General features: G+C 69.3%; 40 protein-coding genes (1 of these 40 cut by a window edge). 14 read left to right on the plus strand and 26 right to left on the minus strand.

Going from position 1 to position 47165, the window contains the following annotated elements; genetic code table 11:
- The 8 genes from DEIPH_RS03995 to DEIPH_RS04030 all read left to right on the plus strand — a co-directional run.
- Positions 1–94, plus strand: the end of a protein-coding gene (locus tag DEIPH_RS03995) for a hypothetical protein (protein WP_051517131.1). 800 nt of this gene lie to the left of the window's left edge; the window shows 94 of its 894 coding nt (coding positions 801–894); the start codon falls outside the window, past its left edge; its stop codon occupies positions 92–94.
- A complete protein-coding gene (locus tag DEIPH_RS18615; protein ID WP_051517132.1) occupies positions 91–681 on the plus strand; it encodes a hypothetical protein in 591 nt (196 codons plus the stop codon). The genes DEIPH_RS03995 and DEIPH_RS18615 overlap by 4 nt, the downstream gene beginning before the upstream one ends.
- A 148-nt stretch (positions 682–829) precedes the next feature.
- Entirely contained in the window at positions 830–3904 is a 3075-nt protein-coding gene (locus DEIPH_RS04005) for a hypothetical protein (RefSeq protein WP_034354109.1), read from the plus strand.
- A gap of 189 nt (positions 3905–4093) precedes the next feature.
- Positions 4094–6280, plus strand: a complete 2187-nt coding sequence (locus DEIPH_RS04010) for a hypothetical protein (protein ID WP_034354113.1) — start codon at positions 4094–4096, stop codon at positions 6278–6280.
- Between the two features lie 93 nt (positions 6281–6373).
- Positions 6374–7936, plus strand: coding sequence for a bifunctional metallophosphatase/5'-nucleotidase (locus tag DEIPH_RS04015; RefSeq protein WP_034354115.1), 1563 nt, complete (start codon positions 6374–6376; stop codon positions 7934–7936).
- 505 nt (positions 7937–8441) lie between these two features.
- Positions 8442–8672 (plus strand): hypothetical protein, encoded by a 231-nt coding sequence (locus tag DEIPH_RS04020; RefSeq protein ID WP_034354119.1) that lies wholly within the window; start codon positions 8442–8444, stop codon positions 8670–8672.
- Positions 8673–8716: 44 nt separating this feature from the next.
- On the plus strand, positions 8717–10420 hold the full coding sequence (locus tag DEIPH_RS04025; protein ID WP_235183163.1) for a tetratricopeptide repeat protein: 1704 nt from the start codon (positions 8717–8719) through the stop codon (positions 10418–10420).
- A 58-nt stretch (positions 10421–10478) separates the two neighbouring features.
- A complete protein-coding gene (locus DEIPH_RS04030) occupies positions 10479–11522 on the plus strand; it encodes a helix-turn-helix transcriptional regulator (protein WP_051517134.1) in 1044 nt (347 codons plus the stop codon).
- Positions 11523–11556: 34 nt separating this feature from the next.
- On the opposite strand, the gene DEIPH_RS04035 is transcribed toward DEIPH_RS04030, so the two are convergent.
- The gene (locus DEIPH_RS04035; RefSeq protein WP_034354124.1) at positions 11557–12006 is read right to left on the minus strand and encodes a response regulator; all 450 of its coding nucleotides are present in this window, start codon (positions 12004–12006) and stop codon (positions 11557–11559) included.
- Between the two features lie 308 nt (positions 12007–12314).
- The gene (locus tag DEIPH_RS20880) at positions 12315–13454 is read right to left on the minus strand and encodes a GGDEF domain-containing protein (protein ID WP_081790766.1); all 1140 of its coding nucleotides are present in this window, start codon (positions 13452–13454) and stop codon (positions 12315–12317) included.
- 764 nt (positions 13455–14218) lie between these two features.
- Here DEIPH_RS20880 and DEIPH_RS04045 point away from each other — a divergent pair.
- Positions 14219–15295 carry a glycosyltransferase gene (locus DEIPH_RS04045; protein WP_235183164.1) on the plus strand — a complete coding sequence of 359 codons (1077 nt, stop codon included), beginning with the start codon at positions 14219–14221 and terminating at the stop codon, positions 15293–15295.
- Positions 15296–15326: 31 nt separating this feature from the next.
- Positions 15327–16469: a UDP-galactopyranose mutase gene (glf, locus tag DEIPH_RS04050; protein WP_034354127.1), complete on the plus strand. Its 1143-nt coding sequence runs from the start codon at positions 15327–15329 to the stop codon at positions 16467–16469.
- Between the two features lie 225 nt (positions 16470–16694).
- Here glf and dhaM read toward each other — a convergent pair whose 3' ends face one another.
- From dhaM to dhaK, 3 genes are read right to left on the minus strand one after another with little or no spacing between them, the layout of a single operon-like run.
- Positions 16695–17093 (minus strand): dihydroxyacetone kinase phosphoryl donor subunit DhaM, encoded by a 399-nt coding sequence (dhaM, locus tag DEIPH_RS04055; protein ID WP_034354130.1) that lies wholly within the window; start codon positions 17091–17093, stop codon positions 16695–16697.
- Entirely contained in the window at positions 17090–17710 is a 621-nt protein-coding gene (dhaL, locus tag DEIPH_RS04060) for a dihydroxyacetone kinase subunit DhaL (protein WP_034354134.1), read from the minus strand. The genes dhaM and dhaL overlap by 4 nt, the downstream gene beginning before the upstream one ends.
- Position 17711: 1 nt before the next feature.
- A complete protein-coding gene (gene dhaK / locus DEIPH_RS04065; protein ID WP_235183170.1) occupies positions 17712–18698 on the minus strand; it encodes a dihydroxyacetone kinase subunit DhaK in 987 nt (328 codons plus the stop codon).
- Between the two features lie 222 nt (positions 18699–18920).
- On the opposite strand from dhaK, the gene DEIPH_RS04070 reads away from it, so the two are divergent.
- Positions 18921–19895: an aldo/keto reductase gene (locus DEIPH_RS04070; protein ID WP_034354141.1), complete on the plus strand. Its 975-nt coding sequence runs from the start codon at positions 18921–18923 to the stop codon at positions 19893–19895.
- 211 nt (positions 19896–20106) lie between these two features.
- Here DEIPH_RS04070 and DEIPH_RS04075 read toward each other — a convergent pair whose 3' ends face one another.
- The 7 genes from DEIPH_RS04075 to DEIPH_RS04105 form a co-directional block, all read right to left on the minus strand.
- The gene (locus DEIPH_RS04075; RefSeq protein ID WP_034354144.1) at positions 20107–21138 is read right to left on the minus strand and encodes an SIS domain-containing protein; all 1032 of its coding nucleotides are present in this window, start codon (positions 21136–21138) and stop codon (positions 20107–20109) included.
- Positions 21135–22256, minus strand: a complete 1122-nt coding sequence (locus DEIPH_RS04080; protein ID WP_034354147.1) for an N-acetylglucosamine-6-phosphate deacetylase — start codon at positions 22254–22256, stop codon at positions 21135–21137. The genes DEIPH_RS04075 and DEIPH_RS04080 overlap by 4 nt, the downstream gene beginning before the upstream one ends.
- Complete coding sequence (locus tag DEIPH_RS04085; RefSeq protein ID WP_034354152.1) at positions 22253–23173, minus strand: NAD(P)-dependent oxidoreductase; 921 nt, start codon at positions 23171–23173, stop codon at positions 22253–22255. The genes DEIPH_RS04080 and DEIPH_RS04085 overlap by 4 nt, the downstream gene beginning before the upstream one ends.
- Positions 23174–23234: 61 nt before the next feature.
- Entirely contained in the window at positions 23235–24986 is a 1752-nt protein-coding gene (gene ptsP, locus DEIPH_RS04090) for a phosphoenolpyruvate--protein phosphotransferase (protein ID WP_034354155.1), read from the minus strand.
- The gene (locus tag DEIPH_RS04095; protein ID WP_034354157.1) at positions 24979–25263 is read right to left on the minus strand and encodes an HPr family phosphocarrier protein; all 285 of its coding nucleotides are present in this window, start codon (positions 25261–25263) and stop codon (positions 24979–24981) included. Before DEIPH_RS04095 ends, ptsP begins: the two co-directional genes overlap by 8 nt.
- A gap of 64 nt (positions 25264–25327) precedes the next feature.
- Positions 25328–27508 carry a glucose-specific PTS transporter subunit IIBC gene (gene ptsG, locus DEIPH_RS04100; protein ID WP_051517138.1) on the minus strand — a complete coding sequence of 727 codons (2181 nt, stop codon included), beginning with the start codon at positions 27506–27508 and terminating at the stop codon, positions 25328–25330.
- Positions 27509–27568: 60 nt separating this feature from the next.
- Positions 27569–28438, minus strand: coding sequence for a MurR/RpiR family transcriptional regulator (locus tag DEIPH_RS04105; RefSeq protein ID WP_051517139.1), 870 nt, complete (start codon positions 28436–28438; stop codon positions 27569–27571).
- A 165-nt stretch (positions 28439–28603) separates the two neighbouring features.
- On the opposite strand from DEIPH_RS04105, the gene DEIPH_RS04110 reads away from it, so the two are divergent.
- Positions 28604–29389, plus strand: a complete 786-nt coding sequence (locus DEIPH_RS04110) for an HAD family hydrolase (protein WP_034354330.1) — start codon at positions 28604–28606, stop codon at positions 29387–29389.
- Positions 29390–29403: 14 nt separating this feature from the next.
- Here DEIPH_RS04110 and DEIPH_RS04115 read toward each other — a convergent pair whose 3' ends face one another.
- From DEIPH_RS04115 to DEIPH_RS04155, 9 genes are all read right to left on the minus strand, one after another.
- Positions 29404–30258: a carbohydrate ABC transporter permease gene (locus DEIPH_RS04115; protein WP_051517140.1), complete on the minus strand. Its 855-nt coding sequence runs from the start codon at positions 30256–30258 to the stop codon at positions 29404–29406.
- Entirely contained in the window at positions 30255–31196 is a 942-nt protein-coding gene (locus DEIPH_RS04120) for a carbohydrate ABC transporter permease (protein ID WP_034354160.1), read from the minus strand. The genes DEIPH_RS04115 and DEIPH_RS04120 overlap by 4 nt, the downstream gene beginning before the upstream one ends.
- The gene (locus tag DEIPH_RS04125; protein WP_034354163.1) at positions 31180–32433 is read right to left on the minus strand and encodes an extracellular solute-binding protein; all 1254 of its coding nucleotides are present in this window, start codon (positions 32431–32433) and stop codon (positions 31180–31182) included. The genes DEIPH_RS04120 and DEIPH_RS04125 overlap by 17 nt, the downstream gene beginning before the upstream one ends.
- A gap of 112 nt (positions 32434–32545) precedes the next feature.
- Positions 32546–33997 carry an argininosuccinate lyase gene (locus tag DEIPH_RS04130; protein WP_051517141.1) on the minus strand — a complete coding sequence of 484 codons (1452 nt, stop codon included), beginning with the start codon at positions 33995–33997 and terminating at the stop codon, positions 32546–32548.
- 184 nt (positions 33998–34181) lie between these two features.
- Positions 34182–35078, minus strand: a complete 897-nt coding sequence (locus DEIPH_RS04135; protein WP_081790768.1) for a carbohydrate ABC transporter permease — start codon at positions 35076–35078, stop codon at positions 34182–34184.
- Between the two features lies 1 nt (position 35079).
- Complete coding sequence (locus DEIPH_RS04140; protein ID WP_235183165.1) at positions 35080–36018, minus strand: carbohydrate ABC transporter permease; 939 nt, start codon at positions 36016–36018, stop codon at positions 35080–35082.
- Between the two features lie 108 nt (positions 36019–36126).
- The gene (locus tag DEIPH_RS04145; protein ID WP_051517142.1) at positions 36127–37359 is read right to left on the minus strand and encodes an ABC transporter substrate-binding protein; all 1233 of its coding nucleotides are present in this window, start codon (positions 37357–37359) and stop codon (positions 36127–36129) included.
- A gap of 211 nt (positions 37360–37570) precedes the next feature.
- The gene (locus DEIPH_RS04150) at positions 37571–38239 is read right to left on the minus strand and encodes a hypothetical protein (protein WP_152544786.1); all 669 of its coding nucleotides are present in this window, start codon (positions 38237–38239) and stop codon (positions 37571–37573) included.
- Between the two features lie 329 nt (positions 38240–38568).
- The gene (locus DEIPH_RS04155) at positions 38569–39441 is read right to left on the minus strand and encodes a tryptophan 2,3-dioxygenase (protein ID WP_034354169.1); all 873 of its coding nucleotides are present in this window, start codon (positions 39439–39441) and stop codon (positions 38569–38571) included.
- Between the two features lie 76 nt (positions 39442–39517).
- On the opposite strand from DEIPH_RS04155, the gene DEIPH_RS04160 reads away from it, so the two are divergent.
- Both DEIPH_RS04160 and DEIPH_RS04165 read left to right on the plus strand, forming a co-directional pair.
- Complete coding sequence (locus tag DEIPH_RS04160; protein WP_034354172.1) at positions 39518–40357, plus strand: VOC family protein; 840 nt, start codon at positions 39518–39520, stop codon at positions 40355–40357.
- 72 nt (positions 40358–40429) lie between these two features.
- A complete protein-coding gene (locus DEIPH_RS04165) occupies positions 40430–41956 on the plus strand; it encodes a sensor domain-containing diguanylate cyclase (protein WP_051517143.1) in 1527 nt (508 codons plus the stop codon).
- A gap of 210 nt (positions 41957–42166) precedes the next feature.
- On the opposite strand, the gene DEIPH_RS04170 is transcribed toward DEIPH_RS04165, so the two are convergent.
- The 5 genes from DEIPH_RS04170 to DEIPH_RS04190 are packed head-to-tail and all read right to left on the minus strand — an operon-like array spanning position 42167 to position 47076.
- The gene (locus DEIPH_RS04170) at positions 42167–43111 is read right to left on the minus strand and encodes a glycoside hydrolase family 43 protein (protein ID WP_051517144.1); all 945 of its coding nucleotides are present in this window, start codon (positions 43109–43111) and stop codon (positions 42167–42169) included.
- Positions 43108–44214 (minus strand): M24 family metallopeptidase, encoded by a 1107-nt coding sequence (locus tag DEIPH_RS04175; protein ID WP_034354178.1) that lies wholly within the window; start codon positions 44212–44214, stop codon positions 43108–43110. The genes DEIPH_RS04170 and DEIPH_RS04175 overlap by 4 nt, the downstream gene beginning before the upstream one ends.
- A complete protein-coding gene (locus DEIPH_RS04180) occupies positions 44211–45236 on the minus strand; it encodes a glycoside hydrolase family 43 protein (RefSeq protein ID WP_034354180.1) in 1026 nt (341 codons plus the stop codon). The genes DEIPH_RS04175 and DEIPH_RS04180 overlap by 4 nt, the downstream gene beginning before the upstream one ends.
- Positions 45233–46102, minus strand: a complete 870-nt coding sequence (locus tag DEIPH_RS04185; protein ID WP_034354183.1) for a carbohydrate ABC transporter permease — start codon at positions 46100–46102, stop codon at positions 45233–45235. Before DEIPH_RS04185 ends, DEIPH_RS04180 begins: the two co-directional genes overlap by 4 nt.
- Positions 46099–47076 (minus strand): carbohydrate ABC transporter permease, encoded by a 978-nt coding sequence (locus tag DEIPH_RS04190; protein WP_034354186.1) that lies wholly within the window; start codon positions 47074–47076, stop codon positions 46099–46101. The genes DEIPH_RS04185 and DEIPH_RS04190 overlap by 4 nt, the downstream gene beginning before the upstream one ends.
- Between the last annotated feature and the right edge of the window lie 89 nt (positions 47077–47165).

A 47165-nucleotide genomic window follows, 5' to 3' on the forward strand; every position in this document is an offset into this window, starting at 1 on the left:
CGACCTCAAAGCCAGGCCACAGACGGCGGCGCCTGCCCCCGCAGCGGCACCGGCCGTCGGCACGGGAACAGGAGGGGCAGGAGGCAAACCATGAGGCGCGTGCTGCTGTTCACGCTGCTGCTGACGCCCTGGCTCGGCGGGGGTGGCCGCGCCCAGGGGACGCCGCCCCTGCCCATCTTGCCCGGTGTGACGCCTCTCCCCGGCGTGACCCTGCCCAGCAGCCTGCCTGGCAGCGGCGTCACGCCCGCACAGCCGGAGACGGACGCCACCATACGCCCGCTGATCCCGGACGTGATCTCGCTGCGCCGCGCCAATGTCTCGGTCACCTTCGACATCAACGCGGGCAACTATCCGCCTGCCCAGTTTCCGACCCGGTATCTGTCGTCGCCGCAGACCTTCAGCGTGTTTTCCAACACGTCCAAGCCCTGGACCGTGCAGATGGAGATCCGGTCACAGCCCGACGTGCAGGGCCGCACGCTGCCGAGCCGGCAACTGCACTACCGCATCAACGGGGGGCCGTGGCTGGACGTGACCGGCGCGCCCCAGGTGGTGCTGAGCAACGTCGGACCGTCGGGGGGCTGGCTGCCGCTGAAGATCGAGTTCGCCCTGGACCTGACGGGTGCGGAGGCGGGCGGCGGATACGTCTTCGATGTGGCCTTTACGGCCATCGTGCTGCCCTGATGCGCCAGCCGGGGGGAGAGGTGACGGGGGAGAGGAGCGGCCCCGTGTTGCGGGAGCGGCCACGCTGAAGCCGGAGTGGCCTTCCGAACAGGCTTTCTCTGAACAACCCCTCTCCTCAGCCGTCCGTGTTCCGAGAAGGAGTTGCCGCATGTCCCGCCGCCTCACCCTGCTCGCCCTGCTGCTGCTCGCTCCACCTGCCTTGCCTTCCCTGGCTGCCCTGGCGCAGTCGGCTCCGGCCGGGCTGAACGTGACGGCCCCCGCGCCCCGTGACGGGGTTCCCGGCGGGTACGTCACGTTGACGTTTGTGGCAGAGGGCCAGGGCGAGTACGTATTCGCGGTGGACAGCCCACCCGAGTGGGTCCCGGTCACCCGCACCCGGACCGTGAGCCTCAACGGCAGCACGCTGATCCCGGTGACCTTCCAGGTCCCGGCTCTGGCGCAGGCGGGCGACTCGCCCCCGCTGGTCCTCCGGGCACTCAGGAACGGAACCGAGGTCGCCCGGAGCCAGACCCGCGTTCAGGTGCAGCCCCGGGCACGCATCGCGCTGCGCAGCCCCCAGCAACTGACCGGTGTGCCCGGCCAGACCCTGAGTTTTCCGCTGGACGTGACCAATCTGGGCAACCAGACCGACACCGTCCGGCTGGAGACCACCAACGTGGACCGCCGCCCGCAGCTCAGCGCGAGTGAGGTCACGCTGCAACCCGGGGAGACGCGCACCGTCACGGTTTCCCTGAAGCTCGACAACGTGTCCGAGAATTACCGGTACGTCACCTTTTTCTCGGCGGTGTCCTCCCGGGATCCCGCCGTCAGCGTCCGCACGCGCACCGAGAGCGTGTTCACCTCTCTGGCCGAGCGTGGGGCGTCGGCCAACCGGGGGCCGCGCCTCACCTTCAGCGTCCATTCGGCGGTCGAGGCAGGTGTGGACTGGTCCTCGGCGGGCCGCAGCACGTACCTGCGCTACGCCCTGCAACCCACCGTCAGCGGTCAGCTTTCCGACTACGTGACCGGCAGTGCGGCCGTCGCCGGGCTGGAGGGCAGCCTGGATCACCCCCTGCCGAGCAACGTTTCCTTTGGCGTCCGGCTGGACAGCAAGCGGTGGTCGGTCAGCCTGGACGGGGGCCGGGACGGCTTCGGCGTGAGCGGCACGTTGCTGGTCGGCGGCTGGCAGCTCAGCCCGCGTGCCCAGTACCGCCTGCTGCTGGACGGGCGCATGTACGGCGCGGGCCTGGGCGCATCCACCACCCTGGCGGGAGGCACCCTCAACGTGGACGCCGCCACCATGGTCCTGAGCCAGGGCGCGAACAGCCAGCGCACCGACACACTGGGGGTGCGCTACAGCCGCCGCCTGACGCCCAATCTGGACCTGAGCCTGGGCCTGAGCGGTGCGGGCTTCAGCGTGGGTGGCCGTTATCAGGGAACCCTGTTCGTCACGGAGCAGCTGACCTACGTCGCCCCCTTCTTCGATGTCACGCAGACCTATACCGGGAGTCTGGCGGGCCTGCATACCTTCAACGTGTCGGGGGGCCTGAGCAATATCCGGCCCTTCGGGGTGCGCGCGGCGGCCACCGTGCAGGTTCAGCCCGGCGGCCTGACCTGGAGTACCTCGGGGCTGGTGCTGTACAGCGGTCCGAACGGGCTGGGGGCCACCCTGGCGGCGCAGGTCCGGGGCGGCACGTTACCGGAGGCGCGGGCGGCCTGGCAGGTCACGGCGGGCGTCACGCCCCCCGCCTTCCGGGTGCGCGGCGCGACCCTCTCCACCTCGGCGGCCTACACGGTGGGCAGTGACGACGACACGCCCGGCGCCCTGGCCTCCTCGGCGGAGGGCGGCGCGACCCTGGTCGCCGGAAGGCTGCGGGCAGACGCTGTGGCCCGCTGGTCGCGCGACCCGGCGCCCACCGGGACCACGCAGGAACGGCTGTATTTCGGCCTGACCGGCCTGTACGACTGGAAGAACAACACCTTCGCGGCCCTCTACAGCTACGAGCGCCGCAGCGGGCAGGCCCTGGGCGCAGGCGGCCTGGGCGCGGGCAGCGTGGGCGTCACGCACACCCTGGGCCTGACCTGGGAGCGCACGTGGACCGACCGCCTGAGTTCCCGCCTCGACTACAGCCACGCCGTCCTGCTCACGGGCGAGCAGCGCCGCAGCCCCGACCAGCTGGCGCTGACCTTCAGTGTCCAGGACGTGCTGTTGCCGGGCCTGAAGGTCAGCGCCGGATACCGCGTCTTTGCGCCGAACGGTCTGCTGGCCGGGTCACTCACCCAGGGCGTCCGCGTGGGCGTGTCCTACGATTTCAGCCGGGTCGTCGCCACCCCCGACTTTCTGGTGGATACCTTCGGCGGGCGCAAGGGCGGCGAGGTGCGGGGCCTGCTGTACCGCGACAGCAATCTGAACGGCCGGCGCGACGAGGGGGAACCTGGGCTGCCCGGCGTGACCGTGCGGGTGGGGACGGCCAGCGGCGTCTCGGATGCGCAGGGCCGCTACAGCGTGCGCGCTCCGGTGGGGGGCTACTCGCTCGCTTTCCCGGCGGGGCTGCCCGCCACCCTGGAGGCCCTGGAAGCTCCCGCCGTGCAGGTGACCGAGAACGGCCGGACGGACCTGAACGTCGCCTTTTCCCCGGTGGTCAACCTGGAGGTGCTGGTGTTCCAGGACACCAACCGCAACGGCACGCCCGATCCCGGCGAGGCGCCCATTCCCTACGCGGGCGTGGCGCTGTCCGGCCCGGTCGTGCGCGCCGTGCAGGCCGACGGTCGCGGCTACGTGCGCCTGGGAACATTGCCGCCGGGCAGCTACATGCTGGCCCTCAACCCCGCCAATCTCCCCGAGGACTACACGCCGACCGGCGAGGCCCAGCGCATCGAACTGCGGGCGGGTGAACGGCCCCCCGCCGTCTCGCTGGGCGCGGCGTTGCCCCCCCGGCAGGCCGTCACGACCTATACGGGAGGGGCGCTGGCCGTGCTGGGCCGCCTGTCGCCGAGTACCAGTGCCCCCGGCGACCCGGTGCAGCTGACCGTGCAGGCCCAGGGTGCCCGCAGCCTGAGCGTGGAGGTGCTCGGCCAGACGTTCACCCCGGCCCTCGACGGGAACCGGGCCACCCTGGAGTTCACGGTTCCGGCGGGCACGGCGCCGGGCACCTACGACGTGAATGTCAGCGCCACTGGGGACGGGGGCAACAAGACGTTTACCCTCAAGCTGCTGGTGATCGCCCCCAACGGTGGCCGCTGAGGCGCGATGAGACGGCCCCCCGCGCTGTTGCCGCTGCCACCGGACTCCTCCGGCCAACCGCCCCGCCCTGAATTCCTGAGTGCCCCATTAACCCAGCGTGAGTCCGCGTATCCCGCAGGCGCTTCCCCCGGCCTGCTACGATCCAGGCAGACAGCTTGGACGCTGCCGGGAGCCAGGACTGGGGGAATCATGCTCGCCGTGCATCTTCTGGGGCACGTTCATATCACGCAGGCGGAGCGGATCGTTCACGTGTCCAGCAAGGCGGCGGCGCTGCTGGGGTACCTGGCGCTGGAAGCGCGGCCCCATCACCGCGAACACCTCGCGGAACTGCTCTGGGACAGTCCGGACGCCTTGCGGAACCTGCGGGTGGAACTGACGCGGCTCAAGCAGCAGGGCGTGAGTCCCTTTCCCGCCCGGCAACCGATGCTGTCGCTGAGCTGCCCCACGGATCTGAGCAGCTGGGTGGCCGGGGCAGGCGCTCTGACCGAGCGGGACCTGCCCGGCTGGCTGTCGCTGCTGCGCGGCCCGCCGCTCAGCGGGCTGGAGGACCTGGGGTCCACCAACTTCCGCGCCTGGGTGGACCAGCAGCGCAGCGTGATCGGCGATCAGCTCGAACGTCTGCTGATGCAGACCCACGCCCGCTTCGAGCGGCAGGGCCAGGGTTACGCGGCGGAATTGATCCGCGCGCGGGCGGAACTGCTGGGACTGAACTTCAGCGTGGAGCGGTCCCCGGTGCAGGCACCCGAGCTGCCCTTCGACTGGCCCGGGGAGCTGCTGGCGCTGCGCGAGGTGCTGGGACAGGCGCAGCACGCGCCGCAACTGGTGCTGCTCCAGGGGCACAGCGGCTCCCGCCGGCCGATGCTGCGGGCGCTGGTCGAGGGCACCGCCTGGCGGGCCGTGCAGCTCCAGTCGGCCCCGCAGCGGCCGCTGGTCCAGGCGGCGCTGCTGCAACATCTGCTGCGCGCCGTTCCCCCCGAACTGCGCTCCCCGGAGCCGCCCCCGGTTCCCTCACAGGACGCGGACGCGGACCTGGTCCGCATCGCCGGGATCATGGTGCAGGCGGCCATGCCCCTGGTCGTCGCCTTCCATGATGCCGACGCGGAACAGCGCTGGCTCCCGGCGACCGTCCGCTTCGCGTTGGACCTTCCCGTGCCCCTGGTGCTGGTGCTGTCCGCCACGTCGGCGCACGTGCTGGAGGAATTGCGGCCCGCCCTCGGGCACGTGGACCGGGAGCGGATTCACCACGTGACGCTCCCGCCCCTGGGTGTGGGCAGCGTCATGCGGGCCATGCGGGCGCAGCGGGCCGACGTGGAAGACGATACCCTGCGTGCCCGCGCCACCCGTGTGGTCCAGCAGTCCGAAGGCTGGCCCCGCTACGTCCAGGCCCTGCTGCGTGTGGATGCGGGGCACCGGCCCGGACAGGCGGCCATGCCCGGCGCCATCCGTGACCTGCTGCTGGTCGAGCTGGGCGGCCTGCCGGAACACATCCGGGCCGGGCTGGCGCACCTGGCCCAGCTGCACGACCGCTTCACGCCCGAGCTGGCCCGCACGCTGCTGGGTGACGCCGCCGACGAGGTGCTTCAGGTGGCGGTCCGGGCCTGCATTCTGGTGCATGCCAGCTCGCACGAGGCGCTCACCTTTCCCGAGCTGACCTACCGCAGCAGTGACGCGGAGGTGCATCTGGCCTTTGCCAACGAACCCGTGCGTGTGGCGCTCGCCAGCCTGCTGCCCCCGGCCCAGCGCCACGCGGTGCGGCGACTGCTCGCCGAGCTGCTGCTGCCCCTGCAACCGGCCCTCAGCCGCCTGTACGCCGAGCGTGCCCACCTGCCCGACCTGGCGGAGGCCGCCCGCGCGGCGCTGCCCCCCCTGCCCGCCAGTCCCCTGCGGACCGCGCCCATCGAACTGGTCGGTGAGCCGCCGGCCTCTGCCCAGCCCCGCCATGCCAGCGCCACCCCGAACGGCTACCGGGTGGCGCTGGAAGGCGGTTACCTGGAGGTGTTGCGCCGGGGCCGCCTGGGACCGCCGCCCCTGCTGAGCCTGTTCTTCCCGGAGGTGCCCGCCGGACCCTGGACCCTGACCGCCCGCCTCGACGTGCTGAACACCGCCCCGCAACTGGGCATGTTCCCGCCCCCCTACGCGCTGGGGCTGCGTGCCGGGTCCGGGCCGCGTCAGGTCTATTCCGCCGAGCCGCTGCCCGACCACAGTGACGGGGGCACCTCCCACATTTTCGGCGGGGTGCTGCCCCTGGCCCGCTGGTTCCGTCTGACCGGCAAAGGCGGCGGAGGTCACCTGGAAGTCAGTGTCCGGGCCATGGACGTGGCCCTGACCCTCGCCGGGCTGCGCTGGGGTGACAGGACGCTGCTGCCTTTCGGGTGAGGGGATCTTTTCCGGACCGCTGGGGTTGGGCAGCTCCGAGATCCGGCCCTTCAAGCCTCCTCCTGCCCCGCAACCATTTATGATGCAGCCGTGATGAAATTCTGGTTGCTCTCTGCTGCGCTGCTCGGCTCTGTCGCCGGTGCCGCGCCCCTCACCGTGACCATCCTCCACACCGACGACCTGCACGGGCACCTCGATCCCGTCAAGATCGGGCAGGGCACCTACGGCGGCTATGCCCGGCAGACGGCGCTGGTGCGCAAGTACGCCGCGCAGGACACCAACCCCCTGATTCTCTCGGGCGGCGACACCTTCCAGGGAACCCTCTTCTACAACGTCTACCAGGGCCTGGCCGACGTGCTGTTCATGAACCTCCAGGGCTATCAGGCGATGGCGGTGGGCAACCACGAGTTCGACAACGGCCCCGAGGCGCTGGCCCGCTTCGCGCAGAAGGCGCAGTTCCCGGTCCTGGCCGCCAACCTCGACGTGAGCCAGGAAGCCAGCCTGAAGGACCTGATCAAGCCCTACGCGGTCCTGAACGTGGCGGGGCAGAAGGTCGGCGTGATCGGCGCGGTGACGCCCGACCTGCCTCTGATCAGCAGCCCCGGCGAAAACGTGAAGATGCTGGAACTGATGCAGAGCCTGAAAAACAGCGTGCAGGCGCTCCAGGGCCAGGGCATCGACAAGATCATCCTGGTGTCGCACCTGGGCTACACGCTCGAGCAGGAAGTCGCCAGGACCGTGCCCGGCCTCGACGTGATCGTGGGCGGCCACAGCCACACGCTGTTGGGCACCTTCGACAACAAGGACTTCCCGGCCAGCGAAGGCCCCTACCCCACCGTCGTCCAGAACCCCGACGGGAACAAGACGCTCCTGGTCGCCGCCTGGGAGTGGGGCAAGGTGCTGGGCCGCATCAAGGTCACCTTCAACGACGCCGGGGCCGTCGAGAGCTATGAGGGCAACCCCATCGCGGTGTCCGCCGACCTGCCCGAAGACCCCACCGCCAAGCGCATGATCGAGACGCTCAGCGTGCCGATTGCCAACCTGCGCCGTCAGGTGATCGGCAACACTGCGCAGGGGCTGAACGGCAACCGCGAGATCGTCCGCAAGCGCGAGAGCGGCATGGCGAACGTGCTGGCCGACGCCGCGCTGGAAGCCGCGCAGAAGGCCGGGGCCGTCATGGCCTTCGTGAACGGCGGCGGCGTGCGCTCCAGCATCGACGCCGGGCCGATCACCTTCGAGGAAGCGATCACCGTGCAGCCCTTCGGCAACACCCTGACGGTGCTGGACCTGACCGGCGCGGAGATCAAGCAAGCCCTTGAACACGGCGTCGCCACCTGGAGCGAGAACAAGGGCCAGTTCCTGCATGTGTCCAAGGGCCTGAGCTACACCTTCGACCTCTCCAGGCCCGCCGGGAGCCGCGTCACCGCCGTCACCTTTAACGGTCAGCCCCTCGACGACACCAAGACCTACACGGTCGCCATGAACACCTTCACCGCGAACGGCGGCGACGGCTTCGACGTCTTCAAGAACGCCAAGGGCCGCCGCCTGGATACCGGTACCCTCGACATCGACATCCTGGTGAACTACTTCAAGGCGCACCCCACCGTCGATGCCCAGCCCGAGGGCCGCATCGTGATTCAGAACGAACCGAAGTAACGTCCCGGTTTCACCCGAAAGCAGCAGAAAGGCGCGTCCCTGGGGCGCGCCTTTCTTGTTTTGTCCTGAAGGAGGGCCGGAGGGGCCTGCGCCCTCGGGGGACATCCGGCGCAGCGAGGTACAGAGCGCCCAGAGCGTGCTCAGAACGGGGCTTAAAGGGTCATGACCGACGGGTGAAGGCGGCGCCGGGGCGGCCCTGCGGCTCTCCCCAGCCAGGACCGCGTTCAGCAAGTGGGCAAGGCGGCTGGCTGAAGCGTTGTGGACGGAACCCCAGCGGCATCCGTGGCAGACGCTGAAACCGGACGACCGAATTTGACGTTCTCCCCTGGCACTGTGGGCGCGTCGCAGCGAAAAAGCGCGATGTAGACCGTGCCAGGCGCCCCCACGTCCAAGTGGGCCGGCGCATCACCCGGACCTGATTCCCGCAGCACCTTGCCCCCCCGGGCGGGGTCTGGAGGGCCGTCATGTCCCGTTCCAGGGCCACGCCCGGCCCGGGAGAACCCCGATGACCCACGCCCCCGTCCGTTGTACCCCCACCCCCACCCCTTCTGTTCGTCTCCTGGCCGCCCTGCTGCTGGCTGCCGCCTTGTTCGGGGCCGCCGATGCCTCCTCGCCCAACCGCCAGCCACCTAGCCACCAGCCGCTCAACCCACAGGCTCTCCACCTGTCCGCCCCGTCCGTCGCCCCGACGCTGCTCGCGGGCGACGACGACAAGGATGGTCTGGGGAGCTGCTGAGCGGGTTCCGGTGAAGGGGGCGGGGCATTGCCTACACTGGAGGGGTGCCCCGCCCCCCCGTGCTGTCCGTGACGGACGAGGAACTCGCCGCATCGGTCGCCGCGCTGCTGGAGGAAGGTCAGGACGCCCTGGCTCTCCGCACGCTGACGCTGGCGGCCGGTGACGTGCAGCTCACCGCGCGCCTGACCTTCCTCCTCGACCTCCTGACCCGGTTGCCTGCCGACCTGCTCGGCAGTGAGCCGGGCGTCCGCCTGCATCTGCAACTGCTGAGCGGGCTGCGGCGACATGACCGGGTGCTGGAGGTGACGGCTGCCGCGCACGCCGCAGGCCTGAGCGCCCCCTTTCTGGACGTGTACCGGGGCTGGGCGCTCTCGCAGCAGGACCTCTTTCCGGAGGCGCTGGCGGCCCTGGCCCCGGCCCTGCAAACCGGTCCGGACGCGCTGGACCTCACACCGGTCGAAGACACCCTGGCCTGGCGTGTCCGGGCACGGTCCCTCGCCCGGCAGGGGCAGGACGGCTGGCGGGAGGCCTATGCGCGGGCCAGGCGGCGCGCGGCAGGCCGTCCACTGGCGCTGGTCTGGCTGGAGGAAGGCGCGACCCTGGGGCGGCGAGGCGACGTGGTGGACGCCCTCGCGGCCTATGCCCAGGCGCTGCCCCTGGTCGAGGGGGACCCCTACTACCGGGCGCTGACCCTGCACAACATGGGGCTGGTGTGCCTGCGGGCCTGCCGCTTCGAGGAGGCGGAGACGTATTTTCAGCGGGTGCGGCAGGTGAGGCGGAGGGCCGCCGCCTTCCAGGCCCGCGCCCAGTGCGGTGAGGCGGCGGTCCGCCGTGCCCTGGGCGAGTGGGAACGTGCGGAGGCGGCCTACCGGGCGGCCCTGGACCTCGACCCCGACGATGATGACCGGCGGCAGGCGTGGCGCGGTCTGGGCCATACCCTGCGCCTCGCCGGGCGGCCCCTGAGCGCCCTGGAGTGGCTGACGCGTGCGGCGAACGTCACGGCGGGGCAGCGGCAGACCGGGCGGTCGTGGGTGTTCGTGGACCTCGCGGCGGCCCACGCGGCCTTGAGGGACCCGCGCGCGGCCCAGGCAGCCCTGGACCGCACCGGCCCGCTGAGCGGCGAGGACGCCGACCGCGAACAGATCGTGCGGGCCGAACTCGCCCGGCAGGCAGGCGACGCGGGCACGGCCCTGGCCCTCCTGCAACCGCTCGACCGGCGGACCCTCTGGGCACGGGAGGAAGCCCATGCCTTTCCCGCGCTGTTCGCTCTGCTGGGGAGGGGCCGGCCCGCCCCTCTGGCCCGCCCAGCCTGTCCACACGTTCTGGTGCGGGCCGCCGGGCCGCTGGACGTGCGGGTGAATGGCCGCCGGGTACCTCTTGCACCCACAGCGCTGGCCGGGGTGCTGCTGGTCGCGCTGCTGGAAGCGGGCGGCCAGGCGGGCACCGGGCAGCTCGCGCTGGCCGTCTCCGGGCACGAGGAACGCCGCGAGCGGCACGGCAAGCAGGCGGTGTCGCGCCTGGCCCGGGAGCTGCGCCGGGCGCTCGGCTGGGAGGGCAGCGTGCGGGCCAGTGCCGGGGCCTACTTCCTCGATCCCCAGGCCGACTGGCGTTATGACGTGCGTGAAGCGCAGGCGGCGGGCCAGCCCGTCGAGGCTTTCCTGTCCGGCGTCACCCTGCCCTGGGTCCTGGACCGCGAGACCGAGTTGCGTCAACAAGGCTCAGGTTCTTTCAGTCCTGATTCCGGCTGAAACCCGCAGCGACAGAGGTGCGACACCCGGGGGGCATCCTGTGCCCCGGAGGACCACTGTGGGCGACCCCCATTTGCACGAGACCGACCCCCCCGCCCTGCCGCAGGAACGCAGCACCTGGCGCAAGGCGCAACGCCTGAGGCAACTAGAGGACGACCTGCGCGCCCGGCCCCTGAGCAGCCGGGAACTCGCCGGCCTGTACGGCGTGCCGATTCGCAATATCCAGCGTGACCTCCGCGCCCTGAAGGACATGGGAAAGGGCGTGGAGGAACGGGCGGGGCGCTATTCCATTCCCAGCCGCCGCGAGGCCCTGAATGCCGTCGAGGCCCTCACCGTTCACGCGGCGGTGCGGCTGCTGTACCACCACGCGCCCGCCCACAACCCCCATTACATCCGCGCGCTGTACAAGATCGCCGGAAACCTGCCCGAGGCGACGCGCCGCCTGCTCGACGACTCGGTGGTCGTCAGCACCGGACGGCACAGTGACGATCAGGCCCTGGAGGTCGTCGCCCGCGCCTGGGACGAACGCCGGGTGATCCGTTTCGATTACAAGCGCCCCAACGGCGAGCTGGAACGCGGCAACGAACTGTGCGTGTATTTCGTGGAGGTCAGCCGCACGAACCTCGCGCCCTACGTGATCGGGCTGGAGCGCCAGCGCCGTCAGGCCGTGCGGACCTTCAAGCTCAGCCGGATCGTCTCACCCGTCACGCTGCGGGACAGTTACAGCATCCCCGACAGCTTCAATCCCCGCGACCACCTCACCGATGCCTGGGGCGTGATCGGCGGGGCCAACCCCATCACCGTCCGGGTCCGCTTCACGCCCGACGCGGCCTACCGCGTGCTGGAGGGCGGCTATCCCAATGCCAGCGAGCCGCTGATCTACCCGGACGGCAGCGTGGACCTCGACATCCGCGCGGGGGCCGACCACACCGGCCTGCCCCGTGAACTGCTGCCCTGGATCCTCTCCTGGGGCCCGCGCGTGGAAGTCCTGGGGCCGGAACCCGTGCGGCGGCACTGGCTGAGCGAACTGCGCGCCGCCCTGCTGCGGGTCGACCCGGAGTTTCGGAGCCAGGCCCCGGATTCTGGTCCGACGTCCCCGTGAGACGAGGCACTTCCGCCCCAGGTCAGGGGTTCCGCTAGGGCCGCTGCTTGGGCGACAGGGCCACGATGGAGAACCAGAAGTTCTCGAAGGACTTGATGACCTCCACGAACTCCGCGATGGTCACGGGTTTGGGGATATAGGCGTTGGCGTGCAGGTTGTAGCTGCGCCAGATATCGCTCTCGGCGCGCGAGGTGGTCAGGACCACGACCGGAATGTTGCGCAGGGCGTCGTCCGCCTTGAGAACGTCGAGGACCTCCAGACCGCTCATGCGCGGCATGTTCAGGTCGAGCAGGATCACGTCGGGGGTGGGGGCGCTGGCGTAGGGGCCTTGCCGCCTGAGGAAGCCCAGCGCCTCGACGCCGTCCTTGGCGAGGTGCAGGTGGTGGGGAAAATGCGCCTCGCTGAACGCTTCCTCGGTCAGCATGATGTCGGCGGGGTTGTCCTCGACGAGCAGGATTTCGATGGCCTGGGTCTCTGTGGTCATGGCTGAGGCGTCTCCTGGAAGGCGGCGAGGGGCAGAACGCAGCCCTCACCCTGGCGCTGGGTGCGTGGCCCGCTGAACGGTGCATCCCGCCGCGTCCCGGTTATGACGGCCACCCGGCGGCCCCAGGCCAGAGCCTGTAGAAAGAAGGCCGTGAGGGAAATGTCCTGCGAGCGGGTGCTGTGAGCTGGGAGGGAAGGAAAAGCGGATGTGAAAAGGGCCGGCATGTCGCTGCATTGTAGTGAGGGTGGCGGCCTCTGCTCTCACATGCTTCCTTCAGGCCGATCGGCGCGGCAGGCAAAGGCCCCGGCTCAGTGCGCTTCGGCCAGTGCTGCCTCGGGCAGGTCGAGCCGCAGGATCACGCAGTTTCGCCCGGCGGCCTTCGCGGCGTACAGGGCGGCGTCGGCGCGGGCAATGCTGCTGCTCAGGTCATCGTGCGGGGTGAGGGCCGCGACACCGAAACTGGCGGTCACGCGGCCCACCCCGGCAAAGGTATGGGCCGCCAGCCCGTCCCGTAGCCGCTCGGCAATGCTCTGGCCCTGGACCACACCCACGCCGGGCAGCACGATCAGGAACTCTTCTCCGCCCCAGCGGCCCAGGTGGTCGGTGTCCCGCAGCGCGGTGCGGACCAGCCGCGCGCTTCCGATCAGGATCTCGTCGCCCACATTGTGACCGTGCGTGTCGTTGATGCGTTTGAAATGGTCGAGGTCGAACAGGACCAGACAGCCTGGGGTGCCCAGCCGGACCTCCGCCAGCAGGGCCTCGACGGCGGGATACAGGGCGCGGCGGTTGGGCAGGTGGGTCAGGGGATCGGTGTTGGCCAGCTGCTCCAGAGTCAGGCGCTGACCGCGCTCCACCAGAAAGCGCTCGCGGTACCACGCCAGGCTGTACAGCAGCACCAGGATCGCGCCGCAGGTCAGCTGTACCCGCAGCAGCTCCGGCTGGGTCGCCAGCGCCGTCCCCCGCGCCAGCAGGGCCGCCCAGGGCAGCACGACGCCCAGCGTATAGAAGCCCGCCGAGAGCCAGAGCGCGTGCCGGGTGCTGAACATCAGGAAGCTCAGGATCGAGACGGCAACCAGCATCCAGTACGCGCCGCTGGACAGATCGAGAACCCGGTCTTCCTGCGCGAGGAGGGACAGAAACAGCTGGACCAGCACCGCCAGCGAATTCATGAGGAAAACGACACGCTCCGCGACGATCAGCGGTCTGCCCTGTAGCAGCCAGATGGTGGCCCAGAGGCATTGCAGCAGCAGCACCGGATGCCCGTACAGCACGAACGGATCGGGCACCGGGCGGCCCCACTGCAAGATCCAGACCGCAATCAGGATGCTGCTGCCCACCACGACAGCCCCCAGATAGATACGTCGCCGCAGAGTCTCCACCCGCAGCGACACGTCTGACGGAGTCGCCAGCGAGCGGGGGCGGGACTGGCGGCGGTCAGAGGAAGCCATGTCTTTCCATGAGAGTAACAAAAGACTGAGATTGAGAAAGTGAACCCGGCTGCCCTGTTCCTGTGCGATTCCCAGAAAACGACGGAAGTGGGCTGGAGGGGGAGCGTGCTAGTTCAGCCGGCCGACGAGAGGGTTCTGATTGCCCATGACGGCCTGAGCTGGCACCGGATCAAGGCGTAGCCCGGCGTGGACGATCTCGGCTTGGTGCGGATACAGGTGTGGACTGTCCGTGCGGCGAGGATTCAGGTTCTCTGGGACTAAGGCAAGCCCGACCATATGGCCCTCTCTGTGCCCGCCTTCCCGGAGGTGTTGGCCCATCTCACCCTGCCCCAACCAAACAAAGAACATCAAAGAAGGTGTGAGAACTTCCATGGACACTGGGGCCGGTGGCCTGCCAGACTGTAAGCTCAACCGTAAAAGCGCGGCCTAGACGACTGTATGAAGCTTTGCTTCAAGGTCGCTTCAGGATTGTTCAGGGGGACTGGAACTCTCTGACGCTAGACTGCCAGCGTTCCCAGGACCGCCCTGACAGCAGAGACTGGGGGATGCCAGACCTGGCCTATTGTGATTTCGCTGAGTTGACCACTTTCGGTGCCGGTGCCGGGGATGTTGCCCGCGTCACCGTTTTTAATCCCTGGGGGAGGGACCACACCTTGAAACAAGTTGATTTTCAGCTGGACAGGAGCGGGGCCGCAGTCACGCCCGCTCTACTTGTGCTTTCTCATCTGCGTTGGGACTTTGTCTTTCAGCGGCCTCAACATCTGATGACCCGGGCCGCCCGCACGCGGCGGGTGTATTACATCGAAGAACCCCAGTTCACGCCGCAGCCGAGCCAGCTGGTGATCCGGCAGGACGAGAGCGGCGTCGTGGTGGTCACGCCGCACCTCGAAGCCGGACACACCCCCGAAGACTCGCAGGCCGCGACGGCCCGGCTGCTGGCCGACCTGGTCCGCACGGAGGGACTGGCCGAGTACGACCTGTGGGTCTATACCCCGATGGAGCTGCCGGTTACGGCGGGCCTGAATCCACGGGTGACGGTCTACGACTGTATGGACGAACTCGCCAACTTCAGGGGCGCTCCTCCTCAGTTGCGGGCGCGGGAAGAACAGCTGTTCGGGCGGGCCGATCTGGTCTTCACGGGCGGCCACCGCCTGTACGAGGCCAAACGCGAACGGCATGCGGGGGCCTATCCTTTTCCGTCCAGCGTGGACACCGCGCACTTTGCACAGGCGCGTTCGGGCCTGGCAGACGCGCCCGACCAGCAGCACCTGCCCCGGCCACGGCTGGGCTTTTACGGCGTGATCGATGAGCGGTTCGATACCGGGCTGATCGGGGAGCTGGCCCGCCGCCGCCCCGAGTGGCAGTTCGTGTTGCTCGGGCCGGTGGTCAAGATCGATCCTGCCGATCTGCCGCGCGCCGAGAACCTGCATTACCTCGGGATGAAGAGTTACCGGGAACTGCCCGGCTACCTCGCCCACTGGGACGTGGCCCTGCTGCCCTTCGCGCTGAACGAGGCCACCGAGTTCATCAGCCCCACCAAGACGCCCGAGTATCTGGCGGCGGGGGTGCCGGTGGTGTCCACCGGGATCCGTGACGTGATCCGGCCTTACGGCGAACTCGATCTGGTGCGGATCGCCGACGGGGTGGACGCCTTCGAGGCCGCTTGCGCCGCCGCCCTGGCCGAGCGCGGCACCGCCGCTGGGGAAGCCCGCCGGGAACGGGCCGACCGCCACCTCTCCACGCTCTCCTGGGACCGGACCTGGGCCGACATGAGCGCCCTGATCGAGCGGGCCGCCACCGAGCGCAGCGCCCTGCCCCTGGCCGGAGTCGCGGATGACTGAGGGGAACTGGGCTGAACCTATGATGGAGCCGATGACAGCAGATTCTTCCTCGGGCGGCTTCGACTATCTGATTGTGGGTGCGGGCTTCGCGGGCAGTGTGCTGGCCGAGCGCCTCGCGTCGGACGGCAGGCGCGTCCTGATCGTGGACCGGCGGCCCCATATCGGCGGCAACGCCTACGACCGCTACGACGATGCGGGCATCCTGATTCACCCCTACGGCCCGCACATCTTCCATACCAACAGCAAGGACGTGTTCGACTACCTCTCGCACTTCACCCAGTGGCGGCCCTACGAACACCGCGTGCTGGCGAGCGTAGACGGCCAGCTGCTGCCCATCCCGATCAACCTCGACACCGTGAACCGGCTGTACGGCCTGAATCTCACGTCCTTTCAGGTCGAGGACTTTTTCGCCTCGGTCGCGGAAAAGGTCGAGCAGGTGCGGACCAGCGAGGACGTGGTGGTCAGCAAGGTCGGGCGCGACCTCTACAACAAGTTTTTCCGGGGCTACACCCGCAAGCAGTGGGCGCTGGACCCCAGCGAACTCGACGCCAGCGTGACGGCGCGCGTGCCCACCCGCACCAACCGCGACGACCGCTACTTCGCGGACACCTATCAGGCGATGCCGCTGCACGGCTATACCCGGATGTTCGAGAACATGCTGAGTAGCCCCAACATCAGCGTGATGCTCAACACCGATTACCGCGACATCGTGGACTTCATTCCGTACCGGCACATGATCTACACCGGTCCGGTGGACGCCTTTTTTGACTACTGCTACGGGAAGCTGCCCTACCGCAGCCTGGAATTCGTCCACGAGACGCACCCGCGCGAGCAGTTCCAGCCGACCGGTACGGTGAACTACCCCAACGATTACGGCTACACCCGCATCAGCGAGTTCAAGTACATCACCGGGCAGCAGCACCCGCAGACCAGCGTCGTGTACGAGTACCCCCAGGCCGAGGGCGATCCCTACTACCCGGTGCCCCGGCCCGAGAACAAGGAACTGTACAGGCAATACGCAGCCCTGGCCGACGCCCGCCCGGACGTGACCTTCGTGGGCCGCCTTGCTACCTACCAGTACTACAACATGGATCAGGTGGTGGCGCAGGCGCTGGCGACCTACCGCAAGCTTAAGGACGCCCCGGTGCAGCCCGAAGCGACCCCGGCGGGCTGATTGCCGGTGCCCATCCCCCCGGCGGCGTTCGCGGGGGATTTTTACTGCTCTCTCTCCCCGACCTGTTCATCCCGAAGGACTGATGGGACCTGCAAAGCAGAGAGCGGAGGCGTTGGCGGCGCTTTCTCCAGGGCGTCATTCGGCCAAAGGCTCTGAAGGGGAGAGCAAGGCTTTCCTCTGGTCCAGCCACCGGCGGCCCTCCGGCCCCACTGACAGGCGATCCGGTCAGGTCTTCGGCATCCGGTAGGCTGTTTCGGCCTCGGCGCAGACTTCTCCCAGGGGTGCGCCGACCGAGGCGGACACGGCAGCCAGCACCGCGCCCTCGACCAGGGGGGCCTGCGCGACCTTGACCCGCTGTCGCTGGTCCGGGTCGAGCATCTCCAGGGCCAGGGCCGTGTTCATGGCGGCGCTGCCCAGATCGAGCAGGATCAGCACGTCATGCCCGGCGGTGAGAGCGGCCTCGACGGCCCGGGAAATCCGGGGGGCGCTGGTGCCCAGGTCGCCGTCCTCGGTGCCGCCGACCGCCGTCATGGAGAGGTCCTGGCCGCCCATCTGCCCTGCGAGTTCCACCACGCCCTCGGCCAGCCGCGCGCTGTGGGACACGATCACCAGGGCGACCGTCACGTGTCCTCTCCCAGCGGACCGGACAGCGCCTCGGCGAGCGATTGCCACAGCAGGGCGCTGGAGGCGGCGCCGGGGTCAATGTGCCCCAGCGAACGCTCGCCCAGGTAGCTGGCGCGGCCCTTGCGGGCGATCAGCGTTGTGGTGGCCTCGGCCCCTGCTGCTGCGGCCTGCGCCGCCTGCCGCAACGTCTCCCCGCGTTCCAGGGCGTCCAGGGCGGGCCGCCAGGCGTCCAGCATGGTCTTGTCTCCGGCCTCGGCCTTGCCCCGCTCGATCAGGCCCCGGTAACCCGCTTCCAGGGCGTCCCGCAGGTCCTCGCGGCCCAGTTCCGGCTTGCCCGCCAGCGCCGCCGACGCGCGCAGGAAGGCCGTGCCGTAGAGCGGACCGCTGGCCCCACCGACCTTGCCGATAAAACTCATGGCCGCCGACTTCAGGACCGCCGAGGGGTCGCCCTGCGCGGGCAGGGCCGCGACCACCGCATTCACCCCGCGTTCTATGCCGCTGCCGTGATCGGCATCCCCGATGGCGGCGTCCAGCTCGGTGAGGTAGGGGGCCTGTGCCTGAATCTTCTCCTGAAAGACCCGCAGAAAGTGCCGCAGGTCGTCTGCCGTCACCGGCATCTCAGCAGCCCCAGCGCAGGGCCGCCGTCATGACCGGCGCGTCCCACAGACGGAGCTGCTCCGGGCCGGCGCGCAGTACGCTGATGCTCAGGCCCTGCATCTCCAGGCTGGTCACGTAGTTGCCGACGAGGTTCCGCGCGGCGGTCACGCCCCGGTCTTTCAGCAGCCGCAGCACCTGCCGGTGGGCGATATACAGCTCCAGCAGCGGCGTGCCGCCCATGCCGTTGGTCAGCACGATCACTTCCTCGCCGCGTTTCAGGTCCAGATCGTCCGCGACCGGCCCCAGCAGCGCCTCCACCATCTCGTCGGCGCTCATCATCGGCACGCGGGCGCGGCCCGGCTCGCCGTGAATACCGATGCCCAGTTCGAGTTCCTGCGCTCCCAGTGTGAAATTGGGTGTTCCCGCCGCCGGGACGGTCGCGCCGGTCAGGGCCAGGCCCATGCTGCGGACATTCTGTATGACCCCCTCGGCCACCTGCCGCACGCCGTTCAGGTCGCGGCCCTCCTCGGCGGCGGCCCCCGCCAGCTTTTCCAGCAAGACCGTGCCGCCCACGCCGCGCCGTCCCGCCGTCCAGGTGCTGTCCTGCACCGCCACGTCGTCCCCGATCACCACGGTCTGGACCTCCAGCCCCTCGGCGGCGGCCAGTTCGGCGGCCAGCTCGAAGTTCATCACGTCCCCGGTGTAGTTCTTGACGATGTACAGGGCACCCTTTTTCCCGGCCACGCGCTGGGTCGCCGCCAGCATCTGATCGGGGACCGGGCTGGTAAAGACCTCGCCCGGACAGGCCGCTGCCAGCATCCCCCGGCCGATAAACCCGGCGTGCAGAGGCTCGTGCCCGCTGCCGCCGCCAGAGATCAGCGCGACCTGATCGGGCATCTGGGCGCGGGACAGGTACAGCGGCTCGGCGTTCAGCGTGACCAGATCGGCGTGGGCCGCGGCGAAGCCCTCGCAGGCCTCGCGCACCACGTCGGGAACGGCGTTGATCATCTTTTTCACGGTCTTCCTCCTTGTCAGGGGCTGACGGTCCCGCAGCGGGTAGGGCGCGCGGAGCAGGGGAGAACAGCGGGGCGGAGTTCCAGTATAGGGGTCGCCTCCGGCACCTCTGCCAGCCAGCGGGTAATACAGATTCCGATTGCAGGGTGTTGAAAACAACCGGAAATCCGACCGAAGGGCGAAGGAACAGCGGCGGATTCCGTATTAAGGTGGGACATGGACTACATCCGGCTGGGACAGAGCGGCCTGAAGGTTTCCCGCATCGCCCTGGGGACCATGACCTACGGCGACCCGGCCTGGCGGGACTGGGTGCTGCCCGAGGAGCAGAGCCGCCCCTTCATTGCCCGCGCCCTGGAACTGGGCATCACCTTCTTCGACACCGCCGACATGTATTCGCTGGGGGCCAGCGAGGAGGTGCTGGGGAGGGCGCTGCGGGACTATGCGCGGCGCGATCAGGTGGTGATTGCCACCAAGGTCTTCAACCGTATGGGCAGCGGCCCCAACGACGCCGGGCTGTCGCGGGGGCACATCATGGACGCCGTGCAGGCCAGCCTCAAGCGCCTGGGCACCGACCACATCGACCTCTACCAGATCCACCGCTTCGATCCCGAGACGCCCATTCTGGAAACCATGACCGCCCTGCACGATCTGGTCCGGATGGGCGCGGTGCGGTACATCGGCGCGAGCAGCATGCTGGCCTACCAGTTCGCCCGGATGCAGCACGTGGCCGACCTGCACGGCCTGACCCGCTTCGTGAGCATGCAGAATCACTACAACCTGGTCTACCGCGAGGAAGAGCGCGAGATGCTGCCGCTGTGCCGCGAGGAAGGCGTGGGCGTGATTCCCTGGAGTCCGCTGGCGCGCGGCTTTCTGGCCGGGAACCGCCAGGCGGGCGAGGCCCGGACCACCCGCGCCCACAGCGACCGTTTCGCCCAGGCGCTCTACCACACCGAGGACGACTACGCCGTGCAGCAGCGGGTGGCCGAGGTGGCCGCGCGGCTGGACGTGACGCCCGCCCAGGTGGCGACGGCCTGGCTGCTGCACCAGCCCGGCGTCACCGCGCCCATCGTCGGGGCGAGCAAGCTGCCGCATCTGGAGGACGCGGTGGCCGCCCTGAAGGTGCGGCTCACGCCGGAGGACCTGCGGGCACTGGAGGAACCTTACCGGCCCCATCCCGTGCTGGGCATCTGATACGGACTCCGATTGAAAGGTTGACTTGTCGACCTGGCAATCCGACCGAAGGGAGAGGGAGAAACGACGGGTTCTGCGGTATGGAGCAATAAGCGGGAAAGCGCCGCTTGTTGCGGAAGTTAGGAGAAACCGTATGAGAAGGGCTTGCGGCGAGGGACGCCCCTGCGTGGGCGAGCCGGATGACCGTTCCTCGCCGCCGCATAGGGCAGCCTCAGCGCGTCTTGGTCACCTTGCTGAGCAGCGGGGGGGCGTCGGGGTTCAGCCCCCGGTGCAGGGCCAGGTGGGCGGCGAACAGGTAAAACGCCAGCGCGCTGGGCACCGGGTCGGTGAGGGCGTGGCCCGTCGCCGGAGTGGTCAAGGTGCTGCCGCTGGCCGGGCCGAGGGTCCGCAGGTCCGCCCCGTTGCTCCGCAGGTCGGCATAGGCGGCGGCGGTGGCCGACTGCGCCGCGTCCGCCGGGGCAAAGCCCAGCAGCGGCACGCCCTCGGCCAGCAGACGCTTGGGGCCGTGGCTGAACTCGGCGGCACTGTACGCCTCGGCGTGGATGCCGCAGGTTTCCTTGAGCTTCAGCGCCGCTTCCTGCGCGACCCCGAAATGCAGGCCGCGCGCCAGCACCAGCAGGTTGTCCGCGAAGCGGTAGCGTTCGGCCAGGTCGCGGGCGGCGTCTTCCAGCCCCAGGGTGCGTTCCAGGGCGTCCGGCAGCGTCTCCAGCGCCCGGCTGAGGGCCGCGTCCCCCGCGAGGTCCGCCACGACCGGCAGCAGGGCCGTCAGGCTGGCGAGGTAGCTCTTGGTGGCGGCCACCGCGCGTTCCTCGCCGCACTTCAGGGGCAGGACGAACTCGGCCTCGCGGGCCAGATCGCTGTCCTCCACATTGACCAGCGCGACGGTGAGGGCACCCCCCTGGCGCGCCATCCGGACGTTTTCCACCACGTCGGGACTCGCCCCCGACTGCGAAACGGCGATCACCAGCGCGCCGCGCAGGTCGAGGCGGGCACCGTAGAGGGTATAGACGCTCGGCCCCAGGCTGGCGACGGGCAGTGACAGTTGCGTTTCCAGCGCGTATTTCAGCACCGTGCAGGCGTGGTCGCTGCTGCCGCGCGCGATAGTGACGGCGTAGGGGGGCCGGCGCTCGCGGATCGCGGCGGCCAGGGCGCGCGCCGCGTCCGCGTTCTCGCGCAGTTGCCGGGCGACGACCTGCGGGGCTTCGCGGGCTTCCTGCAACATCAGGGGGTCGGGGGTGGTCATGGTTGCTCCTCCAGAACAGGCTGTCCGGCCACATACACCTGAAGGACGTTCAGGTCACGGTCCAGTACGGTGAGGTCGGCGCGCAGGCCCGGTTCCAGGCGGCCCCGGTCCGTCAGGCCGACCGAGGCGGCGGGCGCGGCGCTCAGCATCCGGCTGGCTTCGGGTAGGGGAATGCCCGACTGCACGGCGTTTCTGAGAGCCACGTCCAGCGTGAGGACGCTGCCCGCGATGGTGCCGTCGGCCAGGGTGGCTTTGCCGCCGCGCACGGTCACGGGCTGGCCGCCGAGTTCGCTGGGGCCGTCGCCCAGTCCGGCGGCGCGCATGGCGTCGGTGACCAGCAGGACGCGGCCCGGTGCAGCGGCGTGGGCCAGCCGGAAGCTGGTGGGATGGACGTGGATGAGGTCCAGAATCACCTCCTGATAGGCGTGCGGGTCGGCCAGGAGGGCGCCGGGCGGGCCGGGGTCGCGGCCCTCGATGCCTCCCATCGCGTTGAAGAGGTGGGTGGCGCAGGTCTGCCCGCCTGCCGCGTGGACCGCCTCCAGCAGCGCCGTCACCGTACCCGCGTCCGCCCGCGTATGCCCCACGCCGACCCGCACGCCCGCGCGGGCAAAGCTGAGGGCGGCCTCCTCCGCCCCCGGCACTTCCGGCGCGAGGGTCACGGCACGGACCACGCCTGCCCCCAGCACCTCCGCCACCCGGTCGGGCGTGGGCGGCACGGTGTTCGGTGGTTGCGCGCCGAGCCGCCCTGGGCTGATGAAGGGGCCTTCCAGGTGGGCGCCGGCCACGTCTGCGCCGCCCGCTATACCCCCGGCGTCCATCACCTCGCGCACCCCCGCCAGCGCGGCCAGCACCTTTTCCCAGGGATTCGTGATGGTGGTGGGCAGCAGGGTGGTGGTGCCGTGCCGTGCGTGCAGGCGGGCGAGGGTCCGCACGCCGTCCGGGCCGTCCATCGTGTCGCCGCCGCCGCCGTGAACGTGGGTGTCCACGAAGCCGGGGAGGATCAACACGTCCTGCGGGGCCTCGGCGATAGGGGTCACCGCATCGAGCGTGTGCCCGAAGTGGACTTCTCCGGGCACGACGCCCCCGGGCAGCACCAGCTGGCCTCTGAGCGTTCTCAAGTTTCCTCCTCCATCAGCAGGCCGCTGAGGGCTTCGATATGGCGCACCAGGGCGCTGTGGTCTTCCCCGGCCCGCCCGCCGTCTCCCGCCAGATAATCGGCGTAGAGCTGGCGGGCCTGCGCGGTGAGGGGCAGCACCGCACCGACCTCCCCGGCCACCTCCAGCACAGTGTCCAGGTCCTTGAGCTGGGTGGCGACCGAGCCGCCCGGCGTGAAGTCGCGCTCCAGCATGCGCGCCCCGTGTTCGGTCAGGATGCGGCTCTGGCAGAAGCCGCCCAGGATCGCCTGGCGCACCCGTGCCGGATCGGCCCCCCCCGCGCGGGCCAGCGTCAGCCCCTCCGCGACCGCGCCGATGGTCACGCCCACGATGGCCTGGTTGACCAGCTTGGCGAGCTGCCCGCTGCCCAGAGGTCCGACGCGCGTGACCTGCCCCAGCACGTCCAGCACCGGGCGGGCCTCGTCGGTCCATTCCGGCGGCCCGCCCACCATGATCGCCAGTTCGCCGCGCGCCGCGCCGCCCGTGCCCCCGCTGACCGGGGCATCCAGAAACCGTAACCCGAGCTGCTGCGCCCGCGTTCCCAGATCGCGCGCAGTGGCCGGGGGAATGCTGCTCATGTCCACGAAGAGTGTGCCCGGACGGGCGGTGGCAAAGGCACCGCCCAGCAGCACCCCGCTGACCACGCCCCCGTTCGGCAGCAGGGTGATGACCAGATCGGCTTCGGCCACGGCGTCGGCGGCGCTGACCGCGACCCTGGCCCCCAGCGCCCCCAGGGCCGCCGGACTCGCGGCCGAGCGGTTGAAGACGGTGAGGGAAAAGCCCGCCCGCAGCAGGTTCTCGGCCACCGGGCGGCCCATCCGGCCCGTGCCGATCAGGGCCAGCCGGGGAAGGGCGTGAGTGTCGGGGGAAGGGGCCGTCATGCGCGAGTCTCCCGCCGGAAAGCCGGGGCAGGGCGGCCCTGCACAGACAGGCTGTCCCGGCTCACGCGCCCGGCTCCCGCTGGGCCAGTTCAGGAAAGGCGCTGCGCACAGCGGCCTCCACCTCCTGCGCGGTGTCCAGCGTCAGGGCGTGGGCGGCCAGTTCGCGGGCCTTCCCCGCGTCCAGCTTCAGCACCTGCTCGCGGCGCGGCAGCAGGGCGGGCGCGCTCATGCTGAGTTCGGTGACTCCCAGGCCGACCAGCAGCGGCAGCGCGAGCGGATCGCCCGCCATCTCACCGCAGACGCCCACCCAGCGGTTCTGCGTGGCCGCGCCTGCACAGGTCTGCCCGATCAGCGCGAGAATGGCCGGATTGAGCGGCTGGTACAGGTTCGCCACCTGCTCGTTCAGGCGGTCGGCGGCCAGCGCATACCCGATCAGGTCGTTCGAGCCGATGGAAAAAAAGTCGGCCTCGCGCGCAAACTGCCGGGACAGCACGGCGGCGGCGGGAATCTCCACCATCATGCCGACCTGGATATGCTCCGCGACCGGGACCCCTTCAGCGGTCAGCCGGGCGCGTTCCTCGTCCAGCAGGGCGCGGGCCGCCCGGAACTCCTGCACGGTGGCGATCATCGGGAACATCACGCGCAGGTCGCCGTGGACGCTGGCCCGCAGCAGGGCGCGCAGTTGCACCCGGAAGAGGTCCGGGCGGGCCAGACACAGCCGGATGGCCCGGAAGCCCAGGAAGGGGTTTTCCTCCGGGGGAAGGTTCAGCGCCGGAAGCGCCTTGTCACCGCCCACATCCAGCGTGCGGATCACCACCGGGCGGCCCGCCATCCCCTCCAGCACGGCGCGGTAGGCGCGGTATTGTTCCTCCTCGTCCGGGAGCGTGTCGCGGCCCAGGTAGAGGAACTCGGTGCGGTAGAGGCCGACGCCCTCCGCCCCGGCTTCCAGCGCCAGCGGCAGGTCGGCGGGGCTGCCGATGTTGGCGGCGAGTTCGACCCGCAGGCCGTCGGCGGTGCGTCCTTCGCGGCCTGCCAGCGCGGTCAGCCTCGCCCGCTCCTCGGCTGTCCGTTGCATCTGGACCTGCGCGGCGGCGACCTCTCCAGCCTCCGGGTTCACGCTCACCCGGCCCGCGTCCCCGTCCACCAGCAGAACCGTGCCGGGTGAGATGCCGTGCAGCGCCTCGCCCACGCCCACCACAGCGGGCAGACCCAGGCCGCGCGCCATGATCGCGCTGTGGCTGGTGCGTCCGCCGACCGCCGTGACGACGCCGCGCACCAGCGAGCGGTCGAGCTGCGCGGTGTCGCTGGGCGCGAGATCGTGGGCGACGATCACGGCGGGTTCGCGCAGATCGGCCAGGGCCGTCAGGGGCTTTCCGAGCAGATGCGCCAGCACCCGGTTCCGCACGTCCCGCAGGTCCGCCGCGCGTTCGCGCAGGTAGGGGTCGTCCAGACTCTCGAACATGGTGATAAAGGTGTCACTGGCCCCCACCAGCGCCGCTTCCGCGTTCAGGCCACCGTTCAGCCCTGCGGTGATGGCCGCGTCCAGTTCGGGGTCCGAGAGCAGCAGCAGGTGGGCATCGAAAATCGCCGCGTGTTCGTCGCCCAGGCTGGCGCGCGCCCGTTCGCGGATCCGTTCGATGTCCGCACGGCTGGCCGCCAGGGCCGCCTCCAGCCGTGCCCGCTCCGCCGCCGCGTCCTGCCCGCTCCGCGTCTCGAAGGTCAGGTCGGGGGGCAGCAGCACGAAGGCCGGACCGACCCCCAGACCGGGCGAGGCGGCGATGCCGGTCAGCGGGCTGGAAGGTCCGTCAGGCACGGCGGGCCAGACCCTGCTCTTCCAGACGGGCCGCCAGCGCCGAGAGGGCCGCCTGCGCGTCCTCGCCCGTCGCGCGGATGCTGAAGGCCGCGCCCTGCGACAGCCCGACACCCATCACCGACATGATGCTCTTGAGGTTGACGGCCTTCCCGTCCGCGACGAGTTCCACCGCCGAGGCGAAGGGGGTGGCGACCTGAACGAGTTGTGCGGCGGGCCGGGCGTGCAGGCCGTGTTCGGACGTGACGATGAAGGGTTGTTCGGTGCTGGGCTGTTCCATGTCGGAAACCTCCGGGAAAGAAGCGGGGCAGGGGCGGCACCTTCGCTCGCCCCCGCCCCGGCAGTTACACGATGCGGACCGTCTGGCCGTCCAGTTCCACCCGCTGCTCGGGCGCGAGGTTGGTAAAGACGATCGGCGTGATCAGGCTGGGCACCCGGCCCCGGATGGCGTCCAGATTCACCTGGATCAGCGGTTGCCCGGCGGTCACGTGGTCCCCCTGCCGCACCAGCGCCGTGAAGCCCTCGCCGTTCAGGCCCACCGTGTCGATGCCGATGTGGACGAGGACTTCCAGCCCATTGTCCGCCCGCAGCCCCACCGCATGTCCGGTCGGGAACAGGGTGACCACCTCACCGCTGACGGGCGAGCGCACGTCGCCGCTGGCGGGGTCAATCGCGAAGCCGTCGCCCATGATCTTCCCGCTGAACACGGGGTCGGGCACGTCGGAAAGCGGCAGCACGCGGCCCGCGAGGGGCAGGGTGAAGTCGGCGGGCAGGCCGGGCTGGGGATCGGGAGCCTGGGGAGGCCGGGCCGCCTCGGCAGCGGTGGCGGGGCCGGGGGTGAGGACCGGGGAGGAGGAAACGGCCGTGGCGGCGTCCACCGGGGGCGGAACCGGGGCCGGGGCCGCGTCGGCGCGGGGCGTCAGCGCGGCGGCCTCGCCGGGAACGTCGGTGGCGGTGTAGCTGCCTTCAGAAATGACGCGCTGCATCTCCTCCTTGATCTGGTCGCTGCGGGTGCCGAAGACGGCCTGCACGCTGTTACCAACCTCCAGCACGCCCGCCGCGCCCAGCAGTTGGAGCGTGCCCTTGTTCACCTCCTGCTTGTTCGCTACCGTCACGCGCAGGCGGGTGATGCAGGCGTCGAGGTTCTGGATGTTGCTGGGGCCACCCAGCGCGCGCAGGATGTCGAGGGCCAGTCCACGGTCGCCGCCCCTGGGCATGACGGTGGCGGTCGCCGTGTCCTCGGTGGTCACGTCCTCGCGGCCCGGCGTCAGCAGGTTGAAGCGGCGGATGGCGGCGCGGAAGACCACGTAGTACACGAAGGCGAAGACCAGACCGACCACCGGCACCAGCCAGGGCCGGGTGCTTTTGGGCATCAGCAGGAAGTAGTCGATGGCCCCGCCACTGAAGGTAAAGCCGTTGTGCGAGCCGAGCAGGTTCATCACCACGAAGCTCAGGCCGGTCATGGCCGCGTGGAACACGTACAGAATCGGCGCGACGAACATGAACGCGAACTCGATGGGTTCGGTGATGCCGGTCAGGAAGGAGGTCAGCGCGGCGCTGATCATGATGCCCGCAATGACCTTGCGCCGTTCCGGGCGGGCCTCCTGCACCATCGCCAGCGCGGCGGCAGGCAGCGCGAACATCATGATCGGGAAAAAGCCGGTCATGAAGATGCCCGCCGACCGGTCGCCCGCGATGTAGCGCGTCAGGTCGCCGTGGACGACCGCGCCGGTCTGCGGGTTGGTGTAGTCCCCCGCGATGAACCAGAAGGGCTGATACCAGATGTGGTGCAGGCCGAAGGGAATCAGCAGGCGGTTGATGAAGCCGAAGATGCCGCTGGACGCGACCGGCGCGCCCTGGGTCGCCACGTTCGAGAACACGTTCAGGCCGTGCTGGACGGGCGGCCACAGGTACGTCAGCAGAATGCCCAGCACGATGGCGGCGGCAGCGGTCACGATGGGCACGAAGCGCCGCCCCGCGAAGAAGCCCAGGAAGGCGGGCAGCCGGATGTCCTTGTAGCGGTTGTAGAGCCAGGCCGACAGCAGGCCCATGATGATGCCGCCGAAGACACCCGTCTGGATGCTGGGAATGCCCAGCACCGTCGCATACGCGCCCGGCTGCGCCTTGCCCAGCTCCGCGAACTTGGCCGCGTCGCCCAGGCCCAGGTAGGCGCTCATGGTGGCGTTCATCACCAGAAAGCCCACCAGGGCGGCCAGTGCCGCGACGCCCGCGCCGCCCGCCAGACCGATGGCGACACCCAGCGCGAAGATGATCGGCAGATTGCCGAAAATCACGTTCGACGCGCCCACCATCAGCGTGCCTATGAATTGCAGCCACTCGGGGATGGACGCGTGCCACGAATAGCTCGGATCGTTGAAGGCCGAGCCGAAGCCCAGCAGCAGCCCGGCGGCGGGCAGCACGGCGACCGGCAGCATCAGCGCCTTGCCGATCTCCTGAAGGGCCGCGAAGGCCGACCGGCGCGGGGGGGTGGCGGGAGGGGAGACGGCGGGAGCGGGTGTGGTCATGCGGCGTTCTCCTGGGGCAGTACCGGAAAGGGGGCGGGGGCCGGGGGCGGACGGTGCGGCTCAGTACTTCTTGTCGACGACCGATTCGGCGGTTTCGCGCAGGAACGCGCCCGCCCCGGGCAGCAGCGGCAGCAGCGTGAGATACAGGGCCTCGATCAGCAGCACCTGACTGACCAGACTGCTGATCGCGCCCCCCGCCAGCGGTGCTTCCGGGCTGGAGGTGGACAGCACCTCGCGCGCGTGCCGGGTAATGGGCGAGGAGACGCGGTGCGTGACGGCGACGGTAAAGGCTCCCCGGGTGGCGGCCAGCCGCAAGGTCTGCACTGTGTCGATGGTGCTGCCCGAGCGGGTCAGGCCGACCACCACGCCCTGCGCGCTCTGCGTGGACGCCGCCACCGCCGCGAGGTGCGGGTCGGTGTAGGCGACGGCGGGCACGCCGACCCGCGCGAGCTTGTTCGCCAGGAACTGCGCCGACAGGCCGCTGTTGCTCTGCCCCACCACGTCCACCCGCACTGCCCCCGCAATGGCCCGCGCGACCCGTTCCAGGGCCGCCGGGTCCACGGTCTGCCGGGTGCCCTCGATGGCCTGCACCGCCTGCCGCGCCGCCACCGAGAGCGGATCGGTCGCTTCCGGCCCGCCCTGCGTCTGGTGGCGCTGTGTCTGGCTCACGTCACCCGACAGCGCAATCTTGAAGGCGTGAAAGCCGGAAAAGCCCAGGCGGCGGCACAGCCGCGTCACGGCACTCTCGACCACGCCCGCCGCCCCCGCCAGCTCGGTGATGGTCTGATACATCACCTCCTCGGGGTGCGCCAGGACATAGGTGGCGATGCGCCCCAGCGTCGGGGGCAGTTGCGCCTGTTCGGCATGCAGGCGGGCCAGGGCGCTCGGGGGACGGGCGGGGGCCGGACGTTCGGGCAGCGTTTGGGTCAAGTGGACCTCCGGGCCGGGTCAGCGGCAGTTGCAGGTATTTCCAGAGTAGGAATGAAAATTATTTTTGTCAAGCTTGGGCAGAAGCAGAATTATTTCCCAGAACAGGCAGAACCCCGGGCCAGGCGGCCTGACCCGCCGCCCCTCCCATTGGTGCCACACTGGGTCATGCGTCTGCTCGCCTTTGACCTGGACGGGACCCTGCTGGACCGGGACCACAGCGTGCCCGCCCGGACCCTGGAACTGCTGGCCCGCTTGCGCGAACACGGGTGCCGGGTGGCGGTCATCACGGGCCGGGCCGACGTGCCGCCGGAGGTGCTGTCCGCCCTGCGCCCGGAGGCGGTCGCCGTGAATACGGGTGGACTGGTCATGGTCGGCGGCAGGGTGATCGCTGACCATCACTTCACGCCCGAGCAGGCGCGGGCGCTGGTGGGCCTGCTGCCCACAGACCGGCCCGTCTTCGGCTTCGGTCCTGGAACGGTGTACGTCCGTGATCCCCAGGCCCCGGCCTTCGCCGTCTGGCAGACCGAACGGCGCGGCCTCCCGCTGGAGGAGGCTGCCGCAGGACCCCTGCAAAAGCTGGATATCGAACTGGCCGTGCAGGACCCCGCTACTCCGGAGCTGACCGCCCGCCTGCGGCAGGTCGGCGGCGTCCACGTGACCAGCAGTGTGAGCGGCCCTCGCCAGTACCTCACCGTCACGCCGGAAGCGGCCAACAAGGGCACCGCTCTCAGGCTCATCGCGCAGGCCCTCGGGATTCCGATGAGCCGCACCGTCGCCTTCGGGGACAGCGAAAATGACCTCGCCATGTTCGAGGTCGCGGGGGTCGCGGTGCAGGTGGGCGAGGCCGAGTGTCTGCTGAAGGTGGCCCACCACCGGGTCAGTTGTTCGGCGCTGGGCCTGCCGGGCTGGCTGGAAATCTATGTGCAGGAGCTGGCGCGCGAGCTGGCCTGAAGGCGGCGGGGCCGTCAGCCTTTCAGGCCCGTCAGGACGATGCCCTCGATGATCTGCCGCTGGAAGAGTGCGAAGACCAGCAGGACCGGGATCACCGCCAGACTGCTCGCGGCCATGATCAGGCCCCACTGGGTGCCCGCCTCGCCGTTGAAGAGGGCCGTGCCCACCGGCAGGGTGCGGAACTGCGGCTGCTGAATCACGATCAGGGGCCACAGGAAGGCGTTCCAGTTGCCCAGAAAGGTGAAGATGGCGAGGCTCGCCAGCGCCGGGCGCACCAGCGGCAGGGCGATGTGCCAGAAGATGCCGAACTCGTGCATGCCGTCGATCCGCGCGGCTTCCAGCAGGTCGTCGGGCAGGCTCTCAAAGAACTGGCGCATCAGGAACACGCCGAAGGCACTCATCAGGCCCGGAAACATGATCGAGAAGTACGCGCCCGGCACGCTGCGGGTGAGGTGCAGGTCGGTCACGCCCACGAACCAGGGAATCACCAGCATCTCGGTGGGGATCATCAGCGTGGACAGGATCAGGATGAAAATCAGGTTCTTGCCGGGAAAGTCGAACTTGGCGAGGGTGTACCCCACCAGCGAGTCGAAGAACAGCACGCTGACGGTGGTCACGCCCGCGACCAGCAGGCTGTTGCCGAACCACTCCAGGAACTTCGTCTCGGTCAGCACCTGCCGGTAGTTGTCCAGCGTGGGCGCGGCCGGGAAAAAGGCCAGGTTGAACAGTTCCTGAAAACTCTTCAGGCTGGTCAGCAGCATCCACGCGAAGGGAAAGAGCGTGACGACGATGCCCAGCGTCAGCGCCGCGTAGGCCAGCAGCGTGCGCGGATCGGCGCGTCTGCGGGGGCTGGAAACGGCGGCGGTCACGTGTCGTACCTCCGCGTCAGGAATTTCAGTTGCAGCAGGGTAATCGCCAGGATGATCACGAACAGAATGACCGTGACCGCCGAGGCGTACCCCATCTGATAGCGCCCGAACGCCAGTTGATAGATATACAGCGCCACCGTCATGGTGCTGCCCAGCGGCCCGCCCTGGTCGGTGAAGTTGAGGTTCACCACCTGCGTGAACAGTTGCAGGTACGAGATCGTCCCCGTCACCACGCTGAAGACGATGGTGGGATTCAGCAGGGGCAGCGTGATCCGCCAGAACGCCTGGCCGCCGCTGGCCCCGTCGATCTCCGCCGCCTCGTAGTAGCTGCGGGGAATCGCGGCGAGGCCCGCCAGGAAGAGGACCACCTGAAACCCCAGGTTCTGCCACACCACCAGTCCGGCAGTCGTGGCGAGTGCCTGATGCGGTGAGGTCAGAAAGGCTTGCGGCGGGATGTGGAGCCACATCAAGACGGTATTCACCGGCCCGAACTGCGGACTGAACAGCCACTGCCACACCCAGGCCGCCGCCACAATGGGCGTGACGTAGGGCGCAAAGTACAGCGCCCGGTACAGCCCCCGCAGCGCCCGGATGCGGCCCAGCATCAGCGCGAGGATCAACCCCAGCGCGATCTGGAGGGGCACGCCGATCACCGTATACAGCGCCGTGTTCTTCAGCGCCTGCCCGAACTTCTCGTCCTCCAGCAGCGTGCGGTAGTTCTCCAGGCCCACGAAGGGCTGCTGCTCCTTGAGGATGTTCCAGTCGAAGAGGCTCAGGCGCAGCGCCAGAAAGGTCGGAATAAAGCGCACCACCAGGAAGAACAGCAGCGGCACCAGCAAGAAGGTGTAGGCCGTGCGGGTCTGCCGCCGCCTGAGGGTGCCCGGGCGGGCCGGGCGGACCCGCACCGGCTCTCGCCTCAGCTCACTTGTAGTAGCCATTCAGGATCTTCTGTTCGTCTGTGGCCGCCTTCTTCACGGCGTTCGCCGGGCTGCCCCCCTGCAAGATCACCGAATTGATCGCGTCCACCCAGGCCTTGCGCTGTCCGGCCTCGTCCACGAACAGGGTGGAGTGCGCGAAGGGCAGGGCATACACGAAGGGGCCGTACACCGGGTCGCGGCGCAGGCTGGGGTCGTTGGACAGCTTCTTGCTGGCCGGAATCTCCCCGACCGCTTGCAGCCAGGTGCGCTGGGTGTCCTCGCTCGTCAGGAACTTCAGGAACTTGACCGAGGCGGCCAGCTTGTCGCCTTTGGCATTCTTGGTGATGCCGTTCACCCAGTAGGAGCCGAAATTGCTGCGGACGCCGTTGCCCTTGAAGACCGGCAGCGGCACCACGCCCCAGTTGAACTTCGCGCCCTTCTGGATGGTGCCGATGGCAAAGGACCCGTCGATGATCATGCCGACCTTGCCCGCCATGAAGGCGTCGCGGTAGCTGTTGTTCCCGGGGAAGAAGTTGGGCGTGCCCAGCTTGTACTTGCTGTACAGGTCGGTGTAAAAGGTCATGGCCTTGACGCCCGCGTCGCTGTCGTAGGTGACCTGTTTGCCGTCCTTGCTGTAGGGCGAGCCGCCGAACTGCCGCACCAGGACCTCGCGGACCACGTGGTAATCCTGACCGTCGGGCTGGATGCCGAAGCCCAGGACGCTGAAGCGCGGCGGCGCACCCTTCACGACCTTTTGCGCGGCGGCGATGAAGTCTTCCCAGGTGCGCGGCGGCGTCAGTACCCCGGCCTGCTTCAGCAAGTCCTTGTTATAAAAGAGCGCCAGCGTGCGGACCGAAGTCGGTAGCGCGTAATACTGGCCGTTCATCTTGCTGGTCTGGATCATCGGCACGAAGCTGCTCTCGATCTGCTTGACGGGAAAGTCGGCCCTGGGCAGTGCCTGGAGGTAGCCGCTGTCCACGTACTGCGGCAGCCAGCCGTAAAAGAGGTTCACCACGTCCGGCCCCTGGCCCGCCGGGACGCTGGTGGCGACCTTCTGGTTGTAGGCGTCGTAGGGGAAGGTTTCCTGCTTCACCTTGATGTCGGGGTTCTGGGCCTCGAACTTCTGGATCAGCTTGTTCATGGTGTCCACCTTGCTGGCGTAGTCGTACTGCCAGTAGGTGATCGTCACGGGTGCGGCGGCGGCGAACGTCAGGGACAGCGCCAGAGGGGACAGGGCCAGCGTGAGCAGCTTCTTCATGGGCTTCTCCTTGAAGGGGTGAGGACTCCGGCGAGCCTGCCCGGGCCTGGGCCGGGCCGCCGTCCTCCAGCATGATGGTCGTCCCCAGCGTAGCGCCTGGCCGGAAGCTGGGCTAGAGCTGCCGGGCTGGAGAACCCCCCGCAGAACTCCCCGCCTCCGTGTCTCCTCCGGCGAGATGCGTGCGGGCGTCGGCAAAGCGGCGGACGACTTGCGTGTGCTGCTCGAAATCGTCCTGCAAGCGTTGGCGTGCGGCGTTGAGGGCCTGTCGCATTACTTCTGGCGCAGGCCCCCCCAGCGTGGTGCGGCGGGCGACGAAGGCGGCGGGATCGAGGGCGGCGCGCAGCTCGGCGGCAGGGAGGGCGACGCCCACCACGGCCAGGTCATCCGGTGTCGCGGAACTCAGCGGGCGGCCCGAGGCGTGCAGATCGGCCAGCAACCTCTTGACTGCCGTATGTGCCTCCCGGAAGCCCCGCCGCTCCTGCCGGGCGAGGGCGTCGGCCAGCTCGGTCACGGCAGCTTCACCCTCCTGCGCTTCCCGCAGCCAGGCGGCGCGGTTCACGCTGGGGTTGACCAGCGCGGCGCTCAGCAGGTCCGCGCCCTCCCCGAAGTCCTGCCACATGCTGTGTAACGGTGGCTGCATGTCGGTGCCGGGGTCGTTGACATCGCCAAAGGGGACGTTGTGGGCACACAGCGTCACGCTCTGGGCGCTGCCGATGGCGCGGCTGAAGCGGGCGCGGGCGTGTTCCAGGGCCACCGGGTTGCGCTTTTGCGGCATCACACTGCTGCCCTGCACCAGCCCGTCCTCCAGCGCGATCAACCCCCGCGAGGCCCAGAACAGCAGGTCGTGAACGCCGCGCGACAGGGTGGTGGCGGCCACCGTGACCGTCCCCGCCAGCTCCACCTGCCAGTCGCTGGTACTGACCGCGTCGTAGGTGTTCTCGACCGGGCGGTCGAAGGCCAGCAGGTCCGAGGTGAGCTGCCGGTTGATCGAGAAACTGCTTCCGCCGAGCGCCACCGCGCCCATTGGACTCAGGTTCACCCGGCCCAGAGCGCCGAACAACCGCTCCGTATCGCGGGCCAGCACGTTCTCCAGCCCGGCGAGGTAATGCGCCAGCGTGGTGGGCTGCGCGGGCTGGTGGTGGGTGTAGGCGACGATCACGGTGGCCACCTCGCGCTCCGCGAGGTCGAGCAGCACGCGGCGCAGCATCATCAGCCGCCAGACCGCCCCCAGCAGGTGCTCACGGGCGCTCAGGCGGTAGAGGGTCATGTCCAGGTCGTTGCGCGAGAGGGCCGTGCGCAGCGCCCCGGCGGCCCCGGCCTCCCGCGCGGCCAGGCTGCGGTCCAGCGTGAAGAACACGTCCTCGGTCCGGGGGTCGTAGGGCGGGAAAGGCTCGCGGCGCAGGGTTCTGAGAAGCTGGACCGCCTGCGCCGCGTGGGGGACCTGCTGGGCTTCCAGCATCAGCGCGTGGGCCGTCAGCGCATCGAACAGGTGCGGCAGCAGGTGTGCCCGCGCGTAGGCGTCGTCCGGCTTGAGGACACTGCTCAGATAGAGGTCATGCCACATGGCGTTCGCCTTTCCCGGGTTCGCGGGCACTTCATTGTGAGGTCCGCCGAGGCTCTCTGCGGGTCTCTGAGCGGTTGGGGCAGCGTACCCGGCGCAGGACCCGGGCGCAACTCCCCATGAAGTTCCGGCCGGACCCCTGGTGTTCCCAGAGTCCGGCCGGATGAGAAGGCGCACGCGCCCGGCTTCAGCCCTTCACACTGCCGGTCAGCGAGGCCCCCTCGATAAAGTATTTCTGGAACACGAAGAAGATCAGCAAGACGGGCAGCAGCACCAGCACCGAGGCGGCCATCAGGAGTTGCCACTGTGTGTCGTTGGCCGAGCGGAAGGAGGCCAGGCCGACCTGAAGGGTGTACAGCCGCTCGTCGTTGAGGTAGAGCAGCGGGTTGACGTAGTCGTTCCACGCGCCGTCGAAGGTGAAGATGGCGACGGTGGCGAGGGCCGGGGTGGTCAGCGGCAGCATCACCCGGCCCCAGATCCACAGTTCGTTCGCGCCGTCCATCCGCGCCGCTTCCAGCAGCTCGTTGGGCACGCCCATGAAGTACTGCCGCAGCAGGAAGGTGAAAAAGGCCCCCGCGAAGAAGCTGGGCACCACCAGCGGTAGGTAGGTGTTGATCCAGCCCAGTTTGCTGAACAGCACGTACTGCGGCACCATCGTGACCAGGCCCGGAATCATCATGGTGGAGAGCATCACCAGAAACAGGAAGTCGCGGCCCGGAAACCGCAGCTTGGAAAACCCGTAGGCCGCCAGCGAACACGACAGCACCGTGCCGAACGTCACGCTGACGGCATACAGCAGGCTGTTGACCGCGTAGCGGGTAAAGGGCGCGCTGGCCCAGGCTTTGGCGTAGTTGCCCCACATCACGGGATCGGGAATCCAGCGCGGCGGGTAGGCGAAGACCTGCGCGTCGGGCTTCAGCGAGGTCGAAACCATCCACAGCGCCGGGTACAGGACCATCAGCGACAGCGCCACCAGGGCGGCAAAGGCCAGCAGGCGGCCCAGTTTCAACCCTCCCACCCGCCGGGGTCCCCCCGTTCGCAGCGGGCGTGGGCGCACCTGCACCTCGGGGCGGGACAGGGCCATCTCAGCGCACCTCGCCTTCGTAGTGGACCCAGCGCCGGGAAAACCACAGTTGCAGCCCCGTGATCGCCAGCGTGATCAGCAGCAGAATCCAGGCCATCGCGCTGGCGTAGCCCATCCGCAGGTCCGTAAAGGCCGTCTGCCAGATGTAAAGGCCGTAAAACAGCGTGCTGTCGCTCGGCCCGCCCTTGGTCAGAATCAGCGACTCGGACCAGAACTGCATCGCCCCCGAGATACCGGTAATCAGCTTGAAGAAGATCACCGGCGAGATCAGCGGCACCGTCACGGCCCAGAACTGCCGCCAGGGACTCGCCCCGTCGATCTGCGCCGACTCGTACAGGTCGCGCGGCACGCCCTTCAGCGCGGCCAGATAGAACATGAAGCCCCCCGCCGCCGCCCACATGCTCATGATGATCAGGGCGGGCTTGGACCAGGCCGGATCGCTGAACCACAGCGGCAGGTTGTTCTCGTTCACCCCCAGGCGGTACAGGGCCGTGTTGATCAGGCCCACCTGCGGGTTGAACACCCACAGCCACAGCAGCAGCACCGCCACGCCGGTCAGCACCTTGGGCAGAAAGAAGATGGTGCGGAAGAGGCGCTGGCCGCGCACCTCCTGATTGAGCAGAAGGGCGATCAGCAGCCCCGTGGCGATCCCCAACGGCACCGCAAACACAGCGTAATAGGCGGTGTTGGACAGGGCCTTCCAGAAGCGGCTGTCCTGCGTCAGCAGTTGCACGTAGTTGCGTACGCCCACCCAGTCGAAGCGCGAGGTGATGTCGTAGTTGGTGAAACTCGCGTACAGCGAGAACAGCATCGGCCCCAGCACGAAGCACAAAAAGCCGATCAGCCAGGGCGCAATAAACAGGTAGCCCCACAGGGCTTCCCGCTGGCGACCGTTCAGGCTCTGGCGGCGGGGCAGGGGCGGGGAAGACGCGCGGCTCACGGCCTCCTCCCAGCGGTAAGTAGACGAAGCATCCTCTGACCTCCCGAATGCGCGCCGGGCAAAGCGGGGGGTCCGCTTCACCCGGCACACGGCGTCACGCGTGGCGAATTACTTGTTGCTGTTGACCAGGCGCTGCACTTGGGTGTTCGCCTCTTCCAGCGCCTGTTTGGGGTCCTGGCCCCGGTACACGGTGTCCTCGGTGGCCTTGTCCAGCAGCGTGCCGTAGCTGGGGGCGTAGGGCGGCGCGGGCGTGACCTCGGTGTATTTCATGTTGGCCGACATCATGCGGAAGGCGGGGCTGGTCACGCTCAGCGAGGCGTTTTTCGCGCCGGGGAAGTCGTTCTGCTCCTGCGCCCAGATGCGCGCGCCCTCGGTCGCCATCCAGCGGGCAAAGGCGAAAGCTTCCTTGGGGTGCTTGGTGCCCACCGGCACTTCCAGGTTGAAGCCGCCGCCCGACGAGGTGCCCGGCCCCGGCTGGCCGGTCGGGGTGGGAATCCGGACCATGCCGTAATTCAGGTTGGGCGCGTACTTCTTGAGGGTGGCCGCGTAGCCGCCGATGTCGATGATCATGCCCAGCTTGCCCGAGATGAAGGGGTCCTGCGCACCGCTGCCAAAGGAACTCTTAAACGCCTGCACGTTGCGCGCGCCCAGGCGGTCGGTCCAGTCCTTGATCCAGGTCAGCGTCTTGACGGCGGTGGGATTGGCAAAGCGCGGGTTGACCCGGTCCTCGTCCCACATGCTGCCGCCCGCGTTCGAGACCCAGCTTTCCAGGCCGAAGCTGCCGTACAGCGGGTGGAAGCCGATGCGCTGGTATACCGGCCCGGTCTTCTTGTCGAGCTTTTTGGCGTCCGCTTCCAGCTCGGCCCAGGTCGTGGGCGGCTTGGCGGGGTTCAGGCCGACTTCCTTGAACAGGTCCTTGTTGTAGTACAGGAAGCGGCTGTCGGTCACGAAGGGCAGGCCGTACTGGTCGCCCTTGTAGGTCGCGGTGGACCACAGGTTCGGGTAGAACTGGTTTTGCAGCTTGTCCGCCCCCAGCTTGCTGAGGTTGCTCGCCTGGTTCTTCGCGGCCCGCAGCGTGGTGGTGCGGATGTCGATCACGACCACGTCCGGCGGGTTCTTGGCGGCGATGGCGGCCAGCGTCTTGGTCGGCAACTGGTCGAAGGGGACGAAGGTGTACTTCACCTGAATGTTCGGGTTCTTCTTGTTCCAGGTGTCGATGATGCGGTTGATGGTGGGCCGGCGCTGCTCGGACCCCCAGTGCGCCCACAGGTCGAGGGTGACCTTCTGCGCGCCGGCGCTGCCCAGCAAGGCGGCGGTCAGGAGAAAGAGAGTGTTTTTCATGGTTTAACCTCGGGCTGTCGGAGGCTCAGAGCGCGAAAGGCAGCCGTCCGCCGGGTACTGGCTGACCACCGATTTCCCGCCTGGCTCATCTGACACTTACGAGGTTAGTCCTGGGGTGCGCTTGGCGGGTCTCATTCCGCTTTCCGCCTGTTCATGTTTTCTTGGAAGTGTGCCGCAGTCCCATTGCTGCTCGGCTCTACCTTGCTCGGCTCTACAGCACGTCTTCGAGGTGACCTGGGCGGCGCGGGGCCGGGTCGCCGGTCGCCACCTGCGCCCAGTACAGCAGCAACACGCTGACACCCACCAGCGGCCACAGCGACGTGAACCACCAGCCCAGCGCCGCCAGCAGCAGCGGGGGCAGGGCGCACAGGTGGGCGTACAGCGGATAGGCCAGCACGATCCGGACCGCTTCCGCCAGCGCACGGGGCAGCCGCACCCCCTCGGCCAGCGCGTCGAGGACAAACGGTTGCAGCGCCAGCCAGAACCACGCGAGGTAGCTGCCGAGCGCGCCCCACAGCGCCCCCCGGAGCGTCCCGGGGTCGGCCCGCCATAGCACGAAGTTGGCCGACAGCACCAGCAGAAGCAGTGCGTTCAGGCCCGCCCAGAGGGTGCCCGGCCACCACAGCCGCCTGAAAAAGCGGGGCAGCGACGTATAGGGTTCTTCGGAAACGGCCAGGGCAGCCGGGCCGCCCTCCGAACGCTCGTCCTCCACTTCCAGCACCGCGCGCCGCAGCCAGGCATAGGCGGTCAGCGTCGCCGCACCCAGCGTCAGCAGCGGCCAGGACGCTGCCAGCCACAGCACATTCACCACGATCAGGCGCGGCAGGTTGTCCCACAGGCGCGCCCCCGCCCCGCGCCAGACCCGCACTGCTCCCCGCATGGGGCGAGGATAGCAATGCCGCCGGGGGAAGCGGCGTTGTCTCTGGGCTGCTCCGGTGGGGTGGTTGGAAGGCATTCCCCCCACCCCCGGCGAAGGGTGTCCTGTGAAGCGTCGGAGAGGCTCTGGGCGTCGACGGTTCCTGCCTGGAACGTGTCGGCCAGGCGGCTGCGGGCCTGCGGCCCGAAAGCTCCTCGGCTATGCCTGCCCAGTTGGCAGACGGGGGTAGGCCGCCCGGTTGCAGAGTTCTGAAAAGTTGGCGAGGCTTCAGCTTCCGGCCAGGTTCCCCCTTCCAAACAAACTCTGATAAGCAGCCTTGGAGAGCCTGTCTGTCAAAGGCTGGTCCGCACCTGCCACAGCTCCGGGAACAGGACGATGCTCAGGGCGCGGCGCAGGTATCCGGCCCCGCTGGTGCCGCCGCTCCCGGTCTTGAAGCCGATGGTGCGTTCCACGGTCGTCAGGTGGTTGAAGCGCCAGCGCCGGAAGTTGTCTTCCACGTCGAGCAGCTTCTCGGCCAGCTCGTACAGGTCCCAGTACTGTTCGGGGTCGCGGTAGACGGTCAGCCAGGCGTCCAGCACCGCCGGATGCTCGGTGGGCGGCTGGGTGAAGTCCCGCTCCAGCACCTCCGCCGGAATGTTCAGCCCCCGCGCGGCGAGCAGGTGCAGCGTCAGGTCGTACACGCTGGGGGCGTGCAGGGCGGCCAGGAGGGGGCCGTGCAGGTCCGGGCGGTGTTCATGGGGCCGCAGCAGCGTGGGATTACGGTTGCCCAGCAGCACCTCCACCATGCGGTACCCCGCCGACTGAAAGCCCGACGCCTGCCCGAAAGCCCCCCGGAACTCCAGGTAGTCGGCGGGCGTCATGGTCTTCAGGACCTCCCAGGCGTCGGTGAGCTGCTCCTGCGCGCGCACCACCCGGGTCAGCATCTTCAGCGGCGTATCGGTGACGCCCGCCGCCAGCAGCGCCATCGCGGCCTGCAACTCGCGGATAATCAGGTCCAGCCACAGCTCCGAGACGTGATGCACCGTGATGAAGAGGTGTTCGTCGTGTGCCTGCGTGATGGGCTGGTGGGCACTCAGCAGCGTGTCCGTCCTCAGATAGTCGCCGTAACTGAGGCGCTGGCTGAAGTCCATCTGCGCCTGTTCAGCGGAGTGCGCCTGCCCGGGTGCGTCACGGCCTGCCACGTTCGGAACCTCACCTTCTGCCATGTCCAGGAGACTAACGGAAATGAACCTTCACGCGCCCCCAGGGCCAGGGGAGGGGCGGCGCAGGTACCCTGTGGCCATGCCTTCGCCCCTGCTGGACCTGGCCGGAATCACGCTGGAAGTCAACCACCTGCCCCGGGGGATTCGCTTCTATACGCAGGTGCTGGGCCTGGAACTGCTTCACCAAGACGGGGCGCAGGGGGTGGCCCACTTCCGGGTGAACGGTGCCCAGACCCTGACCCTCTGGAAACCGGTCACGCGGCAGGCGAACGACCCGCGCCTCGCCCCGCTGCGCGCACGCGGTGCCTCGCACCTGCATTACGCCTGGCAGATCCAGCCGGATGACCTGGACCGCAGCAAGGCGCTGCTGGACGAGCAGGGCATTCCCTGGACCGAGATCGACCTGGGCACGCCCGAGCGCCCCGACCCCACCGTGTACTTCTTCGACCCCTTCGGGCATGGCCTGGAACTGCGCGGCGTGGACCTCTCCGACGAGCGGCAGCCGACCTATCCGCCCGTTCCCGCCCGGCGCCCCGCCCACGCTCTCCCCGTGATGGGTCTGCGCGAGGTGGCGCTGGCGTTCAGCGATTACGCCGCCATGAAAGCCCGCCTGCCCCGCGCTTACGGCTTCGCCTATGCCAAGGAACAGCCGGACCGCGACTTCGCCCAGTTCACCCTTGGTCCCGCACCCGAGCCGGACGGCAACGGCACGCCCCGGCGCTGGCTGTACGCCTGGGACCCGCAGGTGGGGCTGGCGGACATGTTCGGCGGCGATCACGCGCTGGTGCAGTTCTACGCCGATGTGGCGGAGGTGCTGGCCCTGGTCCGCGCCGAGGGGCTGCCGCACGTGCTGGAGGAGGGGCGGTTGGCCGTCCGCGACCCCGAAGGGCACGTTTTCGAGTTCCTGCCGCCGCTTTGAGCTGCCCCGCCGGGCTTCCCGGTGCCCCGCTGTAAGAGTCCTGAGTTGCCGGCCGCCGTACCCTGCGGGGGCATGACTGTGCTGGCCACCCCCACCGAACTGGCGCGCCTGGAGGCGCTCGCCCGTTACGCCATTGTCGAGGGCGTGCCGGAAGCGTCCTTTACCCGGGTCGCGGAGCTGGCCGCGCAGTTTTTCCGGGCACCCGTCGCCCTGCTGAACTTCGTGACCAGTGACCGCACCTGGAGCAAGGCCTGTGTGGGGGTGGACCTGCTGGCGGTGGACCGGCAGCTGTCGTTCTGCGCGCGCACCATTGAGCAGGACGGCGTGCTGGTGTCGCCGGACCTGTCGCAGGACAGCCGCTTTCTGAACCACCCGGTGGTGCGCGGGGAGGGGGGCTACCGCTTCTATGCCGGCGCGCCGCTGCGGACGCCCGACGGGTTCAATATCGGGACCCTCTGCGTGCTGGATTATGTTCCCCGCGCCGAGGTCACGGCCCTGGAGCGGGAGGCGCTCGCCAACCTGGCGGCCCTGGCCGTCGAGGGGCTGGAGCTGCGCCGCGCCCAGCTGGAGGCCGAACGCGAGGCGGTCGCGCGCCAGCAACTCGTCGAGGGCCTGCGCCGCACCACCACCTATGCCGAGACCCTGGCGGCCATCTCGGCCCTGAGTGACCTGAATCTGGAACCGGGAGAACTGGTCGGCACGGCGGTGCAGCTCGTCGCCCAGGTCAGCCAGCTCGACTGGGCGGGGGTGGGGGTGTTGCGAGGGGGCACACTCGAGGTGGACACCGTCTGGAGTGCCCCGGACCTGCCGCCGAGCCTGCTGGCCCCGCTGATGCGTCAGACCGCCGCCGGCGAAGGGCTGGTGTGGCAGGTGGTGGACAGCGAGGCCCCCCGGTTCGTGGAGGATTACCCTGCCTGGCCCGGAGCGCGCGCCGACCTTGTCCGCGCCGGATTGCAGGGTGCCGTGATGGCCTCGCTGGGGACCTTTCAGGACACGCAGTACCTGCTGGCCGCCGTGCGCCGCATGCCCCAGCTCTGGAGCCGCGCCGACCGGGACCTGTATCAGGTCGCCACCCGGACCGTCGCGGGCGCGCTGCTGCGCCAGGAGCGCGAGCGGCGGCTGGCCCACGAGGCGACCCGCGACCCCCTGACCGGCCTGGGCAACCGGCGCGCGCTGGAGGCGGCCCTGTTGACCCTGCCCGCGCCCGCCGGGGTGGCGATGGTCGACCTGGACGGATTCAAGCAGGTCAACGACCGCGAGGGACACCCCCGGGGTGACGTGCTGCTGCGGCTTTTTGCGGGAGCTTTTGCGGCGGAACTGCCGGACGATGCCCTGCTGTACCGCCTGGGCGGCGACGAGTTCGTGGTCCTGTACCCGCAGGCGGGCGACCTGGAAGGGCTTCAGGCGGACGTATTGCAGCATCTCGACGGGGCCGTCGCGACCGCCCGCGCCGCCGGGTTCCAGGAGGTGGGGGCGTCTTTCGGGGTGGCCCTCTGGTCTGCGGGTGCCCCCGATCCCCAGGCGGCGCTCGCGCTGGCCGATCAGCACATGTACGAGGACAAACGCAGGCGGGCCACCTTTCGCAAGCGGGCGGGCTGAAGCGCCACGACCGCACGAAAAGCATTTGCCACCGGCCCGCGAGGCTGTAGGCCCGCACGTGATCGAAGCGGAAGGTGAGCCATTCCCGCCCATCGAAACGAGGCCGCTCCTGGCCTGCCCCAGCGTGCCGTCTGCCTTCGGGCGCCTGCGCACGTGGACAGAGCCAGGGCGAACCTCCGGGACAGGAGGGATCGGAAGCCGGGGCGAGCGTCAGAGAGGGGCGGGCAGCGCGGTGGGCAGGCCGTCCACCCAACGCAGAGGGGCGGCGTGCAGCTGCCTGCGGGTGCGGTCCTCGTTCCAGGCGTGAAAGATCAGGATGTCCTCGCCGTCCCGCCCCGTGACGCTGGCGTGTCCGGGGCCGCGCAGCTGCCCGGCGCTCCGCAACACGTTCGCGCCGGGGACGGGTTCGGTCCAGGGGCCGAGCGGGTGGTCCGCGACGGCGTGGCCGACGCCATACGTCTCGTTGGTCCAGGCCCCACCCGAGTACAGCAAGTGAAGGCGTCCATCCCGGAACAGCACGAAGGGGCCTTCCAGGGTGTGCCAGTCGTAGACCGCGCCGTACATGGGGCGGCCCCGCTGGTACACCTGCCAGTCGCCGCTGGCCCGCAGGATGGTGCGCGGCTCACCCAACCGGGTCATGTCGTGCAGCTCGGCTGCGGCCAGCACGGTGCCGGGCCGCTCGCCGGTCAGGTCGTCGCGGGCGTAGAACAGCCACCACGCACCGTCCGGGGCCTGAAAGGGGTGCGGGTCGATGGCGAACGGTTCTTCCGGCGTGAGGTTCAGCCCCAGGTCGGCAAACGGCCCGAGCGGATGCGCCGCCGTCGCCACCCGCAGGTGATGGCCCTTATCGCCGCGTCCGACGGAGTAGTACAGGTAAAACGTCTCGCCCGAGTGCGCCACTTCCGGCGCCCAGTAGTCCAGTGCTTCCGGGCTGACCGGCTCCAGCACCCCCCCGTGCGAGGTCCAGTGGATCAGGTCGGGCGAGGACAGCACCTCGAAGGCCCGCACGCCCGCCTGACCGTTCAGGCCGGTGCCGTAGGCGTAGTACGTGCCGTCAAAGTGCAGCACGAAGGGGTCGGCGAAGTTGCCGGGGTACAGCGGAGTCTGGGGCAGCGGGCCGGATATCGGGGTCTGATTCGTTGGTGTCCGGGTCATCGGTCGAGCCTTTCCAGAACGAGGGGCCGCTCCAGGCCGTTCACCGGGGCGTGCGGCCAGTCGGGGTCCAGGGTGAGGACTTCCAACCCGTCCCCGGTCATGGCGATGGTGTCCTCGATCTTTGCCCCACGCACGCTGGGATTCCAGGCCAGGACCGAGCCTTCGGCAAGGGTCATGGGAGAGTCCGGCGTGGCAATGGCCTCCCGCGCCAGATACCCGGCGACGCCACCCTGGTGATGCTGGGAGATGGCTGCGGGATGTCCCAGGTCGCGGTAGGCGTCCGCCAGCACGTGATACAGCTCCGAGAGCCGGGCACCCGGAACGCTGGCGGCCAGCACGGCGGCTTCGGCCGCGCTCACCTCCGCGTGGGCCGCCCGCAGTTCGGGGGAGAGGTGGCCGAAGGACACGAAGCGGGTGAGGCTGGCGACCAGGCCATAGCCCCGCGCGCAGACGACCAGCATGGCGACCCGCCCGAGCGGTTCATCCTGCGCCGTGGGATGCCGGTACAGCGGCAACCGGCGTTCGCCCGCCACCAGCGCCAGCGCGTCCTCCAGCCCGCGTCTCCGCAGCGCCGCGCTCGCCGCCCCCGCGAGGGCCAGTTCGGTCATTTCCGGCGTGGCGGCCAGCAGCACCTCCGTGACGGCCTCGGCGGCCAGGCGGCCCACCCGGCGAAAGCGGCCGAGTTCGGCGGGCAGCATGGTGCGTTTGCGGGCCTGGAGGGTTGCGGGCAACGCCGCCTCGCCAGGGCCGGGGCGGTCGCTCAGAACGCGGGTGGCCTCGCCGCGCGCCGCCGCCTCCCAGGCCCGCCCGTCTCCCCAGGGCACCGCCCGGACCGGCAGCACCCCTGCCAGTTCGCCGCCGCCCAGTTCCTCTGCTTCCAACCGCGCCGCCTCGATGCGGTCGGTGAGGACGAAGGCTTCCCCGGGCCGCACCACCACCTCCGCCACGCCCGTTTCGGCGGTCAGCAGGACGGTGCTGGACCCGCCCGCCGTCGCCCAGGCGAACCCGTCCGTGCCGCGCAGCCGGCAGACCTCCGCGCCCGACTGCGCCAGCGCCTCCCGCACCCAGGCCAGTTTGGTTTCCACCTCCCCAAGCCGGTTCATGGCGTCGGTGCTCGCTGCGGCGTGAGGGTGGGTCCCGCCACCTTCACCTTGCCGCCCCCGAACGTGACCGGGTCCAGGCGCAGGCTGCGGTGGCCCACAGCGTCCCCGATGCGTCCGGCGGTCCAGGCATGGTAGGCCAGCCAGGTGCGCCCCGCGCCGTCCGTCACGACCGACTGATGCCCCGGTCCGGCCACCGCGCCCTTGCTGACCAGGACCGGGTTTTCGGGGGCCTTGCGGTACGGCCCGGTCACGCGCGGGGCGGTCGCGTATCCCACCGCGTACAGGTCGCTGTCATAGGGACCCGCCGAGTACAGCAGGTAATACACGCCGCCCGAGCGGTAGAGCGTGGGGGCCTCGATCACGTTTCCCTCCCAGAGCTGGAAGTTCCCCATCAGCGCGGTGGCCTTGCCCGTGAGCCGCAGGCCGTCGGCGCTGAGCGGCTGGAGGTAGATGTTCGTGGTCTGGTTGCAGCAGTTGCCGTCGTTCTTCCACAGCAGGTAACGCCGGCCGTCCACGTCCTGAAAGGGGCTGGCGTCGATGCTGCCGCCCTCGGCGGTCTGACAGACCAGCGGCCTGGCGGACGTGTCCCGGAACGGCCCGGCGGGCGAGCTGGCCGTCGCCGCGCCGATGCACTGGCGGCCACTCGCGCGGTCCTGCGCGGTGAAGTACAGCACGAGGCGGGTGCCGACCCGCGCCACTTCGGGTGCCCAGGTGCGCCCCCCCTGCGCCCACTCCGGCAGCACCGGCAGCGCGTCCCCCGCCCGCTCCCAGTGGACCAGATCGCGGCTGACCGCGTGCGGCACGTTGTCGTTGCCGCTGTTGGTCGAGTAGGCGTGATAGGTCTTCCCGACTTTGAGGATGAACGGGTCGGGGAAATTCTCGTCGATCACGGGATTGCGGAAGGTGGTGGGGGAGGAGGTGGGCCGGGGTGCCCCTGCACCACGTCCGTCCGCCAGCGTCGCGGCGGGGGTCAGCAGCGCCCCCAGCGTCAGGGCGAGGGCCAGCCTGGGCAGCCGCCTCATTCCTTCAGCCCCGTCGTGGAGAGGCCCGCTTCCAGGAAGCGCTGCGCGACCAGGTAGGCGATCAGCGCGGGCACCGCCGCCAGCGTCGTCGAGGCCATCAGCTTGCCGTACTCGGTCACGTAGCGCTGCGAGAAGGTGGTGATGCCCACCGGCAGCGTCATCTTGTCCACGTCGGTGACGGTAAAAAGCGGCCACAGGAAGTTGTTCCACGACCCCATGAAGGCGAACACCCCCAGCGTGACCAGCGAGGGAATGCTCAGCGGCAGGATGATCCGCCAGAGGATTTGCAGGCTGTTCGCGCCGTCGAGCCGCGCGGCTTCCTCCAGCTCCCGCGGAATGCCCATGAAGAACTGCCGCAGCAAAAAGACGCCGAACACACCGCTGAGGCCGGGCCAGATCAGCGCGTGGTACGAATTGATCCAGCCGAAGTTCAGCATCATGATGTAGGTCGGAATCAGGGTCACGATGCCGGGAATCATCAGGCTCGACAGGATGAACCAGAACCAGGCGTTGCGGCCCCGGAACTGCATCCGCGCCAGCGGATAGGCCGTCAGCGCGCACAGCAGCACGTGCAGCACCGTGAAGGCCAGCGCCACGAACAGTGAGTTGCCGGTCCAGCGCAGGATGTTGCCGTCGGGCGAGGTCAGCACCGACACGTAATTCTCGAAGGTGACGTGCCTGGGAAGCCACTGCACCGGCGAGGAAATCGCGTCCGCCTCGGTTTTCAGCGACGTGCTGATCATCCAGTACACCGGGGCCAGGAACACCAGCGACAGCAGGCACAGCAGAAGAAAACGGGGCAGGTCACGCGGCATCCGGCGGCGCGGCGTGGCGGGCCGGGCCGGGGTGGGGGCGAGGTTGGTCACGTGCCGCTCCCCTCACGCACATCGCGCGCCATCATGCGGAACTGCGCGGCGGTCAGCACCAGCATCACGAGGCCGAAGGCGAACCCCATCGCGGCGGCGCTGGAATACTGCGCGTTGGTAAACCCTTCTTCGGTGATGTACTGGATCACGCTCTGGGTGGAGCGGTTCGGCCCCCCGTTGGTGATGATCAGCGATTGCCCGAACAGCTGGAAGGACGCCAGCGCCGTCGTGACCACCACGAACAGCGTGACCGGAGCCAGCATGGGTACCGTGATGAAGCGGAAACTCTGCCAGGGCGTGGCCCCGTCCAGCGAGGCCGCCTCGTAGAGGCTCAGCGGCACGTTGCCCAGCGCCGCCAGATAAAGCGTCATGTTGAAGCCCACCGTCCACCACACGGTCCCGACCACGATGGGCACCCAGGCCAGCCCTTCGGTGGAGAGCCAGGGAATCGGCGGGGCGTGGAACAGGGTGTCCCGCGCCGCGTTGACCAGCCCGATCTGGTTGTCGAAGAGCCAGCGCCACAGGATGCCCATCACCGAGACGGTCAGGATGCCGGGCATGAAGAACACGGCCCGGAAAAACGCCCGCCCGAAGATGGGCCGGTGCAGCAGCAGGGCCAGCCCCAGCGCCGCCGCCACCAGCAGCGGCACGCTGACCAGCGTGAAAAAGGTCGTGTTCCAGAGGGTCTTCCAGAAGAAATCGAACTGCGGCGTGCCCGGCGTGAACAGGTTGCGGTAGAACTCGCCGCCCACGAAGGGCTGCTGCCCGCTCAGCAGGTCCCAGCGGTGCAGGCTGATGTACAGCCCGTAGCCGATGGGATACACCGTGAACACGAAAAACAGCACCGCGTGCGGCAGCAGGTACAGGTAGGGTTCCAGGTTCAGGCGGCGGCGCGGGACCGGGGCGGGGGCCGTGGTGGTCTGTGCAGGTGTGGTCTGGGCCGGTGGACTCGGGGTCGCTGGGGTGACGGTCATGGGCGGGGACCTCGCGCGGGGGGGCGGGAGAGCAGCGGCGGGGGGGGCCCGCCCCCCCCCCCCCCCCGGACGGGGGGGGGGGGGGGGGG

Source organism: Deinococcus phoenicis (assembly GCF_000599865.1).
GTDB lineage: Bacteria > Deinococcota > Deinococci > Deinococcales > Deinococcaceae > Deinococcus > Deinococcus phoenicis.

Bases quoted from the DNA above. Each gene is read 5' to 3' on its own strand.
- DEIPH_RS18615 (WP_051517132.1), top strand. From the start codon at position 91: ATGAGGCGCGTGCTGCTGTTCACGCTGCTGCTGACGCCCTGGCTCGGC.
- DEIPH_RS04005 (WP_034354109.1), top strand. From the start codon at position 830: ATGTCCCGCCGCCTCACCCTGCTCGCCCTGCTGCTGCTCGCTCCACCT.
- DEIPH_RS04010 (WP_034354113.1), top strand. From the start codon at position 4,094: ATGCTCGCCGTGCATCTTCTGGGGCACGTTCATATCACGCAGGCGGAG.
- DEIPH_RS04015 (WP_034354115.1), top strand. From the start codon at position 6,374: ATGAAATTCTGGTTGCTCTCTGCTGCGCTGCTCGGCTCTGTCGCCGGT.
- DEIPH_RS04020 (WP_034354119.1), top strand. From the start codon at position 8,442: ATGACCCACGCCCCCGTCCGTTGTACCCCCACCCCCACCCCTTCTGTT.
- DEIPH_RS04035 (WP_034354124.1), bottom strand. From the start codon at position 12,006: ATGACCACAGAGACCCAGGCCATCGAAATCCTGCTCGTCGAGGACAAC.
- DEIPH_RS20880 (WP_081790766.1), bottom strand. From the start codon at position 13,454: ATGGCTTCCTCTGACCGCCGCCAGTCCCGCCCCCGCTCGCTGGCGACT.
- DEIPH_RS04045 (WP_235183164.1), top strand. From the start codon at position 14,219: ATGACCCGGGCCGCCCGCACGCGGCGGGTGTATTACATCGAAGAACCC.
- glf (WP_034354127.1), top strand. From the start codon at position 15,327: ATGACAGCAGATTCTTCCTCGGGCGGCTTCGACTATCTGATTGTGGGT.
- dhaL (WP_034354134.1), bottom strand. From the start codon at position 17,710: ATGCCGGTGACGGCAGACGACCTGCGGCACTTTCTGCGGGTCTTTCAG.
- dhaK (WP_235183170.1), bottom strand. From the start codon at position 18,698: ATGATCAACGCCGTTCCCGACGTGGTGCGCGAGGCCTGCGAGGGCTTC.
- DEIPH_RS04070 (WP_034354141.1), top strand. From the start codon at position 18,921: ATGGACTACATCCGGCTGGGACAGAGCGGCCTGAAGGTTTCCCGCATC.
- DEIPH_RS04075 (WP_034354144.1), bottom strand. From the start codon at position 21,138: ATGACCACCCCCGACCCCCTGATGTTGCAGGAAGCCCGCGAAGCCCCG.
- DEIPH_RS04085 (WP_034354152.1), bottom strand. From the start codon at position 23,173: ATGACGGCCCCTTCCCCCGACACTCACGCCCTTCCCCGGCTGGCCCTG.
- DEIPH_RS04095 (WP_034354157.1), bottom strand. From the start codon at position 25,263: ATGGAACAGCCCAGCACCGAACAACCCTTCATCGTCACGTCCGAACAC.
- ptsG (WP_051517138.1), bottom strand. From the start codon at position 27,508: ATGACCACACCCGCTCCCGCCGTCTCCCCTCCCGCCACCCCCCCGCGC.
- DEIPH_RS04110 (WP_034354330.1), top strand. From the start codon at position 28,604: ATGCGTCTGCTCGCCTTTGACCTGGACGGGACCCTGCTGGACCGGGAC.
- DEIPH_RS04120 (WP_034354160.1), bottom strand. From the start codon at position 31,196: ATGGCTACTACAAGTGAGCTGAGGCGAGAGCCGGTGCGGGTCCGCCCG.
- DEIPH_RS04125 (WP_034354163.1), bottom strand. From the start codon at position 32,433: ATGAAGAAGCTGCTCACGCTGGCCCTGTCCCCTCTGGCGCTGTCCCTG.
- DEIPH_RS04130 (WP_051517141.1), bottom strand. From the start codon at position 33,997: ATGTGGCATGACCTCTATCTGAGCAGTGTCCTCAAGCCGGACGACGCC.
- DEIPH_RS04135 (WP_081790768.1), bottom strand. From the start codon at position 35,078: ATGGCCCTGTCCCGCCCCGAGGTGCAGGTGCGCCCACGCCCGCTGCGA.
- DEIPH_RS04145 (WP_051517142.1), bottom strand. From the start codon at position 37,359: ATGAAAAACACTCTCTTTCTCCTGACCGCCGCCTTGCTGGGCAGCGCC.
- DEIPH_RS04150 (WP_152544786.1), bottom strand. From the start codon at position 38,239: ATGCGGGGAGCAGTGCGGGTCTGGCGCGGGGCGGGGGCGCGCCTGTGG.
- DEIPH_RS04155 (WP_034354169.1), bottom strand. From the start codon at position 39,441: ATGGCAGAAGGTGAGGTTCCGAACGTGGCAGGCCGTGACGCACCCGGG.
- DEIPH_RS04160 (WP_034354172.1), top strand. From the start codon at position 39,518: ATGCCTTCGCCCCTGCTGGACCTGGCCGGAATCACGCTGGAAGTCAAC.
- DEIPH_RS04165 (WP_051517143.1), top strand. From the start codon at position 40,430: ATGACTGTGCTGGCCACCCCCACCGAACTGGCGCGCCTGGAGGCGCTC.
- DEIPH_RS04170 (WP_051517144.1), bottom strand. From the start codon at position 43,111: ATGACCCGGACACCAACGAATCAGACCCCGATATCCGGCCCGCTGCCC.
- DEIPH_RS04175 (WP_034354178.1), bottom strand. From the start codon at position 44,214: ATGAACCGGCTTGGGGAGGTGGAAACCAAACTGGCCTGGGTGCGGGAG.
- DEIPH_RS04180 (WP_034354180.1), bottom strand. From the start codon at position 45,236: ATGAGGCGGCTGCCCAGGCTGGCCCTCGCCCTGACGCTGGGGGCGCTG.
- DEIPH_RS04190 (WP_034354186.1), bottom strand. From the start codon at position 47,076: ATGACCGTCACCCCAGCGACCCCGAGTCCACCGGCCCAGACCACACCT.